Source organism: Enterobacter sp. V87_3 (assembly GCF_029967835.1).
GTDB classification, from domain to species: domain Bacteria; phylum Pseudomonadota; class Gammaproteobacteria; order Enterobacterales; family Enterobacteriaceae; genus Enterobacter; species Enterobacter cancerogenus.
Genome location: NZ_JASCAM010000010.1, coordinates 510,564 through 552,077, shown reverse-complemented (window position 1 = coordinate 552,077; position 41,514 = coordinate 510,564). Strand labels below are relative to the sequence as shown.

36 protein-coding genes and 4 tRNA genes (1 of these 40 cut by a window edge) are annotated in these 41,514 nt (G+C 55.3%); 23 read left to right on the top strand and 17 right to left on the bottom strand.

Going from position 1 to position 41,514, the window contains the following annotated elements; genetic code table 11:
* Positions 1-100 precede the first annotated feature (100 nt).
* Positions 101-176 (bottom strand) — tRNA-Val (locus QLG21_RS03245).
* Positions 177-435: 259 nt separating this feature from the next.
* Between QLG21_RS03245 and gltX the strand changes: the two genes are divergently transcribed.
* Positions 436-1,851 carry a glutamate--tRNA ligase gene (gene gltX / locus QLG21_RS03240; protein WP_137849460.1) on the top strand — a complete coding sequence of 472 codons (1,416 nt, stop codon included), beginning with the start codon at positions 436-438 and terminating at the stop codon, positions 1,849-1,851.
* A gap of 51 nt (positions 1,852-1,902) precedes the next feature.
* Here gltX and QLG21_RS03235 read toward each other — a convergent pair whose 3' ends face one another.
* A complete protein-coding gene (locus QLG21_RS03235; RefSeq protein WP_006176591.1) occupies positions 1,903-2,289 on the bottom strand; it encodes a YfeC-like transcriptional regulator in 387 nt (128 codons plus the stop codon).
* A 1-nt stretch (position 2,290) separates the two neighbouring features.
* Positions 2,291-2,653, bottom strand: a complete 363-nt coding sequence (locus QLG21_RS03230) for a YfeC-like transcriptional regulator (RefSeq protein WP_006176590.1) — start codon at positions 2,651-2,653, stop codon at positions 2,291-2,293.
* Between the two features lie 217 nt (positions 2,654-2,870).
* Here QLG21_RS03230 and QLG21_RS03225 point away from each other — a divergent pair.
* The 3 genes from QLG21_RS03225 to QLG21_RS03215 all read left to right on the top strand — a co-directional run bounded on the left by QLG21_RS03225 (position 2,871) and on the right by QLG21_RS03215 (position 5,465).
* Positions 2,871-2,946 (top strand) — tRNA-Ala (locus QLG21_RS03225).
* 41 nt (positions 2,947-2,987) lie between these two features.
* Positions 2,988-3,063 (top strand) — tRNA-Ala (locus tag QLG21_RS03220).
* Positions 3,064-3,275: 212 nt separating this feature from the next.
* Positions 3,276-5,465 carry an EAL domain-containing protein gene (locus QLG21_RS03215; protein ID WP_137849459.1) on the top strand — a complete coding sequence of 730 codons (2,190 nt, stop codon included), beginning with the start codon at positions 3,276-3,278 and terminating at the stop codon, positions 5,463-5,465.
* 47 nt (positions 5,466-5,512) lie between these two features.
* Here QLG21_RS03215 and QLG21_RS03210 read toward each other — a convergent pair whose 3' ends face one another.
* Positions 5,513-6,700, bottom strand: coding sequence for a NupC/NupG family nucleoside CNT transporter (locus QLG21_RS03210; protein ID WP_006176588.1), 1,188 nt, complete (start codon positions 6,698-6,700; stop codon positions 5,513-5,515).
* Positions 6,701-7,045: 345 nt separating this feature from the next.
* Between QLG21_RS03210 and QLG21_RS03205 the strand changes: the two genes are divergently transcribed.
* The gene (locus QLG21_RS03205; protein WP_282483869.1) at positions 7,046-8,284 is read left to right on the top strand and encodes an Nramp family divalent metal transporter; all 1,239 of its coding nucleotides are present in this window, start codon (positions 7,046-7,048) and stop codon (positions 8,282-8,284) included.
* A 47-nt stretch (positions 8,285-8,331) separates the two neighbouring features.
* Here the strand turns inward: QLG21_RS03205 and ypeC are convergent, their stop codons facing one another.
* The gene (ypeC, locus tag QLG21_RS03200; RefSeq protein WP_058610265.1) at positions 8,332-8,673 is read right to left on the bottom strand and encodes a DUF2502 domain-containing protein YpeC; all 342 of its coding nucleotides are present in this window, start codon (positions 8,671-8,673) and stop codon (positions 8,332-8,334) included.
* Between the two features lie 125 nt (positions 8,674-8,798).
* Positions 8,799-9,797, bottom strand: a complete 999-nt coding sequence (gene mgrA, locus QLG21_RS03195; protein ID WP_282483868.1) for an L-glyceraldehyde 3-phosphate reductase — start codon at positions 9,795-9,797, stop codon at positions 8,799-8,801.
* 183 nt (positions 9,798-9,980) lie between these two features.
* Between mgrA and ipdC the strand changes: the two genes are divergently transcribed.
* Entirely contained in the window at positions 9,981-11,639 is a 1,659-nt protein-coding gene (gene ipdC / locus QLG21_RS03190) for an indolepyruvate decarboxylase (RefSeq protein ID WP_282483867.1), read from the top strand.
* Here ipdC and QLG21_RS03185 read toward each other — a convergent pair whose 3' ends face one another.
* Positions 11,640-12,875 carry an ion channel protein gene (locus tag QLG21_RS03185; RefSeq protein ID WP_282483866.1) on the bottom strand — a complete coding sequence of 412 codons (1,236 nt, stop codon included), beginning with the start codon at positions 12,873-12,875 and terminating at the stop codon, positions 11,640-11,642. It lies immediately after the preceding gene.
* Between the two features lie 205 nt (positions 12,876-13,080).
* Here QLG21_RS03185 and glk point away from each other — a divergent pair, with 205 nt between their 5' ends.
* Positions 13,081-14,046: a glucokinase gene (glk, locus tag QLG21_RS03180; RefSeq protein WP_006176581.1), complete on the top strand. Its 966-nt coding sequence runs from the start codon at positions 13,081-13,083 to the stop codon at positions 14,044-14,046.
* Positions 14,047-14,083: 37 nt separating this feature from the next.
* Here glk and QLG21_RS03175 read toward each other — a convergent pair whose 3' ends face one another.
* Together QLG21_RS03175 and QLG21_RS03170 are read right to left on the bottom strand one after the other, a co-directional pair.
* Positions 14,084-14,818, bottom strand: a complete 735-nt coding sequence (locus QLG21_RS03175) for a LytTR family DNA-binding domain-containing protein (RefSeq protein WP_282483865.1) — start codon at positions 14,816-14,818, stop codon at positions 14,084-14,086.
* 13 nt (positions 14,819-14,831) lie between these two features.
* The gene (locus tag QLG21_RS03170) at positions 14,832-16,529 is read right to left on the bottom strand and encodes a sensor histidine kinase (protein WP_042320358.1); all 1,698 of its coding nucleotides are present in this window, start codon (positions 16,527-16,529) and stop codon (positions 14,832-14,834) included.
* A 384-nt stretch (positions 16,530-16,913) separates the two neighbouring features.
* On the opposite strand from QLG21_RS03170, the gene alaC reads away from it, so the two are divergent.
* Entirely contained in the window at positions 16,914-18,137 is a 1,224-nt protein-coding gene (alaC, locus tag QLG21_RS03165; RefSeq protein ID WP_006176577.1) for an alanine transaminase, read from the top strand.
* Between the two features lie 56 nt (positions 18,138-18,193).
* Here the strand turns inward: alaC and ypdK are convergent, their stop codons facing one another.
* On the bottom strand, positions 18,194-18,265 hold the full coding sequence (gene ypdK, locus QLG21_RS03160; protein WP_099458937.1) for a membrane protein YpdK: 72 nt from the start codon (positions 18,263-18,265) through the stop codon (positions 18,194-18,196).
* A gap of 357 nt (positions 18,266-18,622) precedes the next feature.
* Positions 18,623-19,540, bottom strand: a complete 918-nt coding sequence (lpxP, locus tag QLG21_RS03155) for a kdo(2)-lipid IV(A) palmitoleoyltransferase (RefSeq protein ID WP_042320354.1) — start codon at positions 19,538-19,540, stop codon at positions 18,623-18,625.
* 375 nt (positions 19,541-19,915) lie between these two features.
* Between lpxP and QLG21_RS03150 the strand changes: the two genes are divergently transcribed.
* Entirely contained in the window at positions 19,916-20,599 is a 684-nt protein-coding gene (locus tag QLG21_RS03150) for a helix-turn-helix domain-containing protein (protein ID WP_282483877.1), read from the top strand.
* On the opposite strand, the gene QLG21_RS03145 is transcribed toward QLG21_RS03150, so the two are convergent.
* Positions 20,562-20,633: transfer RNA gene (locus QLG21_RS03145), tRNA-Arg, on the bottom strand. The genes QLG21_RS03150 and QLG21_RS03145 overlap by 38 nt on opposite strands.
* 75 nt (positions 20,634-20,708) lie before the next feature.
* Positions 20,709-21,638 (bottom strand): formate/nitrite transporter family protein, encoded by a 930-nt coding sequence (locus QLG21_RS03140; RefSeq protein ID WP_282483864.1) that lies wholly within the window; start codon positions 21,636-21,638, stop codon positions 20,709-20,711.
* A 316-nt stretch (positions 21,639-21,954) separates the two neighbouring features.
* Here QLG21_RS03140 and mlaA point away from each other — a divergent pair, with 316 nt between their 5' ends.
* Positions 21,955-22,707 carry a phospholipid-binding lipoprotein MlaA gene (gene mlaA / locus QLG21_RS03135; RefSeq protein ID WP_006176573.1) on the top strand — a complete coding sequence of 251 codons (753 nt, stop codon included), beginning with the start codon at positions 21,955-21,957 and terminating at the stop codon, positions 22,705-22,707.
* Positions 22,708-22,752: 45 nt separating this feature from the next.
* Here mlaA and fadL read toward each other — a convergent pair whose 3' ends face one another.
* Positions 22,753-24,081 carry a long-chain fatty acid transporter FadL gene (gene fadL, locus QLG21_RS03130; RefSeq protein WP_058610259.1) on the bottom strand — a complete coding sequence of 443 codons (1,329 nt, stop codon included), beginning with the start codon at positions 24,079-24,081 and terminating at the stop codon, positions 22,753-22,755.
* 372 nt (positions 24,082-24,453) lie between these two features.
* Here fadL and QLG21_RS03125 point away from each other — a divergent pair, with 372 nt between their 5' ends.
* From QLG21_RS03125 to sixA, 4 genes are all read left to right on the top strand, one after another.
* A complete protein-coding gene (locus QLG21_RS03125) occupies positions 24,454-24,738 on the top strand; it encodes a YfcZ/YiiS family protein (protein WP_042320346.1) in 285 nt (94 codons plus the stop codon).
* A 206-nt stretch (positions 24,739-24,944) separates the two neighbouring features.
* A complete protein-coding gene (fadI, locus tag QLG21_RS03120) occupies positions 24,945-26,255 on the top strand; it encodes an acetyl-CoA C-acyltransferase FadI (protein WP_006176569.1) in 1,311 nt (436 codons plus the stop codon).
* Positions 26,255-28,402 carry a fatty acid oxidation complex subunit alpha FadJ gene (gene fadJ, locus QLG21_RS03115; protein ID WP_137849450.1) on the top strand — a complete coding sequence of 716 codons (2,148 nt, stop codon included), beginning with the start codon at positions 26,255-26,257 and terminating at the stop codon, positions 28,400-28,402. The genes fadI and fadJ overlap by 1 nt, the downstream gene beginning before the upstream one ends.
* Positions 28,403-28,611: 209 nt before the next feature.
* The gene (sixA, locus tag QLG21_RS03110) at positions 28,612-29,097 is read left to right on the top strand and encodes a phosphohistidine phosphatase SixA (RefSeq protein WP_006176567.1); all 486 of its coding nucleotides are present in this window, start codon (positions 28,612-28,614) and stop codon (positions 29,095-29,097) included.
* A gap of 48 nt (positions 29,098-29,145) precedes the next feature.
* Here the strand turns inward: sixA and smrB are convergent, their stop codons facing one another.
* Positions 29,146-29,697 (bottom strand): endonuclease SmrB, encoded by a 552-nt coding sequence (smrB, locus tag QLG21_RS03105; RefSeq protein ID WP_006176566.1) that lies wholly within the window; start codon positions 29,695-29,697, stop codon positions 29,146-29,148.
* Between the two features lie 145 nt (positions 29,698-29,842).
* On the opposite strand from smrB, the gene prmB reads away from it, so the two are divergent.
* From prmB to QLG21_RS03075, 6 genes are read left to right on the top strand one after another with little or no spacing between them, the layout of a single operon-like run.
* Entirely contained in the window at positions 29,843-30,775 is a 933-nt protein-coding gene (gene prmB / locus QLG21_RS03100; RefSeq protein WP_006176565.1) for a 50S ribosomal protein L3 N(5)-glutamine methyltransferase, read from the top strand.
* 60 nt (positions 30,776-30,835) lie between these two features.
* A complete protein-coding gene (aroC, locus tag QLG21_RS03095) occupies positions 30,836-31,921 on the top strand; it encodes a chorismate synthase (RefSeq protein WP_058609895.1) in 1,086 nt (361 codons plus the stop codon).
* A gap of 2 nt (positions 31,922-31,923) precedes the next feature.
* Entirely contained in the window at positions 31,924-32,748 is an 825-nt protein-coding gene (gene mepA / locus QLG21_RS03090; protein WP_088207988.1) for a penicillin-insensitive murein endopeptidase, read from the top strand.
* Positions 32,748-33,557 (top strand): sulfite exporter TauE/SafE family protein, encoded by an 810-nt coding sequence (locus QLG21_RS03085; RefSeq protein WP_006176562.1) that lies wholly within the window; start codon positions 32,748-32,750, stop codon positions 33,555-33,557. Before mepA ends, QLG21_RS03085 begins: the two co-directional genes overlap by 1 nt.
* Positions 33,557-34,102 carry an elongation factor P hydroxylase gene (locus tag QLG21_RS03080; protein WP_282483863.1) on the top strand — a complete coding sequence of 182 codons (546 nt, stop codon included), beginning with the start codon at positions 33,557-33,559 and terminating at the stop codon, positions 34,100-34,102. Before QLG21_RS03085 ends, QLG21_RS03080 begins: the two co-directional genes overlap by 1 nt.
* Positions 34,103-34,115: 13 nt before the next feature.
* The gene (locus tag QLG21_RS03075) at positions 34,116-34,397 is read left to right on the top strand and encodes a YfcL family protein (RefSeq protein ID WP_282483862.1); all 282 of its coding nucleotides are present in this window, start codon (positions 34,116-34,118) and stop codon (positions 34,395-34,397) included.
* 97 nt (positions 34,398-34,494) lie between these two features.
* Here QLG21_RS03075 and mnmC read toward each other — a convergent pair whose 3' ends face one another.
* Positions 34,495-36,495, bottom strand: coding sequence for a bifunctional tRNA (5-methylaminomethyl-2-thiouridine)(34)-methyltransferase MnmD/FAD-dependent 5-carboxymethylaminomethyl-2-thiouridine(34) oxidoreductase MnmC (gene mnmC, locus QLG21_RS03070; RefSeq protein ID WP_282483861.1), 2,001 nt, complete (start codon positions 36,493-36,495; stop codon positions 34,495-34,497).
* Between the two features lie 158 nt (positions 36,496-36,653).
* Here mnmC and fabB point away from each other — a divergent pair, with 158 nt between their 5' ends.
* Entirely contained in the window at positions 36,654-37,871 is a 1,218-nt protein-coding gene (gene fabB, locus QLG21_RS03065) for a beta-ketoacyl-ACP synthase I (protein WP_006176557.1), read from the top strand.
* Positions 37,872-38,076: 205 nt separating this feature from the next.
* Positions 38,077-39,255 (top strand): MFS transporter, encoded by a 1,179-nt coding sequence (locus tag QLG21_RS03060; protein ID WP_282483860.1) that lies wholly within the window; start codon positions 38,077-38,079, stop codon positions 39,253-39,255.
* Positions 39,256-39,338: 83 nt separating this feature from the next.
* Here QLG21_RS03060 and flk read toward each other — a convergent pair whose 3' ends face one another.
* The gene (flk, locus tag QLG21_RS03055) at positions 39,339-40,343 is read right to left on the bottom strand and encodes a flagella biosynthesis regulator Flk (protein WP_042320340.1); all 1,005 of its coding nucleotides are present in this window, start codon (positions 40,341-40,343) and stop codon (positions 39,339-39,341) included.
* A 112-nt stretch (positions 40,344-40,455) separates the two neighbouring features.
* On the opposite strand from flk, the gene pdxB reads away from it, so the two are divergent.
* Positions 40,456-41,514, top strand: the 5' portion of a protein-coding gene (gene pdxB / locus QLG21_RS03050) for a 4-phosphoerythronate dehydrogenase PdxB (RefSeq protein ID WP_282483859.1). It continues 78 nt past the right edge of the window; 1,059 of the gene's 1,137 nt are visible here — the first part of the coding sequence; its start codon is at positions 40,456-40,458; its stop codon lies beyond the right edge, outside the window.

Genomic DNA, 41,514 nt, shown 5'->3' with positions numbered 1-41,514 from the left:
CTCGAACCGCCGACCCCCTCCGTGTAAAGGAGATGCTCTACCAACTGAGCTAATCGCCCAATCTCAATTCTTATCTACACTGCGAGCCTACCGAAGTAGATGGTGGGTGATGACGGGCTCGAACCGCCGACCCCCTCCGTGTAAAGGAGATGCTCTACCAACTGAGCTAATCACCCCCGCTGTGTGGAGTCGCATTATAGGGAGAGTTGAAAATGAGTCAACGCCTTTTCTAAAGTTTTTATTCGTTCGTCGTAAATTTAAACAAAGCGATCGCAAAATGGGCTGTGGAGCTTGAATTCTAAACAAAAACAGTAAACTCGAGCCTGATGCAGGGATCGACATTGAGGAATCGCCCTACAGTGATAGAATATTGCCCATTGTTTTTTCCCCCGGGATTCGCCGGATGCCGGCACCTTTATAACGTAAGGCCAATTCATGAAAATCAAAACCCGCTTCGCGCCAAGCCCGACAGGCTATCTGCACGTCGGTGGCGCACGTACCGCGCTCTATTCCTGGCTTTTTGCACGCCATAACAAGGGCGAGTTCGTACTGCGTATTGAAGACACCGATCTCGAACGCTCCACGCCGGAAGCAATTGAAGCCATTATGGATGGGATGAACTGGCTGAATCTGGAGTGGGATGAAGGCCCGTATTTCCAGACCAAACGTTTTGACCGTTATAACGCGGTCATCGACGAGATGCTCGTGGCGGGCACGGCCTATAAATGCTACTGCTCCAAAGAACGTCTGGATGCGCTGCGCGAAGAGCAGATGGCCAATGGCGAAAAACCACGTTATGACGGCCGCTGCCGTCACGACCATAGCGAACACGCTGCCGACGAGCCGTGCGTGGTGCGTTTTGCTAACCCGCAGGACGGCTCTGTTATCTTTGATGACCAGATCCGCGGGCCGATTGAATTCAGCAACCAGGAGCTGGACGACCTGATCATCCGCCGTACGGATGGCTCCCCGACCTATAACTTCTGCGTTGTGGTTGACGACTGGGATATGGAAATCACCCATGTTATTCGTGGTGAAGACCATATCAACAACACTCCACGCCAGATCAACATCCTCAAAGCGCTGAATGCCCCTGTGCCTGTGTATGCGCACGTCTCCATGATTAACGGTGATGACGGTAAAAAGCTCTCCAAACGCCATGGCGCGGTGAGCGTTATGCAGTACCGCGATGATGGCTATCTGCCAGAAGCGCTGCTGAACTATCTGGTGCGTCTGGGCTGGGCAAGTGGTGACCAGGAGATCTTCAGCCGTGAAGAGATGATCGAGCTGTTCTCGCTTAACTCCGTGAGCAAGTCTGCCAGCGCGTTCAACACGGACAAACTGCTGTGGCTGAACCATCACTACATCAACACCATGCCGCCAGAATATGTGGCAACGTACCTGCAGTGGCATATTGAGCAGGCGAACATCGATACCCGTACCGGCCCTGAGCTGGCGGATCTGGTCAAGCTGCTGGGCGAGCGCTGCAAAACCCTCAAAGAGATCGCGGAAAGCTGCCGCTATTTCTATGAAGAGTTTGACGAGTTCGATGCCGACGCGGCGAAGAAACACCTGCGCCCGGTCGCTCGTCAGCCGCTGGAAGTGGTACGTGACAAACTGGCTGCCATCACCGACTGGACGGCTGAGAATATCCATCACGCAATTCAGGCAACCGCCGATGAGCTGGAAGTCGGCATGGGTAAAGTCGGTATGCCACTGCGCGTTGCGGTAACCGGTGCGGGCCAGTCTCCTGCGCTGGATGTCACCGTCCACGCTATCGGTAAATCACGCAGCGTCGCGCGTATTAACAAAGCGCTGGGCTTTATTGCAGAGCGTGAAAGCCAGCAGTAATTGAGCTTTGGCTAAAAAAACGGCAGTTTACACTGCCGTTTTTTATGCCTGCTATTCAGCGATGCCCAGTCGCGCAAGAAAACCATGAATGCCTTCGCGAGCCAGCAAAACGTGCAAACGTTCCTGCTCGTCCTGCGTCATATTTTCCAGCGAATCGATTATTTGCGGGAGCAGGCCCGACGTGGGCGGTTGACCGTATAACGTGGGCGCTTCTGCCAGCTGGTACATCGTCTGACGGTTACGCACGGCGGGAAGGCTCATGATATGCCCCTTCACGCGACCATCAATATGTATAAGCCGCGCTCTGCCGCCTTTCACGCCGTTGATACCTTCCGTTTTCCAGCCTTTCTGGCGTATCCAGCGGTTCACGGTTTGTCTTGCGACCCCCAGGCTATCAGCCAGCTCTTCCGTGGTCATTTTACTGCGTATTCTTTTCATATCAGTTCTGGTCGCGTATCCCTAAACGTTGCAACAATCCGGTAATCCCTTCCCGCAGTAACAGAGATGTCATCTGCTTTTGCTCATCCGGCGTCATTTCATTCGCCAGCGTCAGAAGTAAAGTGCGAAGCGCGCCGTCCTGGCCGCCGCTTTCCGGCATTTCAGCGGTGTCTGGAGCCTTACGTGCGCTGCGGATAAATTCCCGCACTCTCTCATTCACATGTACCAGACGCGCCTTACCGCCCTGAACTCCTGGTTTTGGCGATGTAATCCAACCCTCTTTACGAACCCATTTATTGATGGTCTGTCGGCTATAGCCAGTGAGCAAGGCCAATTCTTCTGGCGTCATTCGTTCCTTGATCATGCAATTTCCTGAGTATTTGTGTGGTTACTTAGTGGTTCATCTTATAGCACCGTTTTACGTGAAAACGTGACAGGCTTAACTACTGGCTGCGAGCAGGCTCGCAAAACGGTTCATTTGACTGATTTTTCGGCGGTTGAAAGTTAAAGGCTTATTTTGCCGTTGACACTCAGCAGCGGAATTCATATTATGCCGCCCGTCAACATGACAGCTTTACGACGGGGCTATAGCTCAGCTGGGAGAGCGCCTGCATGGCATGCAGGAGGTCAGCGGTTCGATCCCGCTTAGCTCCACCAAACTCTGAACCCAACAGAGTGCGGTAGGTAAAGTAACATGTGGGGCTATAGCTCAGCTGGGAGAGCGCTTGCATGGCATGCAAGAGGTCAGCGGTTCGATCCCGCTTAGCTCCACCAAAATTTGAACCCTCGTCGAAAGACGGGGGTTTTTTTATGCGTCTGTAACAGCTTTACGATCCTTTTGTTGCCATCCACGCGGCTTTCTATACACCAGCTAAATCTAAATCAATAAAGTTAACGGTTTATAGCGTTCAACTTGATTCGTACAATTAATAAACCTATTATCCGAATGGTCAATACGAAGAAATGTAAATAGATAGCCAAAATTAATGAAAAGAAAAACTGACAATAATGTAAAGATAGCAATGCTTGCCCTGGCATTGTGTCTGATTACCGTCCCTTTTTCCCGCTATATTTCTCCTCGGGCGGTTGTTAACGGCTACGAGGTTTATTTGGCCTGGTTGCCGTTGAGCGTAATGCTGGCCGCCGTTTTATTATTTGGCCGACGGGCGGTTATTCCGGTTCTGATAAGCATTATTGTAACAAATATTTATAATCTTCACTTAAACGCGCTTCAGCACGTTATCTTATTATTTTGTCAGACTTTTCCCGTGTTTGCGGCGTGCGGTCTGCTACGTCTGGCGATCGGGCGCCGCTGGCGGCACAGCGTGCCAAATAAATATATTGGCATGCGTATTTTTTGGCTCGGCTTTATGGTACCAGTCGGGATTAAACTCCTGATGTATCTTGCAGGCTATTTATTTGATTTCCCTGTAGCGGTCTCCACTTTCTTCGGAGAAGGCTCCGCTATTTATAACATCATTGATATTCAAAGCCTGATTTGTGCAGCGCTGATATTTACCATGATGTTCTATTACCCATTAAGAATGATAATGAATCCCGGCTACGCCAGGGTGTTCTGGCGTCGAAGCGTAAAGCCGTTTCTTTTCAGTAAAAAGCCGTTATTTATCATCGTCTGGTTAACGCTGTTAGTTCTCTTTATCGCAATTTTATGTGCGCCCTTTGAGTCGCCGATTATTGCTGGCTACCTGATGCCGATCGTCTTTATCCTCTTCACGCTGGGGATACGCCGTCTGAGCTATGCGCTGATCTCCTTGCTATGGGCTGTATCAGCCCTGATGCTGCTGACCTACAATTACAACTTTTTGAATGGCGTAGAAACGGGCTACTCGCTCTCCTTTATCTTGTCGGTGCTGATCTCATTTGCTATCTGCCTGCTCTATATGTCGAAGATCTACCGTCGCAGTGAGTGGATGAAGCAGGGCTGGCAGGAAAGGGCGCTCACCGATCCGTTGACCGGGTTACCAAACATCCGCGCGCTGGAAGACTACCTGCAGGACCACCCCGACGCCAAAGTCTGTTGTCTGCGGATGGACAACCTGGAGTTCCTCAGCCGCCATTACGGCATACTGATGCGGGTACATTGCAAACGATCGGTCACCGCCACCCTTCAGCCTTATTTGCAACATGAGGAAAAGCTCTTTCAGCTACCCGGTAGCGAGCTGGTTGTAGTGTTGCTTGGGCCGGAACCGTCCGAGCGGCTCCAGTACATGGTGGATCACCTGAACAGCCGGAAGATTATCTGGAACAAAACGGCGCTGGAAATCGAGTTCGGTGCAGCGTGGGGCGAAGTGGAAGGCGGTGAGCATTTGCACCCTATGCTGGGCCAGCTGAGCTGGCTTGCAGAACAATCCTGCGCAACCCACCGCGTTCTGGGGCTGACCAACAGCCTGGAGACCGTCTCGGGCCAGACAACGGATCGGGTGTTGATGCTGGGCCGTATTAAGCGGGCGCTCGAAGAGGGTGGCCTTCGTCTGTACGCGCAGCCCATCCAGAACGCGCAGGGGAAGGGGTATTACGAGATTTTGACCCGTATAGAGAGCGAGGGCGAAATCATCACACCTGACCGCTTTATCCCGCTTGTTGCCCAGTTTAACCTGAGCCATCGGTTTGATATGAGCGTGGTTGAAAGCCTTCTGGAATGGCTTAAGAACCACCCGGAACCACACGCCGAAACGCGTTTCTCCGTCAACCTGATGCCGCTAACGCTGATGCAAAAAGAGGCGGCGAGCGAGATAATTCAGCTCTTTGAGCGCTATTTTGTCAGCCCAAATGCAGTGGTCATCGAAATAACCGAAGAGCAGGCCTTCTCTAATTCTGGAGCAAGCATTAAAAATATCCAGACGCTTCGGGAGTACGGCTTCCGCATAGCAATCGATGATTTTGGCACGGGATACGCCAACTACGAGCGCCTCAAACGCCTGCAGGCTGACATCATTAAGATTGATGGCTGCTTCGTCAAAGATATCTGTAGTGACAGCATGGACGCGATGATCGTCCAGTCAATTTGCAATCTGGCGAAGACGAAATCACTCTGCGTGGTGGCTGAATATGTTGAGACACCGGAGCAGCGGGAGATGCTGCTGCGCTTCGGAGTGGATTATCTGCAGGGGTATCTCATCGGTAAACCCGCGCCGCTAAGCGAACTGCAGGCATAAAAAAACCGGGAGCCACAAGGCTCCCGGTTTTTATTTCACGGTATGGGTTACAGGACCAGCGCCGCGATAGAAGCGGAGAGCACGCTGACCAGCGTCGAACCGTACACCAGTTTCAGACCAAAGCGAGAAACCACGTTGCCCTGTTCTTCGTTCAGACCTTTAATCGCACCGGCGATGATACCGATGGATGAGAAGTTGGCGAAGGAAACCAGGAACACAGAGAGGATGCCTTCTGCGCGCGGCGAGAGCGTGCTGGCAATTTTCTGCAGATCCATCATTGCAACGAATTCGTTAGACACCAGCTTGGTGGCCATGATACTGCCGACCTGCAGCGCTTCGTGAGCCGGAACACCCATTACCCAGGCAACAGGGTAGAAGATATAGCCCAGAATGCCCTGGAAGGAGATACCGAGCACCGCCGCGAACAGGGCGTTCAGGGCAGAAATCAAGGCGATAAAGCCGATCAGCATTGCCGCAACGATAATCGCAACCTTAAAGCCCGCCAGAATGTATTCACCCAGCATTTCGAAGAAGCTCTGACCTTCATGCAGATTTGCCATCTGCAGGTTCTCTTCGCCCTCTTCAACACGATATGGGTTGATCAGAGACAGAACGATAAAGGTGCTGAACATGTTCAGAACCAGTGCCGCAACAACGTATTTTGGCTCCAGCATGGTCATGTATGCGCCAACAATCGACATGGAAACGGTAGACATCGCCGTTGCAGCCATGGTGTACATACGATTGCGGGACATTTTGCCGAGGATGTCTTTATACGCGATAAAGTTCTCAGACTGACCGAGGATCAGGGAGCTTACGGCGTTGAAAGATTCCAGTTTGCCCATACCGTTCACTTTTGACAGCACGGTACCGATAGCGCGGATAACAACAGGCAACACGCGGATGTGCTGCAAAATACCAATCAGCGCAGAGATAAAGACGATAGGGCACAGCACTTTCAGGAAGAAGAACGCCAGGCCTTGATCGTTCATATTACCGAAGACGAAATTGGTCCCTTCGTTGGCAAACCCGAGCAGTTTTTCAAACATTTCGGAAAAGCCTTTGACGAAGCCGAGTCCCACGTTGGAGTTCAGGAAGAACCACGCGAGTAAAACTTCAATAACCAGAAGCTGAACAACAAAGCGGATGCGGATTTTTTTGCGGTCATGGCTGACCAGCAACGCAAGCGCAGTAACGACAACGAGTGCCAGGACAAAATGAAGGACGCGGTCCATATTTGCTCCAAATATGAGGCAGGTTTAATTTCCGTGCACATTCTATGTAACAAGCGCAAAGAAAACGAGATCAAGGCCACACTATAGTTACATCCTGTGACGAGTCTCAAAAATAGTGATCAACAATACATTTTTGTTATGTTAGGTAAATGAGTGAAAAGTTAAGTTTGTGTGCTACGCTTCACAAATGACTGCGCATTTTCACAATCTGTGATGTCGCACCACCTGCCCACCTATTGTTCTTAGCTATCAATGAAATCATTTTTAACCACCTAAATGGTCTTGATAATCATTCTCATTTTGATAGCATAAAACATAGCAAAGGCTATATTTCCAGAGGCAGACATGACAAACAGTCGCGTAGAGGGTAGCAGTGGCAGAGCAGCACGCAAGTTGCGGTTCGCGTTAATGGGACCTGCGTTCATTGCTGCTATTGGCTATATCGATCCGGGTAATTTTGCGACCAACATTCAGGCCGGGGCCAGCTTCGGCTATAAACTGCTGTGGGTGGTAGTCTGGGCCAACTTCATGGCGATGCTGATCCAGATGCTTTCGGCAAAGCTGGGTATTGCCACAGGTAAAAACCTGGCGGAGCAGATCCGCGACCACTATCCGCGTCCGGCGGTGTGGCTGTACTGGATCCAGGCGGAAATTATCGCCATGGCGACCGATCTCGCCGAATTTATCGGGGCGGCTATCGGCTTCAAGCTGATTTTAGGCGTGTCGCTGCTGCAGGGCGCCGTGCTGACCGGGATTGCGACGTTCCTTATTTTGATGCTGCAGCGTCGCGGGCAAAAACCGCTCGAGAAAGTGATTGGTGGTCTGCTGCTGTTTGTGGCCGCAGCCTATATTGTTGAGCTGGTATTTTCCCAACCAAATCTGGTGCAGCTCGGTAAAGGGATGGCGATCCCCAGCCTGCCTAATACCGAAGCCGTATTTCTGGCGGCAGGTGTGCTGGGCGCAACCATCATGCCGCACGTTATCTATCTCCACTCTTCATTAACCCAGGACTTGCACGGCGGAACGCGTAAAGACCGTTACTCCGCCACCAAATGGGACGTGGCGATCGCCATGACCATTGCCGGATTTGTGAACCTGGCGATGATGGCAACCGCAGCTGCCGCTTTCCATTTTAATGGCCATACGGGCGTTGCCGATCTTGATCAGGCCTATCTGACCCTCGAACCCTTACTTAGCCACGCCGCGGCGACCATCTTCGGGCTTAGCCTGGTGGCTGCCGGCCTCTCCTCAACCGTGGTGGGTACGCTGGCCGGGCAGGTGGTAATGCAGGGCTTTGTGCGCTTTCATATTCCGCTCTGGGTACGTCGCGCGGTCACAATGCTGCCATCCTTCATCGTCATTCTGATGGGGCTGGATCCCACCCGTATTCTGGTGATGAGTCAGGTCTTACTGAGCTTTGGTATCGCGCTGGCGCTGGTGCCGCTGCTGATATTTACCAGTGACAAATCGCTGATGGGAGATTTAGTGAACACCACGCTGGTGAAAAGAGCGGGGTGGGCCATCGTCGTGGTGGTGGTGGCGCTCAACCTGTGGCTGCTGGCAGGAACGGCATTAGGGTTATAAATAAAAAAAAGCAAAAAGAAAAAGGAGCCGTGAGGCTCCTTTGTTCATTAATGATGATGGCCGTGACCATGGCCTCTGCCGTGACCTCTGCCACCGCGATGGTCGTCGCGATCGCGCCAGCCTTCACGGTAGCCGCGTTCATAGGCTTTGCGCTTGTCCCAGCCGCGGTGATAGCCATTGTCGTGCTTCCACCAGCGGTTTTTACGCCATTCATAATGGTGGTGCCAGTAATCGCGGTCGCGCCAGCCACCGCCGTCCCAGTAGTTACCGTAATTATCACGATCGCCAATTTGTAATTTTACGGATGGCAACAGGGTGATTTCGCCCGCGTTAGCAACCAGCGGTGCAGCAGCCAGTAAAACGGCAGCCAGAATCAGTGACCTGAACATACTTTTCTCCTTCACGATCGGGGCCTTGTGTGGCCTGTTAACGCAATATTACGAGTTGGTAAAGACTCGTATCATCGCCTCAACTCCGAATTCGTCAACGAGAGCACGAAATGCTAAAAACGGGTTTATTCTGACCCGCTGAGGATCGCGTCAATTTTCGCCAGTTCCTCTGTCGAGAAATGTCGATTCTCGAGCATGCCTACCGCGTCATCAATTTGCGCCGTTTTACTGGCACCAATCAGCACAGACGTCACGGCATCGTGGCGCAGGATCCAGGCCAGTGCCATCTGCGACAGCTTCTGGTTCCGGCTTTCGGCCAATGCATTCAGCTTGCGAACTTTAACCAGCTTTTCCTCGGTCAACTGATCGGGGTTAAGGAACTTGCTGCCGCTGGCGGCTCGCGAGTCTTCAGGAATGCCGTTCAAATAGCGATTGGTCAGTTGACCGCCCGCCAGCGGGGAGAAAGGAATACACCCCACACCGTTCTCGTTCAGTACGTCCAGCAAACCCGCCTCAGGCGCGCGCTCGAACATGGAGTATTTCGGCTGATGGATGAGACAGGGGGTGCCGAGATCCTCCAGGATCGTTATCGCCTGACGCGCCAGTTCGGCAGGGTAGTTGGATAATCCGACGTACAGCGCTTTGCCCTGACGCACGAGATGGTCGAGCGCTTTCATCGTCTCTGTTAACGGCGTTTCAGGATCCGGACGGTGGTGATAAAAGATGTCGACATACTCCAGCCCCATACGCTTCAGGCTTTGGTCCAGGCTCGAAATCAGGTATTTGCGTGAACCCCAGTCGCCGTAAGGGCCGTCCCACATGGTGTAGCCCGCTTTTGTAGAGATGATCAGTTCATCGCGCCACGGCAGGAAATCCTCCTGCAAAATGCGCCCAAAGTTGCGTTCTGCAGAGCCAGGTGGTGGGCCGTAGTTATTGGCAAGGTCAAAATGCGTAATGCCCAGATCGAAGGCGCGCTGTAAAAGTTGACGGCTGGTTTCGAGTAGCGTGGCGTCACCGAAGTTGTGCCAGAGGCCAAGGGAGATAGCGGGCAGCTTGAGACCACTGCGTCCACAACGGCGATACTGCATTGTCTGATAACGATTTTTGTCCGGCTGATAACCCATTTCATCACCTCAGGCGTTGAAAAGAAAAATGTGTGTATACGTTTACACTAACTCAACGAAAAGGAAAAGAACGCCGTATTTTTTGTAAAGCAATCTTTCCATGGCCTACTTATTGGCGTTTCTGGACAGTCATCGCGCTTCTCTAATACTCAGAGGGAGGTCAACGTCAGAAGGACACCTGTTATGACAACCCCATACTGCGTCGCCGATTACCTGCTGGACCGTCTTACAGATTGCGGTGCCGATCATCTGTTTGGCGTGCCGGGCGACTACAACCTGCAGTTTCTCGATCACGTAATAGACAGCCCGGACATCTGCTGGGTGGGCTGTGCCAACGAGCTGAATGCCTCTTACGCCGCCGACGGCTATGCCCGCTGCAAAGGCTTTGCCGCACTGCTGACGACATTTGGCGTGGGGGAATTAAGCGCCATGAACGGCATCGCGGGCAGCTTTGCCGAACATGTGCCGGTATTGCATATCGTAGGGGCGCCGGGCATGGCGTCACAGCAGCGCGGTGAGTTATTGCACCACACGCTGGGCGACGGGGAGTTTCGCCATTTCTATCACATGAGCGAACCGATCACTGTGGCGCAGGCGATCCTGACCGAACAAAATGCCTGCTATGAAATTGACCGCGTCCTCACGACGATGCTTCGTGAGCGCCGTCCGGGCTATCTGATGTTGCCCGCCGATGTGGCCAAAAAAGCCGCGACGCCACCTGTAAACGCTCTCACGCTGCGCGCTACCGAGGGAGATGATGCGTGCCTGCAGGCGTTTCGCGACGCCGCGCAACAGCGCCTGGCCGCCACCAGGCGCACCGCGCTGCTGGCCGATTTTTTAGTGCTACGCCACGGGCTAAAACAGGCGCTGCAAAAATGGGTAAACGAGGTGCCGATGGCGCACGCCACCATGCTGATGGGCAAAGGCATTTTCGATGAGCGCCAGGCCGGTTTTTACGGTACTTACAGCGGTTCGGCGAGTGCTGCAGCGGTGAAAGAGGCGATTGAGGGGGCGGATACGGTGTTGTGCATCGGGACCCGGTTTACCGACACCCTGACCGCCGGGTTTACCCATCAGCTCACGCCGGCGCAGACGATAGAAGTGCAGCCACATGCTTCACGGGTGGGCGACGTCTGGTATACCGGCATTACCATGCAGCAGGCGATTGAAACCCTGACGCAGCTGTGCAAACAGCATGTGCATCACGCCCGGATCTCCGGTGACGCGCACCGTGATGCCCCTTCCGTGCAGACAGGCTCGCTCACCCAGGAGAACTTCTGGAGCACGCTGCAAACCTTTATCCGCCCTGGCGATATTATTCTTGCCGACCAGGGTACGTCGGCCTTCGGGGCTATCGATCTTCGGCTGCCGGCGGACGTGAACTTTATCGTCCAGCCGCTGTGGGGGTCGATTGGTTATACGCTGGCGGCGGCCTTCGGGGCGCAAACGGCGTGCCCGAACCGCCGGGTGATCGTGCTGACCGGGGACGGCGCAGCGCAGCTGACTATTCAGGAGCTGGGGTCAATGCTGCGTGATAAACAGCATCCCATCGTGCTGGTGCTCAATAACGAAGGATACACGGTGGAGAGGGCGATCCACGGGCCAGAGCAGCGCTATAACGATATCGCGCTATGGAACTGGACGCAGATCCCGCAGGCGCTCAGCCTGGATCCCCAGGCGGAGTGCTGGCGCGTCAGTGAGGCGGAACAGCTGGCGGAGGTGCTGGACAAAGTGGCGCACCACGAGCGTCTGGCCCTGATTGAGGTGATGCTCCCCAAAGCCGATATCCCGCCGCTGCTGGCCGCCCTTACCAAAGCGCTGGAGGCGCGAAACAGCGCCTGATCACTTATCGTTACGCCAGGCCATCAACATCGGTTTGCCCGCCAGCAGGAGCCAGGCGGGCAACATCACGATACAGAGCAGCGGGAGTAAGGTGGTGTCCGGCACGACCACGGCGGCCATAAACAGGCTTAGCCAGGCATCACGTGTGACCACCAGCACCAGCCCCAGAATAGAGCAGGAGACGGTAATGGCTGCCGGTACGGCATCAACGTGCTCATGCAACATCAGCCCCAGCGCCACCCCGACAAACACCGCGGGGAAAATACGGCCTCCGCGAAAACCGCATGCTGCCGCCACCACCAGCGCTGCCAGCTTAATCAGCGCGAAAAGCAGATAATCCGAGACGCTAAACACCTGACTAAACGCCAGCTGCTGCATCTCGTCCAGCCCTTTAAACAGCGTAACCGGCCCGCCGATTGCCCCCAAAACCCCCAGTATGAGACCGCCGACGCCCAGAATTAAAACCGGATGTTTAAGTTTGTGCATCAGACGATGCAGGCGCGGCAGACACCACACCGCGACCATGCCCAGCGCAATGGCAATAGCAACCACGATTGCGCCGCTGAAGATATCGGCAAGCTGCATTTGGCCATAGTGAGGCAGCGAAAGGGAAAAATGGGGATGGAAAAACAGGCTGGTGGTGAGAGCGCCCGCTGCGGCGGCCATCAGCGGTGCAAACAGATTATCCCATAGCGGAACATCGTTATTGCTGCTGAGCGTCTGAGAGAAGATCAGCGCGGCGGCAACGGGGGTGCCAAACAGCGCGCCAATGGTGCCTGCGGAGGCCAGGATCGTCCAGTCCAGTGCATCAACGCGCGGAAAAATACGCGACCCGAGAAACACCGCCAGAGCGATATTCACCGCCATGATCGGGTGTTCCGGGCCGAGGCTCACGCCTCCCGCCAGGCCCAGGATCAGCGCGATGATGAGCCCCGGCAGGGCCGACGGGTTAACCGGTGCCCCGATCAGCGGTTCCAGCGCCGGATCCGGCCCGGCGTGGCCTGGGCTAAAGCGGATCACCAGCCCCACGGCAATACCGGTAAGCGTCAGCATGGCGATAATCCACGCCGGAGAGTCAATGTTCATCCCCAGGCTGGTCGGCAACGCTGTCCACAGCATCGTCTGAAGTACCGCGGCGACTTTCATGACGATGATAAGCACCAGGCTTGACGCTATGCCAATAATCAGCGCCGGGATGGCCAATAACAGCATGGTTCTGGCTCGCGGGTGGAGCATGATAATTTCCTTGTACAAAACGGCCTAACGTGACTTTGCGTATTCAGCATTGTGGCAATAGTGTAAAAGGTGCTGAAACGGTAAAGTTATTCTGTGACGAAGATCGATTATCCTGGGGCATTCATCTTCTGGTCGTTGTTGTTATGACGCCTTGAATTTACAGTGTCCCAAAGATTTATTCTGACTTTAGCGGAGCAGTAGAAGAATGACAAAGTATGCTTTAGTGGGTGATGTGGGCGGCACCAACGCACGGCTGGCATTGTGCGATATCAATACCGGTGAAATAACGCAGGCGAAAACCTATTCAGGGCTGGATTATCCAAGCCTGGAAGCCGTTGTGCGCGTCTACCTGGACGAGCATAACGTTCAGGTTGAAGATGGCTGCATTGCCATTGCCTGCCCGATTACCGGTGACTGGGTGGCGATGACCAACCACACGTGGGCATTCTCTATTGCCGAAATGCAAAAAAACCTCGGTTTTGCACATCTGGAAATCATCAATGACTTCACCGCCGTGTCCATGGCGATCCCGATGCTGAAGCCAGACCACCTGATACAGTTTGGCGGCACCGCGCCCGTTGAAGGCAAGCCAATCGCCGTTTACGGGGCGGGCACCGGGCTGGGGGTGGCTCACCTGGTGCATGTGGATAAACGCTGGGTCAGCCTGCCGGGCGAAGGCGGTCACGTGGATTTCGCGCCTAACAGTGAAGAAGAGGGGATTATCCTTGAAGAGCTGCGGGCGGAAATTGGGCACGTCTCTGCAGAGCGCGTGCTCTCCGGGCCGGGCCTGGTGAATTTGTACCGTGCGATTGTGAAATCCGACGGTCGGCTGCCGGAAAACCTTAAACCGAAAGATGTCACTGAACGCGCGTTAGCAGACAGCTGCACCGACTGTCGTCGCGCGCTGTCGCTGTTCTGCGTGATCATGGGACGGTTCGGCGGAAACCTGGCGCTGAATCTCAACACCTTCGGCGGCGTTTATATCGCGGGCGGGATCGTCCCGCGCTTCCTCGACTTCTTTAAAGCGTCCGGTTTCCGTGGCGGGTTTGAAGATAAAGGGCGTTTCAGAAGCTACATTCAGGACATTCCGGTTTACCTGATTGTGCACGATAACCCGGGCCTGCTCGGCTCTGGCGCGCATTTGCGCCAGGTTCTCGGTCAGATCCTCTGACATGTTAAGCCCTCTTCACCCGGAGAGGGCTTTTTCGTTAAAGATGCATTAACTGGCGAAACTCTTTTACCCTGCTGCGGCTTACCGGCACCTGAAAATCCAGATCCTTCAGGCGCAAAATATAGGTGTTGTTGAACCAGGGTTCGATCTCGCGGATCTTACTTAAATTCACGCAAAACGACCGGTGGCAGCGAAAGAAGTGCGCCGCAGGCAGTTTGCTGCAAAACTCGGTGATATTCATCGCCATCACGTACGATTCGCGCCGCGTATAAACAAACGTCATTTTCTCATGCGCTTCGGCGTAATAAATATCATTGATGGGGGTTACGATGATCCGCTCATCCTTGACCAGGTTAATGGTGTCATTTTCGCGCGCGGCAGGGCTGGCGCTGACCGGCGCGGCCTGCTGCTGTTGCCAGGCCGATTCCAGCTTTTGCAGCATGCTTACAATCCGTGATTCCTGATACGGCTTAAGGATGTAATCAAAAGCCTCAAGTTCAAAGGCTTCAACCGCATGCTCTTTCCACGCGGTGACAAACACGATAAACGGCTTATGGGCGAACTGATTGATGTTTTGCGCCAGCAGTACGCCGTCCAGGGAGGGAATGTTGATATCAAGAAACAGGGCGTCGACGCGGTTGTGCTGCAGGAATTTCAGCACGTCCAGGCCATCGTCAAACGTTCCCACGATCTCCATCTGGCTGTGGGTTTTAATCAGCCAGCTCAGCTCCTGCTGAGCCAGAATTTCATCTTCCACGATGATGACTTTCATGTATTACTCCGGCCTATGGCAGCAGTGAAGAGGGCGCATGAACGGCCGAGCGTTCATTCGGGACGTAAAAGGCGATTTCAGTGCCTGGCTCCAGGCGGCGGATATGCAAGCCATCGCCATACAGCAACTTGACGCGGTGATGCACGTTCAGTAACCCGATTTTGTTCCCCGGCATTTCATTGGACTCCACGCGCTCAATCACCTGCGCATCAATGCCGTGGCCGGTATCACGCACCGCAATGCGTACCCGATTGCCGCTTTCCGTCACGCTGATGGTCACTACCCCTTTGCCTTTACAGGGCTGAATACCGTGAACGATCGCGTTTTCGACCAGCGGCTGGATCAGCAGGCTCGGGATCACGCAGTTCACCTCTTCATCAATATCGTAAATGACCGTGAGTTTGTCACCAAAGCGCGCCTGCTCGATCGCGATATAGTCTTTAATCTGATACAGCTCTTTTTTGATGTCGATCTGCTCGTCGTCTTTCAGCTCAATGTTGTAGCGAAGATAGCGCGACAGATTGAAGATCAACTGACGTGCGGTGTCCGGATTAAGCCGAATGGAAGAGGAGATGGCATTCAGGGCGTTAAACAGGAAATGGGGATTTATTTTACTTTGCAGCGCGCGAAGCTCTGCCTTATTTGCCATCTCACGAAGCTGCTCCGCGCGGGAAACTTCGAGCTGCGTGGAGATAATCTGCGACAGCCCGATAGCCATCTCCTGGAGGTAGGAGGTTATCTGGTGGGCGTGGCAGTAATAAATTTTCAGCGTACCGGTGACCACCCCTTTTTCCCAAAGCGGGATCACCAGCATGGAGTGAATTTCGGGCGTTCTGTGAGCCTCATCATTGTTTTTAATGATGATTTTCCCGTAGTTGATCGCTTTTCTCGTGGTCGGGCTAATGGTGTCGTCATTGTCACGATAGTTATCTTCACCCACGCCAACGTAGGCCAACACGCGGTCGATGTTGGTGATGGCGACGGCATCGGCGTGTATATCGCGCCGAATGATATCGCATACCTGGCGTAACGATTCGGCGTTTACATGGCGGAACAGCGGCAGCGTTTTGTTGGCAATATCCAGCGCAAGCTTGGCCTGACGGGCCGCGAGCGCCTCTTTTTCCCCTTCGACACTTTGTACCAGCAGCACGATAAAGCCGATGCAGACGCTGCCGAGGATCATCGGAATACCGATTTTTGACACAATATCGAGACCCAGCGCCACGGTCGGTGCCCAGGCGACAACCAGGATCATCGTCAGGGTTTCGCACACCATGCCCGCGATGATCCCAACGCGCCAGTGCTGTTTTTTCGGCACGCGTCGGTTAATCAGGCCTGACAGTATCCCGGCAATAATGCTGGTAATAAAGCATGGAACGGCCGTCACGCCACCGATATCAATCAGGTAGCGGTGCGTGCCTGCAATGATGCCGGTAATCACGCCTACCCATGGGCCGAACAGGATCCCGCCCGACATCACGGCGATGATTCGCACGTTGACCAATGATCCCTCTACCGGGACGCCGGACCAGGTGCTGAACAGGGCGAACATCGAGAAAATAGCCGTAACGCCCAGCAGCTCCTTAGGCGAGTGTGCAGACTTGTGCAAAAGCTCGCGAAACAGGCGAATGCGAATGAGAAAGAACAGGCAGATCAGCATTAATGCCGCGCGGTCAAAAACCGCCAGGAGCATGTTGAATATTTCGTGCACGGGTTAACCACGGAAAGGGGAAAGCGCTATGATAAAAAACCTGCGACTCAATGACCAGCTATCCGTCCGGTTTATCAAATGAGGAAAAACCATAATTTACAAAGGGGATTGTTGTCAGGTGCCTGAAAACTCCAGCGCTCTCAGGTGGCGACAGGTATAACGTAAATTTATTGATATCATGGTGTTAACCGAAAGATATCACGCAATGTTTTCCGCAGTCTGGCTTCCGCTTTTCGCAAATCTCCTCTTCCGGTTTTAAATCAGAACGTATTTTTTATTTTCCCTCTCGACAGCCGCTTTTTATTCAGGTTATTTTCTAAGCTCGCCACATCGGTGGCAGCGTCGCTCGGACGGTCCGGGCGCTCACGTTAATCTGAGGAATATATGGCTGACTCCAGTCCTGAACGCCGTTTTACGCGTATCGATCGTCTTCCCCCTTATGTCTTTAATATCACTGCTGAACTGAAAATGGCTGCGCGTCGGCGCGGCGAAGACATTATCGATTTCAGCATGGGTAACCCTGATGGCCCAACGCCTGCGCATATCGTCGAGAAACTCTGTACGGTCGCCCAGCGTCCCGATACGCATGGCTACTCGACTTCGCGCGGTATTCCCCGACTGCGCCGCGCGATCTCGCGCTGGTATCAGGAACGCTACAGCGTCGAGATCGACCCTGAGAGCGAAGCGATTGTCACCATTGGTTCAAAAGAGGGGCTGGCGCATTTGATGCTGGCCACGCTGGATCACGGCGACACCGTCCTGGTGCCGAATCCCAGCTACCCCATTCATATCTATGGTGCCGTTATTGCGGGCGCGCAGGTGCGCTCTGTGCCGCTGGTGGAAGGAGTGGATTTCTTTAACGAGCTGGAACGCGCCATTCGGGAAAGCTACCCGAAACCGAAGATGATGATCCTGGGCTTCCCGTCTAACCCGACGGCGCAGTGCGTTGAGCTGGAGTTCTTCGAGAAAGTGGTTGCCCTGGCAAAACGTTACGATGTGCTGGTGGTTCACGACTTAGCCTATGCCGATATCGTCTATGACGGTTGGAAAGCGCCTTCCATTATGCAGGTGCCAGGCGCGCGTGATGTCGCGGTGGAATTCTTCACGCTGTCGAAAAGCTACAACATGGCCGGCTGGCGCATTGGCTTTATGGTGGGCAATAAAACGCTGGTGAGTGCGCTGGCGCGGATTAAGAGCTATCACGACTACGGCACGTTCACACCGTTGCAGGTAGCCGCGATTGCGGCGCTGGAAGGCGACCAGCAGTGTGTCCAGGATATTGCTGCGCAGTATAAGCGCCGTCGCGACGTGCTGGTCAAAGGGTTGCACGAGGCGGGCTGGATGGTCGAGATGCCTAAAGCCTCAATGTACGTCTGGGCTAAAATCCCTGAACCTTACGCGGCGATGGGCTCGCTGGAGTTTGCTAAGAAGCTTCTGCAGGATGCGAAGGTCTGCGTCTCACCGGGGATTGGCTTCGGTGATTACGGCGATACCCATGTGCGCTTCGCCCTGATTGAAAACAGCGACCGTATCCGCCAGGCGGTGAGGGGCATCAAGAGTATGTTCCGGGCGGACGGGCTACTGGTGTCGAGAAACACAGCCGAGTAACCCTGGCTGAAAAGTAAAAAAGGCGCCCTGGGCGCCTTTTTTATGCATGTGCTCGACTAGATCATCAGGGCAAAGGTTCCGGCCCAAACCAACACAATCACCGAAATGCCCATAAAGAAATATTTCACGTTTCATCGCTCCGCGTATCTTTTGGTACGCATTAACAAACAGAGTCCACTTGAGTATAGAGAGTGGAAATCGCACTAAAACGGAAATAAGAATTATCCCGCTACGCCGCCGACTTCCGCTCAGAATTCTGTACATTCCCATCAACAGACGGCGCTAATGTACGCCTAAATCTGGGGGGTGACAAGTGAGATTTTTTTAAATACTTTCCGTGACTTACAAGTGTCGTGGAACGGCGACAGTATGATTTAGGTGAGAAATAAATTCGTATTGAGCGACGCACACTAAACCGATAACACATCGTCATTACAGGGAATTAATAGGTTAATTTCTCTACAAAACTAACCTGTTAACCGGACTCAGATATAGAGTGAACTTTCACCGAGCGGGCGCGTTTTGAAACGACGGTGCATCCACAGGTATTGCTCAGGCGCACGCATGATCTCTGTCTCGATGATTTTGTTGATGAACGCAGCGGCTTCGCACTCGTTTTCAGGGTAGTTCGCCATTTCCGGAGAGATATGCAGGCGATAGCCTGACTTATCCGCTTTTCTCACCATCGTTACCGTCAACATGGCGGCGCTGGACAGACGTGAAATCACAAAGGTGCCGTTGGTCGTCGCGACGTCTTTAACCGCGAAGAAAGGTGCAAAGCTACTGCCTTTACGCCCGTAATCCTGATCGGGCGCGAACCAGACGGCTTCGCCTTTTTTCAGCGCGCTGACCATGCCACGCAGGTTGTTGCGGCTGATCATCGCCTTATTGGAACGCATACGTCCCCGCGTCTGCACCCATTCCATCAGGGCGCTGTTGTGCGGACGATAGGTTGCCATCATCGGCTGACAAAGACCCATGACGCGGCCACCCAGCTCAAGCGACATAAAATGAACGCCAACGACCATAACGCCACGGTTTTGCAACTGCGCGCGTTTCAGGTTTTCAAGACCCTCAACGTCAAACCATTTACGGACGCGTTCATCAGGCCAGAACCAGGCCATGCCGGTTTCTAGCAATGCCATGCCGATGGATTTGAAGTTTTCAGCAATCAGCTTTTCATGCTCTTGTGCATTGTATTGCGGAAAGCAAAGCTCGAGGTTTTTACGAGCAATGGATTCACGGCGTTTAAGGAAATGGCGCGATGCGCTTCCGAGCTTTGAGCCCAGGAAACGAATGACGGGATAAGGGAGCTGAACCAGCAGCCAAAGAACGCCAAGGCCAAACCATGTAAACCAGTAACGCGGGTGCAAAAACGCGCGTTTGAAATTGGATTGAGACAAAATAGTGGAACCTATGTAAAGCCTGTGAAAGTAGCGCCAATTCGCGATACCACGTGCCAATTAGACCGTAGAACTTGGGCAGGGTTGCAGGCTTTACCGAACTTTACGGCGTTGCCTGGCCAGTGCTGACGTTGGGTGGGCGGCATAATGTAGCACCGTTATACGCTATGTGCTATGAAACGTTTTTGATTAAAAAAGCGGCGCTTCGTGAGCCGATTGATTTCGCTGGCTTTTAATCACAAACGGAAACCATTTTACCGCGTTATTTCAGAATGCTGCATCTCATTTTTAACTTTCGCCAGCATCTTCCGATCGTTAACCACTGCTGATAAAGTCAGAATTATCCGCAACATATTTGACCAGCAGAGGCGAAAGGTGAGCGCGCGCATCGACTATCAAATCGAAAAATACCGTTTTTCAGAAGCGAATGAACCGCCTCGCCTGAAACAGCAATGGTCAGATGTCCTTAACGAGTGTCAGGCGAACAGGCTGGGCGCAGAAGAACGCTTACGTTTTGCGCTCCTGAATGTCGATTATGTCACCAGCTTTGAGCTTCCTTTTCGCCTGCTGCTTATCCGTACGCCGCAGCTGATTGCCGCCGTGCGAAATGAACTGCAGGTGAATCAGAAGAACGTCACCTTCAACGGCAAACGATTCGGCTGCGTCTGGAGCATCAAAAGCGATCTCGCCACCCTGCCCGATGAATTTCAGTATCACCTGACCACCCGCATTCGACGAATCGACGCAATGGGCAGCACGGAGGCGGCCTACCGGCATATTGCTCAGCAGGTCAAACTGCCGCGTGAACGGCTTAAGCTGGCGCTGGAGAGCGGGCTTGAAGTCACCGCTCTGGACGGACTTTTCTGGTTCGGCATTCAGCGGATTGCCGCTGACATTCAGAGACTAAGGAAAGCAGGGATGAGGATAGTCACATCAGAAAGGGACGTTTTCGATACGCTCACCGACACAACGCGACGCATTCCTGTGTACCAGGCGGTGATGAGCGGAGGCGAATCTGAAGTGTCCCCTGCAGGAATCGAACCTGCAACTAGCCCTTAGGAGGGGCTCGTTATATCCATTTAACTAAGGGGACGAGGCGGCACGAGTATAACGTTATTTACACTTTGCGTTAAGCGCATTGCCGCCTGACTGCTTAAAGAGTCGCCACTCAGGCCGGTTTTTTTGCCGATTTGTCCTTATTATCCTGCGCCTTGCGCTCAGCCTTGCGTTTGTTGGACATGTCGTTACGGATCTGCGCATGGCTTAGCAGGGCAAAGATAAAGGTGCCGCCACAGATGTTTCCGGCAAGGGTAGGGAGCGCAAACGGCCAGAAGAAATCGGTCCAGTGCAGGGTGCCATTGAACACCAGATAAAGGATTTCCACAGTACCGACCACGATATGCGTGGTGTCCGCCAGCGCGATAAGCCATGTCATCAGAATGATTACCACAATTTTAGCGCTGCCTGCCGACGGGAACATCCAGACCATGGTTGCCACGATCCACCCGGAAATGATGGCGTTCGAGAACATCTCTAACGGCGTGTTTTTCATGACGTCCATGCCGATTTTAACGAAGGCGTCGCGCGTGGGTTCATCGAAAATGGGCATATATTCGAATGCCCATGCGGCGATGCCGGTGCCGATGATATTGCCCAGCAACACCACGCTCCACAGGCGCATCAGTAATCCGAAATTACTCAGGGTAGGGTTTTGCATCACCGGTAAAACGGCGGTGACGGTGTTCTCGGTAAACAGCTGCTGACGCGCCATAATCACAATGACAAAACCGAAGGTATAACCGAGGTTTTCGACTAAAAATCCGCCGGGTACGCCCTCAAGCTGAACGTGGAAAATCCCTTTAGCCAGCAGGGAGGCCCCCATCGATAAACCGGCCGCGATGGCTGACCAGAGCAGCGCCATGGCGTCGCGCTCCATCTCTTTTTCGCCGTCCTGACGAATATGCTCGTGGATCGCCATCGCGCGTGAGGGAAGGCGATCCTCGTCAATCTCTATCTCCTCACCGCGATCTTTTTCCTCACTTTCAATCTCATGATCCTCATGACTTTCGCCTATTTTTTCTTCACCAATGTCTTTCATAACCGCTCCTTGAGGAAAACCTTTTCTTTTAAGCGTAGCGGCATTTAACAAAAACCCCGTGGGGATGCTCTTAAATTGCCGGAAATGACAACAAAGGTGATACTCCTCCTGTAAAGACAGGATAAAATCGCCAGCGAAACGAATTGTGAAAGACAGGCTATGCTGAGATCAGAGTCACGCTAACGCCTGCCCGTACGTGTGCTCGTAGACATCGGGAAACGTGCTGTTACAATCATTTGCACGTTTTCATGCGGAGCGCCACCTGCTCCGTTACGGATGGCAATCAACGATAGCCATATTGAACAGGGAGAAATTTATGAAACTTCGGCTGTCGGCGCTTGCGCTGGGCGCAACGATGCTTGTGGGCTGCGCCAGCTCTGGCGAGCAAACAGGACGCTCCGATCCTTTCGAAGGATTTAACCGCTCAATGTATAACTTCAACTACAACGTGCTGGACCCGTACGTGGTTCGCCCTGTAGCGGTAGCATGGCGCGATTATGTTCCCCAACCTGCGCGTAACGGGCTCAGTAACTTCACCAGCAACCTGGAAGAACCCGCGGTGATGGCGAACTATTTCCTGCAAGGGGATCCGTATCAGGGGATGGTGCATTTCACCCGTTTCTTCCTGAACACCCTGCTGGGGATGGGCGGCTTCATTGATGTGGCAGGCATGGCTAACCAGAAGCTGCAGCGTGAACAGCCGCACCGCTTCGGTAGCACGCTGGGTCACTATGGCGTAGGGTACGGCCCGTATGTCCATCTGCCATTCTATGGCAGCTTTACCGTGCGTGATGATGGCGGCGATATGGTGGATACGCTTTATCCGGTGCTGTCGTGGCTGACCTGGCCGCTGTCGATTGGTAAATGGACGATTGAAGGCGTCGAAACGCGTGCGCAGTTGCTGGATTCAGACGGATTGCTCCGTCAGTCCTCAGACCCGTACATTATGGTGCGTGAGGCCTACTTCCAGAATCACGACTTTATTGCCAATGGCGGCAAGCTGAAGCCGGAAGACAATCCAAACGCGAAAGCCATCGAGAACGAGCTTAAAGATATCGACTCGGAATAAATAAAAAAGGTGAGCAATGCTCACCTTTTTTTGATCTGCGCGCGATTAGAACGCGTAGTTGAAGTTCATGCCGTACAGCCAGGCTTTACCTTCAGAAGAGAACTCATACGGGCCTTCCTGGAACGACACTTTCTGACCGTGCATATAAGAGACGCCCGCATCGATAGAGGCATCTTTGTTAAAGGCATAGGTCGCACCGGCGCTCAGCCAGAAGCGGTCCTGATCCGGGATGGAGATAGAGCGCTTATCCGCTGGTACCGGGCTGTCATCGAAGGCAATACCGGTACGGAATGTCCAGTTGTCATCCATATAGTAGGTCGTCCCCAGCGCGATACGGTACGCGTCACGGAAGCTTTCATCTTTATAGAAGAGGGTATCGCCGTTGCTGTTGGTGGCCTTAAGTTCCTGGAACTGGCTCCAGCTGGTGTAGGTCAGGCTATAGTGAACGGCCCACTGCGGTGCCACTTTGTTATAACCCGACAGTTCCCACATTTCAGGTAAATGCAGGCTCAGAGAACCGCCCGTGGTGCGGCCATCGGTGCCCATTGGCAGACCGAAGCTGCCGAGGATCTGGTTATAAGCGGAAGGCAGACTGCTCTTGTAGTCGCCGTCAAAGTCAATTTTCACTTCAGAGCGGTAGGTAAAGCCGTAACGGTTATCCTTGTCGATTTCGTACAGGATACCGGCGTTCCAGCCAAAGCCCCACTCATCACCCTTCAGGTGCGCAATTTGGGTATCTGCAGGCAGTCCCGCAACCTGCTGCGCAAGGCCAGGGACGGGCGGCAGAACGCCTGAGCCCGCTACGATCTGACCGAGGTCGCCCGCGTAACGTTCGATTTTCGCTCTGGCGTATACCGCATCAAAGCCAACGCCGAAGCTCCAGTGGTTGTTCAGACGGTATGCACCGCTCAGGTTCAGGTTGAGCGTTTCGAGGTCGGTTTTACCACCGTAAGCACCGGCCGCGTAGTTGTTATTAAACTCGGTCGCTAAACCGTAGTTTGAGGTGACGGATGCACCCCAGCCGAACTGATCGTTGATAGGCGCGACGAAGTGCAGGTTAGGTACCCATGCCGTAGGCGCGATGTTATCAGAGTTCAGGCTGGCACCCGTAGGCGAGGTCCCGGTGATATCCACACCCGGATCGACAAAAATAGCGCCTGCGGAGAACATTGGGCGATCAAACATCATGATCAGCGCCGGGTTGCGGCTGGCATTGCCTGCGTCATCGGCAATTGCACCTTCCCCGGAATACGCACGGCCAAGGCCAGAGGAAGAAAATTCGTTTAACTGGAAGCCCGCTGACCAGGCGGACGTTGAGACGATTGCCACTGCAACTGCTAACGCAGTCTTTTTAAACAGGGTTTTCTGGCTCATGACCATAACCTCATTGAGTTATTTTTATTCAATATTTGTTACATACCGTAACAGGAGCGCGAAGTGTAGGGTCTGAGATACCGCAGACAAATCAGACCAGTGGCGAGAGTATAGGTCTGACCAGCTGGAATGTTGCAAGTATGTTTATTAATATTTTCAAACATGTTTCTAGAAACGAGATCTGGTTGGCAAAAATGTGACCATAGGGCGTCGTCCGAAAAAGGGATTTTTGTTTTAGATCATTTTTTAGCGTGATATCGGTCACTTATCTCATTTTGCCTCATTAACGGCTGGAGAGAGGCTGCGCCGGGGCGTAAAATATCCTCAACGTGTTTGTCTCGCGTCTTACGCGAATACAGAGGAAATTGAGCTATGAGTAAATGCAGTGCTGATGAAACCCCGGTTTGCTGCTGTATGGATGTTGGAACCATCATGGACAACACCGATTGCACCGCGTCTTACAGCCGTGTGTTCAGCAACCGTGCCGAAGCGGAAGAAACCCTGGCCGCGCTGAGCCAGCGTGCGCGCGAGGTGGAATCCGATCCGTGCGAAATCACGTCCACCTTTACTGAAGTGGATGGCGGCGTGCAGCTGGACATCGATTTTGTTTTTGCCTGCGAAGCCGAAACCCTGATTTTCCAGCTGGGTCTGCGTTAATTCCACCAGTCTGCGGCCTTCTTTTACCTGAGAGGGCAAAAACCCCAACAATGCCTCTGCTCAACAGGGGCATTTTCTTTTCCTTCTCTGTGTCTTAGCTCGCACTTTTTCGTTTCCCCGATTGGCTCAATGTAAAAAAATGGTTAAGACTGTTATCAGGTCAGACCACTTTGTGCGTCAGCATAAAAATTTTACAGGGGAGTGTTATGAGTCAGGCATTACCGCTTATCACCCGACACGGTGACCGCATCGCCATTGTCAGCGGGTTACGCACGCCGTTTGCGCGCCAGGCAACCGCATTTCACGGAGTACCGGCAGTCGATCTGGGGAAAATGGTAGTGGGTGAAATGCTGGCTCGCAGCGAAATACCCCCCGAGGTCATTGAACAGTTGGTTTTCGGCCAGGTCGTTCAGATGCCGGAAGCGCCCAATATCGCGCGCGAAATCGTTCTTGGAACGGGCATGAACGTGCACACCGATGCCTACAGCGTCAGCCGCGCCTGTGCGACCAGCTTCCAGGCGGTTGCCAACGTCGCGGAAAGCCTGATGGCGGGCACCATTCGAGCCGGGATTGCCGGCGGCGCGGATTCATCTTCAGTCCTGCCGATTGGCGTGAGTAAAAAGCTGGCGCGGATCCTGGTAGATGCCAACAAGGCGCGCACTGCCGGACAGAAACTCAAACTTTTCTCGCGTTTACGGTTACGCGATCTCATGCCGGTTCCCCCCGCCGTAGCGGAGTATTCCACCGGGCTGCGCATGGGCGACACCGCTGAACAGATGGCGAAAACCTACGGCATCACGCGTGAGCAACAGGATGCGCTGGCGCACCGCTCGCACCAGCTCGCCGCAAAAGCCTGGGCAGAAGGCAAGCTGGCTGATGAGGTCATGGCGGCCTATACGCCACCTTATCGCGAGCCGCTCGTGGAAGATAACAACATCCGTGGAGCCTCGACGCTGGCGGATTACGCAAAATTACGCCCGGCGTTTGATCGCAAGCACGGCACCGTCACGGCCGCCAACAGTACGCCGCTAACTGACGGTGCTGCGGCGGTGATCCTGATGACCGAGTCCCGCGCCAAAGAGCTGGGACTCACCCCGTTGGGATATTTACGCAGCTACGCGTTCACGGCCATCGATGTCTGGCAGGACATGCTGCTAGGCCCCGCCTGGTCAACGCCCCTGGCGCTGGAACGCGCCGGGCTGTCGCTCTCTGATTTAACCCTGATCGATATGCACGAAGCCTTTGCAGCCCAAACCCTGGCAAATCTCCAGTTGCTGGCAAGCGAACGTTTTGCCCGCGATGTGCTTGGCCGCACGCATGCGACCGGCGAGGTGGATCAGAGCAAGTTTAACGTTCTCGGCGGCTCCATCGCCTACGGTCATCCGTTTGCGGCGACGGGCGCGCGAATGATCACGCAAACGTTACATGAGCTACGCCGCCGTGGCGGTGGTTTTGGTCTGGTGACCGCCTGCGCGGCGGGCGGCCTGGGTGCGGCAATGGTTCTGGAGGCGGAATAATGGACACGACATCTGCATTTAATCTGGTTGTACGCCTCGATAACGTCGCCGTCATCACCATCGATGTGCCTGATGAAAAGATGAATACCCTGAAGGCAGAGTTTGGCGTGCAGGTGCGCGAGATGCTAAAGCACGTTCGCGAGAACAAAGCCCTGCGCGGCCTGGTTTTTATCTCCGCCAAGCCGGATAATTTTATCGCCGGAGCGGATATCAACATGATTGCCCGCGCGCAAAGCGCTCAGGAAGCCGAAGCGCTGGCGCGTCAGGGGCAGCAGGTGATGGCAGAAATTCATGCGCTGCCGATCCCCGTCATTGCGGCGATTCACGGCGCGTGCCTGGGCGGCGGGCTGGAGCTGGCGTTAGCCTGTCATAGCCGCATCTGTACCGACGATGCGAAAACCGTGCTGGGCCTGCCTGAAGTGCAACTTGGGCTGCTGCCAGGCTCCGGCGGAACGCAGCGCCTGCCGCGTCTGGTGGGGGTAAGCACCGCGCTGGAGATGATCCTCACCGGGAAACAGCTTCGCGCCCGCCAGGCGCTGAAAGCCGGCCTGGTGGATGAGGTGGTCCCGCAGGCAATCTTGCTCGAGGCCGCCGTTGAACGCGCGCTAAAAGGACGACAGGCAAAACGTCCCCTGCCGGTGCGCGAGCGCATTCTGGCCGGGCCGCTGGGGCGTGCGGTGCTGTTCAAACTGGCAGGCAAGAAAACCGAGCAAAAAACACGAGGTAATTATCCGGCGGCGAAGCGGATCCTGGAGGTGATTGAAACCGGGTTATCGCAAGGTGCCAGCAGCGGTTATGCCGTCGAAGCAAAAGCCTTTGGCGAGCTGGCGATGACGCCGCAATCTCAGGCGCTGCGCAATATTTTCTTTGCCAGCACGGAGGTAAAAAAAGATCCCGGTAGCGATGCGGCACCCGCGCCGCTGCAGGCGGTTGGCGTGCTGGGGGGCGGGCTGATGGGGGGCGGCATTGCGTTTGTCACCGCCAGTAAAGGCAAATTGCCCGTACGTATCAAAGACATCAATGCGAAGGGGATAAACCACGCGCTGCAGTACAGCTGGCAGAACCTTGATCGCAAGGTCAAACGCCGCCATATCAAGGCGAGCGAGCGGGATAAAACCCTGGCGATGATTACGGGCACCACGGACTACAGCGGCTTCAGGCATCGCGATCTGGTGATTGAGGCCGTGTTTGAAGACCTGGCGCTCAAACAGCAAATGGTTGCGGATGTCGAGGCGCACTGTGCGCCGCACACCATTTTTGCGTCGAACACCTCATCCATCCCGATTGGGGAGATTGCGGCCAACGCCGCACGTCCTGAGCAGGTGATTGGGCTGCACTTCTTTAGCCCTGTCGAAAAAATGCCGCTGGTGGAAGTCATCCCGCACACCAACACCAGCCCGCAAACGGTCGCTACGGTGGTGAAGCTGGCGAAAAAGCAGGGTAAAACGCCCATTGTGGTAGCGGATAAAGCGGGCTTCTACGTCAACCGTATCCTGGCACCGTATATCAATGAAGCGATGCGGCTGCTGACGGAGGGTGAAAAGATCGAACACGTCGACGAGGCGCTGGTTACCTTTGGCTTCCCCGTTGGTCCAATCCAACTTTTGGATGAGGTAGGAATCGACACCGGCACTAAAATTATACCTGTACTGGAAGCCGCTTACGGCGATCGGTTTAGCCCGCCTGCAAACATTGTTTCTGCAATTTTGAAGGACGATCGCAAAGGCAGAAAAAATGAACGCGGTTTCTATCTTTACGCTGCAAAAGGGCGTAAAAGCAAGAAACAGGTCGACCCTTCAGTTTATGGGCTCATTACGACCACAGGGCAGGGAAGACTGTCGGCGGCTCAGTGTGCTGAACGCTGCGTCATGATGATGCTTAACGAGGCGGCGCGCTGCTTCGGTGAGCAGGTTGTCAAAAGCGCACGCGATGGCGACATCGGTGCCGTATTTGGTATAGGTTTCCCGCCCTTCCTTGGCGGCCCGTTCCGGTACATGGATACCCTCGGTGCGGGTGAAGTAGTTGCAATTCTGCAACGTCTTGCCTCGCAGTATGGTCCGCGCTTTACACCGTGTGACGAATTATTGCAGATGGCGGAGCGGGGCCAGACATTTTGGCCTGCAAGAGAAACTGTCCTCGTAAGTTGAGGTCAAAGAAGGGTAAATCCTGTGGTGAATGAACCTGTTCTGGCGAAGTTGTAAACAGAGATTGACTATACTTACGCCAATGAGGTAAAAAACGGCGTTTCATTCACCGAATGGATCAGGCACAATGCCCGGCCATCGGGTTTTCTACCTCAAAGATGTTAGCGCAGGTAGTTAACGCTGGTGATCCTGGTTAACAAAAGCGGTGCAATATGCAAGTTTTTATCATGCGTCACGGCGACGCGGCACTCGATGCCGCCAGTGACTCAGTACGTCCTTTGACTCTCTGTGGCTGCGACGAATCTCGTCAGATGGCTACCTGGCTTAAAGGTCAAAAAGTGGATATCGAACGCGTTCTGGTAAGTCCGTTCCTGCGCGCAGAACAGACGCTGGGGGTGGTGGGGGAGTGTATGAACCTGCCGTCTGAGGTGGATGTGTTGCCCGAGCTTACCCCGTGCGGCGATGTTGGGCTGGTCAGTGCCTACCTTCAGGCGCTGTGCAACGAAGGTGTCGCGTCCGCGCTGGTGATCTCCCACCTGCCGCTGGTCGGCTACCTGGTCTCTGAGTTGTGCCCGGGCGAAACGCCGCCAATGTTCACGACCTCCGCTATTGCCAACGTCACTCTCGACGAAACGGGCAAAGGGGTGTTTAACTGGCAAATGAGTCCATGCAATCTGAAGATGGCAAAAGCTATCTGATGTGACGTGCGATGAGGCGGGGCGCAGCATGCGACGCCCGCCTGACCGTCAGGGCAGCTCCGGTGGCTGCCACTCCTCTACTTCAATCAACACCAGTAATGCTGCATCTCCGCCATACTCTTTCGGTGCCTGGTGAAAAGCCATTACGTGTGGATGTTGAGCCAGCCAAAGCGGCGTTTGTTGCTTCAGGATATGTTTCCCGTGTCCATGCATCACGCATGCGCAGAAAACGTGTTCCCGGCGGCAGGCGGCGATCAACGCCCCGAGTTCCTGCTTCGCCTGCATCTGCGTTAAGCCATGTAAATCCAGAAACAGCTCCGGCGAATAATCCCCGCGACGTAACTTTTTCAGCTCAAAGTGGCTGACGTCTTCACGCACGTACTTCACCGCGCCCTGTGTGTTCAGTAGCGGCTGAAATTCGTCTGAAAAATAGTGGCTGTTATCCGCCTGCTCCTGGAGAAGACGTTTGACCGGAACTTCAGTGACTTTTTTGCGCAGAGGGCGATGGACAATGGTGTCCTGTCTGATTTGACGCGTCCCGGTCATAAGCTGCCGGAAGAGCGTCTGATCCTCCTCGCTGAGCGATGTTTTCTTTTTCATTGGTCCGTCTCATCTCTGATTTCCCACAGTGTACCTGACTAAACGCATTTTTTAACCTCAAGCGGTACGCGTCATTGCTGATTTATCGCCGTCTTCATGGCAAACTAGCCGCCGAAAATTATGCGAGCATGCCCTGGAGGAAAGAGTGGATAAAATTTTTGTCGATGAAGCAGTAAACGAGCTGCATACCATACAGGACATGTTGCGCTGGTCGGTTAGCCGCTTCAGCGCCGCCAATATCTGGTACGGTCACGGCACCGATAACCCGTGGGATGAGGCGGTTCAGCTGGTGCTGCCGTCTCTCTACCTGCCGCTGGATATTCCTGAAGACATGCGTACCGCACGCCTGACCTCCAGCGAAAAGCACCGCATCGTTGAACGCGTGATCCGCCGCGTGAACGAGCGTATTCCGGTAGCCTATCTGACCAACAAAGCCTGGTTCTGTGGTCACGAGTTCTTTGTCGATGAGCGCGTGCTGGTGCCGCGCTCCCCGATTGGCGAGCTGATCAACAACCACTTTGAAGGGCTGATCCAACACCAGCCGCAGCACATTCTGGATATGTGTACCGGCAGCGGCTGCATCGCAATCGCCTGCGCCTATGCCTTCCCGGAGGCGGAAGTAGACGCTGTCGATATCTCCACCGACGCGCTGGCCGTGACCGAGCACAACATTGAAGAGCACGGTCTGATCCATCACGTCACGCCAATCCGCTCTGACCTGTTCCGCGACCTGCCAACCCTGCAGTACGATCTTATCGTCACCAATCCCCCTTACGTGGATGCGGAAGACATGTCCGATCTGCCAAACGAATATCGCCACGAGCCGGAACTCGGCCTGGCGTCAGGTTCTGACGGCCTGAAACTGACGCGTCGCATTCTGGCCTGCGCGCCGGATTACCTGACCGACGACGGCGTTCTGATTTGTGAAGTGGGCAACAGCATGGTACATCTGATAGAGCAGTACCCGGATGTGCCGTTCACCTGGCTTGAGTTCGATAACGGCGGTGACGGCGTCTTTATGCTGACCAAAGCGCAGCTTCTCGACGCGCGCGAATACTTCAGCATTTACAAAGATTAATCCAGCGGGCTTCGGCCCGTTTCACAACGCTCACACACAAATAACGACATCGGAGCCGTGATGGCAGGAAACAGTATTGGACAATTATTCCGCGTGACGACCTTTGGTGAGTCACACGGGCTGGCACTTGGCTGCATTGTTGACGGCGTTCCGCCCGGCATTGAGCTGACCGAAGCCGATTTACAGCACGACCTTGACCGCCGTCGTCCGGGAACCTCTCGCTACACCACGCAGCGTCGCGAGCCTGATAGCGTCAAAATCCTCTCCGGCGTTTTCGAAGGCCGCACCACCGGCACCAGCATTGGCCTGCTGATTGAAAATACCGATCAGCGCTCCCAGGATTACGGCGCCATCAAGGACGTCTTCCGTCCGGGTCACGCTGACTACACCTACGAGCAAAAATATGGCTTTCGCGACTATCGCGGCGGCGGACGCTCTTCAGCACGTGAAACCGCGATGCGCGTCGCGGCAGGGGCCATCGCCAAAAAATACCTGCAGCAGAAATTTGGCATCGTGATCCGCGGCTGTCTGACCCAGATGGGTGACATTCCGCTGGCTATCAACGACTGGGCGCTGGTTGAGCAAAACCCGTTCTTCTGCGCCGATGCCGATAAGCTGGATGCGTTGGATGAGCTGATGCGCGGCCTGAAAAAAGAGGGCGACTCCATTGGGGCGAAAGTTACCGTTGTAGCCGACGGCGTGCCGCCAGGCTGGGGCGAGCCGGTATTTGACCGCCTGGACGCTGACATCGCCCACGCGCTGATGAGCATTAACGCCGTGAAAGGCGTGGAAATCGGCGATGGTTTTGATGTGGTTCAGCTGCGCGGCAGCCAGAATCGCGACGAAATCACCGCACAGGGCTTTCAGAGCAACCACGCGGGGGGCATTCTCGGCGGGATCAGCAGCGGCCAGCAGATTGTCGCCAACATTGCGCTGAAGCCAACCTCGAGCATTACGGTGCCAGGCCATACGATTAACCGCTCTGGCGAAGAAGTTGAGATGATCACTAAAGGACGTCACGATCCTTGCGTGGGGATCCGCGCCGTGCCGATCGCCGAAGCGATGCTGGCGATCGTGCTGATGGATCACTTCCTGCGCCAGCGCGCGCAGAATGCGGATGTGACGACCACACTACCACGCTGGTAAACATGAAAAAAACCGTTGTTGCTCTGCTGGCGCTGCTCGCCAGCGGAGCCAGTCTGGCCGCCACGCCGTGGCAAAAAATCACCCATCCGGTGGCGGGAAGCGCACAGTCGATTGGGGCGTTCTCCAACGGCTGTATCGTGGGGGCGCAGGAACTGCCCTTGCAATCCGATACGTATCAGGTGATGCGTACCGATCAGCGCCGCTACTTTGGTCACCCGGATCTGGTGCTGTTTATCCAGCGTCTGGGAAGTCAGGTGCATAACCTGGGGCTGGGGACGATGCTGATTGGCGATATGGGCATGCCTGCCGGGGGGCGCTTCAACGGCGGGCACGCCAGCCACCAGACCGGACTGGACGTTGATATCTTCCTGCAGCTGCCAAAAACGCGCTGGAGTTCGGCGCAACTGCTGAAGCCGCAGGCGCTGGATCTGGTCGCGCGCGATGGCAAAAGCGTGGTCCCCTCGCTCTGGACGCGCGACGTCTCCAGCATGATCAAGCTGGCGGCGGAAGATAACGACGTGACGCGAATTTTTGTGAACCCGGCCATCAAGCAGCAGCTCTGCCTGGATGCGGGGACGGATCGCGACTGGCTGCGCAAAGTGCGCCCGTGGTTCCAGCATCGTGCGCATATGCACGTTCGTCTGCGCTGCCCGGCGAACAGCCTGGAATGTGAAGATCAGCCGCTGCCGCCGCCTGGCGATGGCTGTGGTTACGAACTGCAAAGCTGGTTCGAACCAGCCAAGCCTGGAACCTCTAAGCCTGAGAAGAAGACACCGCCTCCGCTGCCGCCTTCCTGCCAGGCGCTACTGGATGAGCATGTACTTTAATGGATAATTTCGTCGATCTGTTTATGGTGTCACCGCTGCTGCTGGCGGTGCTCTTTTTTGTGGCGATGCTGGCCGGTTTTATCGATGCCCTGGCGGGCGGCGGTGGGTTATTAACGGTGCCCGCGCTGCTGGCGGCAGGAATGAGCCCGGCGCAGGCGCTGGCGACCAATAAACTGCAGGCCTGCGGCGGGTCGCTCTCCGCCTCGCTCTATTTTATTCGCCGCAAAGTGGTCAATCTTGCGGATCAAAAGCTCAATATTGCGATGACCTTTATTGGCTCAACCGCAGGTGCACTGCTGGTGCAGCACGTTCAGTCTGACATCTTGCGCCAGATCCTGCCGATTCTGGTTATCTGCATTGGCCTCTATTTTTTGCTAATGCCAAAATTAGGCGAAGAAGACCGCCAGCGTCGGCTGCACGGCCTGCCGTTTGCGCTGATTGCCGGCGGCTGCGTAGGGTTTTATGACGGTTTCTTCGGGCCGGGGGCCGGCTCTTTTTACGCGCTGGCGTTTGTTACGCTCGCGGGCTTTAACCTGGCAAAATCCACCGCGCATGCAAAGGTCTTAAACGCCACCTCTAACGTCGGCGGCCTGCTGCTGTTTATTATCGGCGGCAAGGTGATTTGGGCGACCGGTTTTGTGATGATGGTAGGGCAGTTTTTAGGCGCGCGCGCAGGCTCGCGTCTGGTATTAAGCAAAGGGCAGAAGCTCATTCGTCCGATGATCGTGATTGTATCCGCGGTGATGAGCGCCAAACTTCTTTATGACAGCCACGGACAGGAGATCCTCCACTGGTTGGGGATGAACTAATGAACAGTACGCATAATTACGAACAGCTGATCGAGATTTTCGATGGCTGCTTTGCTGAAGATTTTAATACCCGTCTGATTAAAGGCGACGACGAACCGATCTATCTTCCTGCTGATGCTGAGGTTCCGTATAACCGGATTGTGTTCGCGCACGGCTTTTATGCCAGCGGATTGCATGAAATTTCCCACTGGTGCATTGCAGGAAAAGCGCGCCGCGAGCTGGTGGACTTTGGTTACTGGTACTGCCCGGACGGGCGCGACGCCGCAACGCAGGGCAAGTTTGAAGATGTGGAAGTCAAACCCCAGGCGTTCGACTGGCTGTTTTGCGTCGCGGCAGGCTACCCGTTTAACGTCAGCTGTGACAACCTCGAAGGTAACTTCGAACCAGACCGTATTGTGTTCCAGCGCCGCGTTCACGCGCAGGTGATGGACTACCTTGAAAACGGCATTCCGGAACGTCCGGCGCGCTTTATCAAGGCTTTACAGAATTATTACCACACGCCGGAGATCACGGCGGACTGCTTCCCGTGGCCGGAAGATATTTAACAGAGGAAAGAAGATGATCGCAGAATTTGAATCACGCATTCTGGCGTTAATTGATGACATGGTGGAACACGCCAGCGATGATGAGCTGTTCGCCAGCGGTTATCTGCGTGGTCACCTGACGCTGGCCGTTGCCGAGCTGGAAGCAGGGGACGATCACTCCGCCGAGGCGGTGCATCTTGAAGTCACACGCAGCCTGGAGAAAGCGATTCAGGCCGGGGAACTCTCCCCACGCGATCAGTCTCTGGTATTAGGCATGTGGGACAATTTGTTCCAGAAAGCCAGCCTGACATCATAAGTTAGCGTTCGGATAGGCAGGCCGGGCAAGCATATGCGCCGCCCGGCGTGAAAACGGCTCTTCTGCCTGATGCCCGGTGGCGCTGCGCTTACCGGGCCTACGATTTGACCATTTTCCCCTTCAGCAGTTTGCGCACCCATAACCGGTTCGGGTTCAGCCCTGCAAGCGTTGTCTTGTCCAGCGGCAGTGGCTCATCGCTCATTTGCGCAGCCAGCACTTCAGCCAGCAGCGGGGCAGAACATAATCCCCGTGACCCCAGCCCGCCCAGCATGAAGAGTTCCGGATACACCGGTGCGCGTGCCGCCGAATCGCGGTTGTCCGCAAGATCCTGATAAACCTCAAGCGTTGCGTCATAGTCCGGCACGTTTCCGGCCATCGGCAGGTGATCGCGCGTCGCGCAGCGTACGCCGCAGCGTGCATCACCCGCGCTGACGTCAACCTCTTTTGCCCACGTTGCCTGTGGGAAGCAGTCGATCAGCCGCTGACGATTTTGCTGCTGATCCTCTTCGCTGTAGTGCATGTCGGTTTGACCTCGATGGTAGCTGGCCCCGATACAGTGCTGCCCGTTAGACGGGTTTTGTGGGGTCAGATAGCCGTCGTAACAGAGCACGTGACGCAGTTTAGCCAGCTCCGCCGTCGCGGGGATGTGGCTCACCTGTCCCCCGACCGGATAGACCGGCAGCGTTTCCGTCTGCACAAACTGGCTGATGTGATGGCCGTTAGCCAGCACTACGCTGGCATGCTGCGCCTGCTTGCCATCGTCAAAACGCACTTCCCAGTGTGTATTCCGGCTGAGCGACTCAACCTTATGGCCGTAATGCACCGTCAGGCCGCGTGACTGCGCAAGGGACAGCGCCGCTGCCGTCAGTTCGGCAGGGCACAGCCAGCCCCCGGACGGGTAGTGGATACCGTCACAGCCTGTCTCAATGCCTGCTTCGTCGGCAATGCGCTGCGCGTCTATCGCGTGGGCGATCGCATCCGGCAGGCCCAGCGACAGCATTTGCGTGATTTTTTGCTGGCTCTTTTCATCCCAGCCGAGCTGCGTGACGCCGCACCAGTCGTGGTCGAACGCCACGGGAAGCAGGTCATACAGGCGACGGGCAAAGGTGAACGCCGCCGGGAAAAACCGGAACAGCGCCGGATCGTGCGAACTCAGCAGGGGATAGAGCGCGCCCTGACGGTTGCCGGATGCCCCTGCCGCGGGCGCGCTGTCAGCGCAGTAGAGCGTCACCTGCCAGCCGCGATGGAGCAACGCGAGCGAAAGCAGGGCGCTGGCAATGCCGCCGCCGATGATGGCGGCTTCGCGCGATGCGCTGGGGCTGCGGGCAAACCACGGCGTCTGTGCGGGAAACGTCAGTGTGTGTTCCATCTCGCCGACCAGCATGTCGCGCTTGCGGCCAAACCCTTTGGTTTTGCGCATGGTAAAGCCCGCTTCCTGCAAACCACGGCGGACAAAACCGGCGGAGGTGAAGGTGGCAAGCGTTGCCCCGGGGCGGGCCAGTCGCGCCATGGCGGAAAACAGATGCGGCGTCCACATATCTGGGTTTTTGGCAGGAGCAAAACCGTCCAGGAACCAGGCGTCTACCTGCTGATTCATCGAGTCATCGAGGCTATCGGTGAGCGTATTGATATCCCCCAGCCATAAGTCGAGGGTAACGCGCCCACCGTCCAGCAGCAGACGATGGCATCCGCCAATTGCCGGTGGCCACTGGGCCTGAAGCTGTTCTGCCCACGGCGCGAGTTCCGGCCAGTGCTGATGCGCCAGGGCAAGATCGCCTGCGGTAAGCGGAAATTTTTCGAAACTGATGAAATGTAATCTTTGGAGCGTAGCCTCTGGGTGGGTTACGCGGAAACGATCAAAGGCCTGCCAGAGCGTCAGGAAGTTGAGCCCGGTACCAAACCCGCTCTCTGCCACCACAAAAAGATTACGCGGGTGACGCGGAAAACGGCTGCTGAGATGATTTCCTTCGAGGAAAACATAACGGGTTTCTTCAAGTCCGTTATCATTAGAAAAATAGACGTCACCAAAATCTCGGGAAACAGGTGTACCCTCAGCGTTAAATTCGAGGTTGGCGGGTTGTATAGCGTTTTGTTTCACGTAAGTTACTCGTCTGACAGGCAGTGGCACGATCTTAACGATGTGTGTCCATTGGTGCAAATTTCCGCAGAAATTGGCTGATCGGACTTGTTCGGCGTACAAGTGTACGCTATTGTGCGACTCGAAACTTATTATAGTGCGACTGACAGAGGTATTGAATGAAACGTGCAGTGATTACTGGCCTGGGCATCGTTTCCAGCATCGGTAATAACCAGCAGGAAGTCCTGGCATCTCTGCGTGAAGGACGCTCCGGGATCACTTTCTCTGAAGAGTTTAAAGATTCGGGAATGCGTAGCCACGTATGGGGTAACGTCAAACTGGACACCACCGGTTTGATTGACCGTAAAGTGGTTCGTTTCATGAACGATGCCTCTATCTACGCCTATCTGTCCATGCAGGAAGCGATTGCTGATGCTGGTCTGAGCGAAGACGTTTACCAGAACAACCCGCGCGTTGGCCTGATCGCCGGCTCCGGCGGTTCGTCTAAAGCTCAGGTGTTCGGTGCCGATGCCATGCGTAGTCCACGTGGGCTGAAAGCGGTGGGTCCTTACGTTGTGACCAAAGCGATGGGCTCAGCGGTTTCCGCCTGCCTCGCAACGCCGTTCAAAATCCACGGCGTGAACTACTCCATCAGCTCCGCCTGTGCGACCTCCGCACACTGTATCGGTAACGCGGTTGAGCAGATCCAGCTGGGTAAACAGGATATCGTGTTTGCAGGTGGCGGCGAAGAGCTGGGCTGGGAAATGGCCTGCGAATTCGACGCGATGGGCGCACTGTCCACCAAATATAACGAAACCCCGGAAAAAGCGTCTCGTACCTACGACGCGCACCGTGACGGTTTCGTTATCGCTGGCGGCGGCGGTATGGTTGTGGTTGAGGAGCTGGAACACGCTCTGGCACGTGGTGCCCACATCTATGCTGAAATCGTTGGCTACGGCGCAACGTCCGACGGCGCAGACATGGTTGCACCATCCGGTGAAGGCGCGGTGCGCTGCATGAAGATGGCGATGCACGGCGTTGATACTCCAATTGACTACCTGAACTCCCACGGTACTTCGACCCCGGTTGGTGACGTGAAAGAGCTCGGTGCAATCCGTGAAGTGTTCGCTGATAAGAGCCCGGCGATCTCTGCGACCAAAGCCATGACCGGTCACTCTCTGGGTGCTGCAGGCGTGCAGGAAGCCATTTACTCCCTGCTGATGCTGGAGCACGGCTTTATTGCGCCAAGCATTAACGTTGAAGCACTGGACGAGCAGGCTGAAGGCCTGAACATCGTGACTAAGCCAACCGATGCGACGCTGACAACCGTTATGTCCAACAGCTTCGGCTTCGGCGGTACCAACGCCACGCTGGTGATGCGTAAGCTGAAAGACTGAGTTTGACGCAGCGGTAAAAAGGAGCCTACAGGCTCCTTTTTTTATGCATTGACAAGCAGTTGAACGGGCAGGCAAAATCCACACCTCAACATTATCCTCACGATAATGCGTAAGCGTTTAACGTCAACCAACGCACCTTAATCCTGATAATCAGGTAGAGGGGGCGTGGCATTTCCCCGCCTTACTCTTCATTCTGGAGTAAAGCATGACTGCAGCAACCCAAACAGAAACATCCTCTTCAGCGAACGTCTCGCTGTTTCGTATCGCTTTTGCGGTATTCCTGACCTACATGACCGTTGGTCTGCCGCTGCCGGTAATCCCGCTGTTTATTCACCAGGAGCTGGGCTATGGCAACACCATGGTCGGCATCGCCGTGGGTATTCAGTTTTTAGCGACAGTACTCACCCGTGGCTACGCCGGACGCCTGGCCGACCAGCATGGCGCAAAGCGCTCGGCGCTGCAGGGGATGTTTGCCTGTGCCCTGGCGGGCGGTGCCTGGCTACTGGCGGCGCTTCTGCCGGTGGAACCGATGTACAAATTTGCGCTGCTGGTCGTCGGGCGTTTGATTCTGGGCTTTGGCGAAAGCCAGCTGCTGACCGGCACCCTGACCTGGGGGATGGGGCTGGTTGGCCCTGCGCGTTCGGGTAAAGTGATGTCCTGGAATGGCATGGCCATTTACGGCGCACTTGCCGCAGGCGCACCGTTGGGCCTGCTGATCCACAGTCAGTTTGGTTTTGCCGCGCTGGCGGCCACCACCATGGCGCTGCCGCTGTTAGCCTGGGCGTTTAACGGTTCGGTGCGCAAAGTGCCGGCGCATAAAGGTGAACGTCCCTCCCTGTGGAGCGTGGTGGGGCAAATCTGGCAGCCGGGCCTTGGGCTGGCGCTGCAGGGCGTAGGGTTCGCCGTGATCGGCACGTTTGTTTCACTGTACTTTATGAGCCGCGGCTGGGCGATGGCGGGCTTTACCCTCACCGCATTTGGCGGCGCGTTTGTCCTGATGCGCGTGCTGTTTGGCTGGATGCCGGATCGCTTCGGCGGCGTGAAGGTCGCCGTGGCGTCGCTGGTGATCGAGACCGTCGGTCTGGTGCTGCTCTGGCAGGCACCCACCGCGTCCGTTGCGTTACTGGGGGCTGCGTTAACCGGTTGCGGCTGTTCGCTGATTTTCCCGGCGCTGGGCGTTGAAGTCGTGAAACGCGTTGCGCCGCAGGTACGCGGCACGGCGCTCGGCGGCTACGCGGCGTTTCAGGATATCTCCTATGGCGTGACCGGGCCGCTGGCGGGGCTGTTAGCCACGTCGTTTGGCTATCCTTCGGTGTTCCTGGCGGGGGCAATTTCGGCAGTTGTCGGGATTGTGGTGACACTCCTGGCATTTCGTCGGGAGTAAGTTTTGCCCGGTGGCGCTGCGCTTACCGGGCCTGCAATGTGTGCCATTACAGGCCGGGTAAGGTGAAACCGCCACCCGGCGGGTTACGCGACGAGCCAGAAAAGCGCCAGCGCAATCATCAACGCGACAAACATCAGCCCGGGGCGGGCAGAGAGATGTTTAAACGTGTCCACCACCGGGGCAAACAGCGGGCTGAAAATGGGCTGGATATTGCGCACTTCCGGTACGCCGCTTTCGCGCTCGGCGCGGCGCGTGAATACCTGATTAAGTAAATCCTGAACCTGCGCGGTCGTCAGCACCGTCTGCGGCGTGGCCTGCCAGGTTTGCTGGGCGTAATCGCGAAGCGCTTCAAACTCGCGCGGCTCAAGCGGCTGTTTCAGTGCCGCCTGCAGCGTGTGCAGCGTCGGGGTCGCCTGGGTACTGAGCGTCTGGCGCGCCTGCAGCCAGGTCACCAGGTTGGTAAACTGCTTAGCCGGGATCAGCTCGCCGGTTTTGACACCCGATAACTCCAGCATCGATTGCCAGATAAGCTTCGTGGGTTCGCCGGTGGCAGCGGCAAGCCGCGCCACCATCTGCTTCAGGGTGTTATGTTCCGCTGGCTGCAACGGGCGCTCGGTGGCTGGGCGCTGTTGCGGTTGCGGAATGGAGAGCTGATTGTTCTGCAGCAGCGTAAGAACCGTTTTCAGCTGGTCTGGCGTGAGCTGACTCAGCGCGGTTTGACCGAACTGTTGACGAATAAAATCACTCACCGCCTGGCGGTTATTGCCCTGGCCGAGCAGCTCGGTTAACTGCGAGACCGTCTGGCGGGTGGCGTGATTCTGCTGCGCAACGGTAATACGCTGATTCAGGTTCTGCTCGGCAGCCGGAAAATGGCGCGATTGCAGCGGCGCATCGTTCCTGACGCCTAAATCATGCTTAACCCCTGCCCACACTTCAGCGTTCTGCTGTGAGGTCAGCGCGATCAGACGCGTAATCAAACGCTCCAGCACGGTGCGCTGTTGCGTTGAGAGCGGCTGTTCGCCTGCGACGTTGGGCATTGCGGGGCCTTCACCCGGAGGGCGAGGCGGCGAACCTGAAATGGGCTGCATCGTCAAAATCCTTAAAGTCAAAACTCTGCCTAAACCGGGCAGACATATATGCCCGGCGGCGAGATTATGGCACACTTGGCAGGTTTTCTTCCTCTCAAACAGGTACTCAGACGTGAAAATCCTCGTTGATGAAAATATGCCTTACGCCCGTGAGCTGTTCAGCCGCCTGGGTGATGTTAAGGCTGTTCCTGGTCGCCCGATCCCGGTAAACGAGCTGGAGGATGCCGACGCCCTGATGGTGCGCTCGGTAACCAAAGTAAATGAGGCGTTGCTTGCCGGCAAAGCGATTAAATTTGTCGGGACGGCAACGGCCGGCACCGATCATGTGGATGACGCATGGCTCAACCAGGCGGGCATTGGCTTTTCCGCCGCGCCCGGCTGTAACGCCATCGCCGTGGTGGAATACGTCTTCTCCTCACTGCTGATGCTGGCAGAGCGCGACGGCTTCGCGCTGAAAGACCGTACCGTCGGCATTGTCGGCGTGGGCAACGTCGGGGGGCGCCTGCAAAAACGCCTCGAAGCCTTAGGCATTCGCACCCTGCTGTGTGACCCGCCGCGTAAGGATAATGGCGATGAAGGGGATTTCCACACGCTGGACGAGCTGGTCGAGGCCTGCGACGTCATCACCTTCCACACGCCGCTCTTTAAAACGGGGCCGTATACCTCTCTGCACCTGGCGGACGAGGCGCTCATCCGCCGTCTCAAGCCTGGCACTATTCTGATTAACGCCTGCCGTGGTCCGGTGGTTGATAACGCCGCGCTGCTGAAATGCCTGGAAGAGGGGCAGGATCTGAGCGTGGTGCTGGATGTCTGGGAGCCAGAGCCAGACCTGAACGTCAGTCTGCTGAATAAATCAGACGTTGCCACCGCGCATATCGCGGGCTATACCCTTGAAGGTAAAGCGCGGGGTACCACTCAGGTCTTTGAGGCCTACAGCGCCTTTATCGGCCATCCGCAGCAGGTTGCGCTGGATACTTTGCTGCCCGCGCCCGAGTTTGGGCGTATTACCCTCCACGGCCCGCTTGATGAGCCAACGCTGAAAAGGCTGGTGCATTTGGTGTATGATGTGCGCCGCGATGACGCGCTGCTGCGTAAGGTGGCAGGGATCCCGGGTGAATTTGACGCGCTGCGCAAAAATTATGTTGAGCGTCGCGAATGGTCTTCCCTGTAT

Bases quoted from the DNA above. Each gene is read 5' to 3' on its own strand.
- gltX (WP_137849460.1), top strand. From the start codon at position 436: ATGAAAATCAAAACCCGCTTCGCGCCAAGCCCGACAGGCTATCTGCAC.
- QLG21_RS03235 (WP_006176591.1), bottom strand. From the start codon at position 2,289: ATGAAAAGAATACGCAGTAAAATGACCACGGAAGAGCTGGCTGATAGC.
- QLG21_RS03230 (WP_006176590.1), bottom strand. From the start codon at position 2,653: ATGATCAAGGAACGAATGACGCCAGAAGAATTGGCCTTGCTCACTGGC.
- QLG21_RS03215 (WP_137849459.1), top strand. From the start codon at position 3,276: ATGAAAAGAAAAACTGACAATAATGTAAAGATAGCAATGCTTGCCCTG.
- QLG21_RS03210 (WP_006176588.1), bottom strand. From the start codon at position 6,700: ATGGACCGCGTCCTTCATTTTGTCCTGGCACTCGTTGTCGTTACTGCG.
- QLG21_RS03205 (WP_282483869.1), top strand. From the start codon at position 7,046: ATGACAAACAGTCGCGTAGAGGGTAGCAGTGGCAGAGCAGCACGCAAG.
- ypeC (WP_058610265.1), bottom strand. From the start codon at position 8,673: ATGTTCAGGTCACTGATTCTGGCTGCCGTTTTACTGGCTGCTGCACCG.
- mgrA (WP_282483868.1), bottom strand. From the start codon at position 9,797: ATGGGTTATCAGCCGGACAAAAATCGTTATCAGACAATGCAGTATCGC.
- ipdC (WP_282483867.1), top strand. From the start codon at position 9,981: ATGACAACCCCATACTGCGTCGCCGATTACCTGCTGGACCGTCTTACA.
- QLG21_RS03185 (WP_282483866.1), bottom strand. From the start codon at position 12,875: ATGCTCCACCCGCGAGCCAGAACCATGCTGTTATTGGCCATCCCGGCG.
- glk (WP_006176581.1), top strand. From the start codon at position 13,081: ATGACAAAGTATGCTTTAGTGGGTGATGTGGGCGGCACCAACGCACGG.
- QLG21_RS03175 (WP_282483865.1), bottom strand. From the start codon at position 14,818: ATGAAAGTCATCATCGTGGAAGATGAAATTCTGGCTCAGCAGGAGCTG.
- alaC (WP_006176577.1), top strand. From the start codon at position 16,914: ATGGCTGACTCCAGTCCTGAACGCCGTTTTACGCGTATCGATCGTCTT.
- QLG21_RS03140 (WP_282483864.1), bottom strand. From the start codon at position 21,638: ATGAAAGACATTGGTGAAGAAAAAATAGGCGAAAGTCATGAGGATCAT.
- mlaA (WP_006176573.1), top strand. From the start codon at position 21,955: ATGAAACTTCGGCTGTCGGCGCTTGCGCTGGGCGCAACGATGCTTGTG.
- fadL (WP_058610259.1), bottom strand. From the start codon at position 24,081: ATGAGCCAGAAAACCCTGTTTAAAAAGACTGCGTTAGCAGTTGCAGTG.
- QLG21_RS03125 (WP_042320346.1), top strand. From the start codon at position 24,454: ATGAGTAAATGCAGTGCTGATGAAACCCCGGTTTGCTGCTGTATGGAT.
- fadI (WP_006176569.1), top strand. From the start codon at position 24,945: ATGAGTCAGGCATTACCGCTTATCACCCGACACGGTGACCGCATCGCC.
- fadJ (WP_137849450.1), top strand. From the start codon at position 26,255: ATGGACACGACATCTGCATTTAATCTGGTTGTACGCCTCGATAACGTC.
- sixA (WP_006176567.1), top strand. From the start codon at position 28,612: ATGCAAGTTTTTATCATGCGTCACGGCGACGCGGCACTCGATGCCGCC.
- smrB (WP_006176566.1), bottom strand. From the start codon at position 29,697: ATGAAAAAGAAAACATCGCTCAGCGAGGAGGATCAGACGCTCTTCCGG.
- aroC (WP_058609895.1), top strand. From the start codon at position 30,836: ATGGCAGGAAACAGTATTGGACAATTATTCCGCGTGACGACCTTTGGT.
- mepA (WP_088207988.1), top strand. From the start codon at position 31,924: ATGAAAAAAACCGTTGTTGCTCTGCTGGCGCTGCTCGCCAGCGGAGCC.
- QLG21_RS03085 (WP_006176562.1), top strand. From the start codon at position 32,748: ATGGATAATTTCGTCGATCTGTTTATGGTGTCACCGCTGCTGCTGGCG.
- QLG21_RS03080 (WP_282483863.1), top strand. From the start codon at position 33,557: ATGAACAGTACGCATAATTACGAACAGCTGATCGAGATTTTCGATGGC.
- QLG21_RS03075 (WP_282483862.1), top strand. From the start codon at position 34,116: ATGATCGCAGAATTTGAATCACGCATTCTGGCGTTAATTGATGACATG.
- fabB (WP_006176557.1), top strand. From the start codon at position 36,654: ATGAAACGTGCAGTGATTACTGGCCTGGGCATCGTTTCCAGCATCGGT.
- QLG21_RS03060 (WP_282483860.1), top strand. From the start codon at position 38,077: ATGACTGCAGCAACCCAAACAGAAACATCCTCTTCAGCGAACGTCTCG.
- flk (WP_042320340.1), bottom strand. From the start codon at position 40,343: ATGCAGCCCATTTCAGGTTCGCCGCCTCGCCCTCCGGGTGAAGGCCCC.